The organism is Aestuariirhabdus haliotis, assembly GCF_023509475.1.
Classification (GTDB): domain Bacteria; phylum Pseudomonadota; class Gammaproteobacteria; order Pseudomonadales; family Aestuariirhabdaceae; genus Aestuariirhabdus; species Aestuariirhabdus haliotis.
The window spans coordinates 1-57671 of sequence record NZ_JAKSDZ010000019.1; the positions used below are offsets into that span (position 1 = coordinate 1).

57 protein-coding genes and 1 pseudogene (1 of these 58 running past the window's edge) are annotated in these 57671 nt (G+C 54.0%); 36 read left to right on the top strand and 22 right to left on the bottom strand.

The window, feature by feature from the left end:
* Positions 1-210 (top strand): annotated as a pseudogene (locus MIB40_RS11795) (IS110 family transposase); the annotation flags it as partial.
* 34 nt (positions 211-244) lie between these two features.
* Here MIB40_RS11795 and MIB40_RS11800 read toward each other — a convergent pair.
* Both MIB40_RS11800 and MIB40_RS11805 read right to left on the bottom strand, forming a co-directional pair.
* Positions 245-709 (bottom strand): hypothetical protein, encoded by a 465-nt coding sequence (locus MIB40_RS11800; protein ID WP_249694369.1) that lies wholly within the window; start codon positions 707-709, stop codon positions 245-247.
* 129 nt (positions 710-838) lie between these two features.
* Entirely contained in the window at positions 839-1132 is a 294-nt protein-coding gene (locus MIB40_RS11805) for a hypothetical protein (RefSeq protein WP_249694371.1), read from the bottom strand.
* Positions 1133-2116: 984 nt separating this feature from the next.
* Between MIB40_RS11805 and nirB the strand changes: the two genes are divergently transcribed.
* From nirB to MIB40_RS11830, 5 genes are all read left to right on the top strand, one after another.
* Positions 2117-4663, top strand: a complete 2547-nt coding sequence (gene nirB / locus MIB40_RS11810) for a nitrite reductase large subunit NirB (protein ID WP_249694380.1) — start codon at positions 2117-2119, stop codon at positions 4661-4663.
* 37 nt (positions 4664-4700) lie between these two features.
* Positions 4701-5024 carry a nitrite reductase small subunit NirD gene (gene nirD, locus MIB40_RS11815; protein ID WP_249694381.1) on the top strand — a complete coding sequence of 108 codons (324 nt, stop codon included), beginning with the start codon at positions 4701-4703 and terminating at the stop codon, positions 5022-5024.
* A 13-nt stretch (positions 5025-5037) separates the two neighbouring features.
* Positions 5038-6393, top strand: coding sequence for an NAD(P)/FAD-dependent oxidoreductase (locus MIB40_RS11820; RefSeq protein ID WP_249694383.1), 1356 nt, complete (start codon positions 5038-5040; stop codon positions 6391-6393).
* Positions 6390-9188, top strand: a complete 2799-nt coding sequence (locus MIB40_RS11825) for a molybdopterin-dependent oxidoreductase (protein ID WP_319941659.1) — start codon at positions 6390-6392, stop codon at positions 9186-9188. The genes MIB40_RS11820 and MIB40_RS11825 overlap by 4 nt, the downstream gene beginning before the upstream one ends.
* Positions 9189-9367: 179 nt before the next feature.
* A complete protein-coding gene (locus MIB40_RS11830) occupies positions 9368-9697 on the top strand; it encodes a hypothetical protein (protein WP_249694385.1) in 330 nt (109 codons plus the stop codon).
* Here MIB40_RS11830 and MIB40_RS11835 read toward each other — a convergent pair.
* From MIB40_RS11835 to mobA, 5 genes are all read right to left on the bottom strand, one after another.
* A complete protein-coding gene (locus tag MIB40_RS11835) occupies positions 9694-11112 on the bottom strand; it encodes a DASS family sodium-coupled anion symporter (protein WP_249694387.1) in 1419 nt (472 codons plus the stop codon). The two genes, MIB40_RS11830 and MIB40_RS11835, sit on opposite strands and share 4 nt — an antisense overlap.
* Before the next feature lie 318 nt (positions 11113-11430).
* Positions 11431-11802 (bottom strand): hypothetical protein, encoded by a 372-nt coding sequence (locus tag MIB40_RS11840; RefSeq protein ID WP_249694390.1) that lies wholly within the window; start codon positions 11800-11802, stop codon positions 11431-11433.
* 185 nt (positions 11803-11987) lie between these two features.
* The gene (gene moeA, locus MIB40_RS11845) at positions 11988-13238 is read right to left on the bottom strand and encodes a molybdopterin molybdotransferase MoeA (protein ID WP_249694392.1); all 1251 of its coding nucleotides are present in this window, start codon (positions 13236-13238) and stop codon (positions 11988-11990) included.
* Positions 13239-13295: 57 nt separating this feature from the next.
* Complete coding sequence (gene mobB / locus MIB40_RS11850) at positions 13296-13820, bottom strand: molybdopterin-guanine dinucleotide biosynthesis protein B (RefSeq protein ID WP_249694394.1); 525 nt, start codon at positions 13818-13820, stop codon at positions 13296-13298.
* Positions 13821-13823: 3 nt separating this feature from the next.
* The gene (gene mobA / locus MIB40_RS11855; RefSeq protein WP_249694396.1) at positions 13824-14426 is read right to left on the bottom strand and encodes a molybdenum cofactor guanylyltransferase MobA; all 603 of its coding nucleotides are present in this window, start codon (positions 14424-14426) and stop codon (positions 13824-13826) included.
* 593 nt (positions 14427-15019) lie between these two features.
* Here mobA and MIB40_RS11860 point away from each other — a divergent pair.
* Positions 15020-16438, top strand: coding sequence for a sigma-54-dependent transcriptional regulator (locus MIB40_RS11860; protein WP_249694398.1), 1419 nt, complete (start codon positions 15020-15022; stop codon positions 16436-16438).
* Between the two features lie 26 nt (positions 16439-16464).
* On the opposite strand, the gene MIB40_RS11865 is transcribed toward MIB40_RS11860, so the two are convergent.
* Together MIB40_RS11865 and fdhD are read right to left on the bottom strand one after the other, a co-directional pair.
* The gene (locus tag MIB40_RS11865) at positions 16465-17394 is read right to left on the bottom strand and encodes a helix-turn-helix transcriptional regulator (RefSeq protein WP_249694399.1); all 930 of its coding nucleotides are present in this window, start codon (positions 17392-17394) and stop codon (positions 16465-16467) included.
* Between the two features lie 14 nt (positions 17395-17408).
* Entirely contained in the window at positions 17409-18266 is an 858-nt protein-coding gene (gene fdhD / locus MIB40_RS11870) for a formate dehydrogenase accessory sulfurtransferase FdhD (protein WP_249694408.1), read from the bottom strand.
* Positions 18267-18604: 338 nt separating this feature from the next.
* Between fdhD and MIB40_RS11875 the strand changes: the two genes are divergently transcribed.
* The 12 genes from MIB40_RS11875 to MIB40_RS11930 all read left to right on the top strand — a co-directional run bounded on the left by MIB40_RS11875 (position 18605) and on the right by MIB40_RS11930 (position 29708).
* Entirely contained in the window at positions 18605-19126 is a 522-nt protein-coding gene (locus MIB40_RS11875; protein WP_249694410.1) for a DUF3305 domain-containing protein, read from the top strand.
* Positions 19123-19854, top strand: coding sequence for a DUF3306 domain-containing protein (locus tag MIB40_RS11880; RefSeq protein WP_249694412.1), 732 nt, complete (start codon positions 19123-19125; stop codon positions 19852-19854). The genes MIB40_RS11875 and MIB40_RS11880 overlap by 4 nt, the downstream gene beginning before the upstream one ends.
* Positions 19855-19999: 145 nt before the next feature.
* Positions 20000-21601: a 4Fe-4S dicluster domain-containing protein gene (locus tag MIB40_RS11885; protein ID WP_249694414.1), complete on the top strand. Its 1602-nt coding sequence runs from the start codon at positions 20000-20002 to the stop codon at positions 21599-21601.
* Positions 21598-22224: a TorD/DmsD family molecular chaperone gene (locus tag MIB40_RS11890; RefSeq protein ID WP_249694416.1), complete on the top strand. Its 627-nt coding sequence runs from the start codon at positions 21598-21600 to the stop codon at positions 22222-22224. The genes MIB40_RS11885 and MIB40_RS11890 overlap by 4 nt, the downstream gene beginning before the upstream one ends.
* A 42-nt stretch (positions 22225-22266) precedes the next feature.
* A complete protein-coding gene (locus MIB40_RS11895; RefSeq protein ID WP_249694418.1) occupies positions 22267-22467 on the top strand; it encodes a twin-arginine translocation pathway signal in 201 nt (66 codons plus the stop codon).
* 47 nt (positions 22468-22514) lie between these two features.
* Positions 22515-25379, top strand: a complete 2865-nt coding sequence (locus tag MIB40_RS11900) for a formate dehydrogenase subunit alpha (RefSeq protein WP_249694420.1) — start codon at positions 22515-22517, stop codon at positions 25377-25379.
* 29 nt (positions 25380-25408) lie between these two features.
* Entirely contained in the window at positions 25409-26005 is a 597-nt protein-coding gene (fdh3B, locus tag MIB40_RS11905; protein WP_249694422.1) for a formate dehydrogenase FDH3 subunit beta, read from the top strand.
* Positions 26006-26043: 38 nt separating this feature from the next.
* The gene (locus MIB40_RS11910) at positions 26044-27027 is read left to right on the top strand and encodes a formate dehydrogenase subunit gamma (protein ID WP_249694424.1); all 984 of its coding nucleotides are present in this window, start codon (positions 26044-26046) and stop codon (positions 27025-27027) included.
* A 128-nt stretch (positions 27028-27155) separates the two neighbouring features.
* Positions 27156-27617, top strand: coding sequence for an SRPBCC family protein (locus MIB40_RS11915; RefSeq protein ID WP_249694434.1), 462 nt, complete (start codon positions 27156-27158; stop codon positions 27615-27617).
* Between the two features lie 106 nt (positions 27618-27723).
* The gene (locus MIB40_RS11920; RefSeq protein WP_249694435.1) at positions 27724-28218 is read left to right on the top strand and encodes an OsmC family protein; all 495 of its coding nucleotides are present in this window, start codon (positions 27724-27726) and stop codon (positions 28216-28218) included.
* Positions 28219-28370: 152 nt separating this feature from the next.
* Positions 28371-28778, top strand: coding sequence for a hypothetical protein (locus tag MIB40_RS11925; RefSeq protein WP_249694437.1), 408 nt, complete (start codon positions 28371-28373; stop codon positions 28776-28778).
* A 72-nt stretch (positions 28779-28850) separates the two neighbouring features.
* Positions 28851-29708 (top strand): DMT family transporter, encoded by an 858-nt coding sequence (locus MIB40_RS11930; protein ID WP_249694439.1) that lies wholly within the window; start codon positions 28851-28853, stop codon positions 29706-29708.
* A gap of 62 nt (positions 29709-29770) precedes the next feature.
* Here MIB40_RS11930 and MIB40_RS11935 read toward each other — a convergent pair whose 3' ends face one another.
* Entirely contained in the window at positions 29771-30412 is a 642-nt protein-coding gene (locus MIB40_RS11935) for a uracil-DNA glycosylase (RefSeq protein WP_249694441.1), read from the bottom strand.
* Positions 30413-30417: 5 nt separating this feature from the next.
* Complete coding sequence (locus tag MIB40_RS11940; RefSeq protein WP_249694443.1) at positions 30418-30957, bottom strand: hypothetical protein; 540 nt, start codon at positions 30955-30957, stop codon at positions 30418-30420.
* Positions 30958-31639: 682 nt separating this feature from the next.
* Between MIB40_RS11940 and MIB40_RS11945 the strand changes: the two genes are divergently transcribed.
* The 7 genes from MIB40_RS11945 to MIB40_RS11975 all read left to right on the top strand — a co-directional run bounded on the left by MIB40_RS11945 (position 31640) and on the right by MIB40_RS11975 (position 35852).
* On the top strand, positions 31640-32329 hold the full coding sequence (locus MIB40_RS11945; RefSeq protein ID WP_249694445.1) for a DUF1287 domain-containing protein: 690 nt from the start codon (positions 31640-31642) through the stop codon (positions 32327-32329).
* A 511-nt stretch (positions 32330-32840) separates the two neighbouring features.
* Entirely contained in the window at positions 32841-33086 is a 246-nt protein-coding gene (locus tag MIB40_RS11950; RefSeq protein ID WP_249694447.1) for a DUF2164 domain-containing protein, read from the top strand.
* A gap of 130 nt (positions 33087-33216) precedes the next feature.
* Positions 33217-33528 carry a cupin domain-containing protein gene (locus MIB40_RS11955; RefSeq protein WP_249694449.1) on the top strand — a complete coding sequence of 104 codons (312 nt, stop codon included), beginning with the start codon at positions 33217-33219 and terminating at the stop codon, positions 33526-33528.
* A gap of 269 nt (positions 33529-33797) precedes the next feature.
* Complete coding sequence (locus MIB40_RS11960) at positions 33798-34175, top strand: hypothetical protein (protein ID WP_249694451.1); 378 nt, start codon at positions 33798-33800, stop codon at positions 34173-34175.
* A gap of 165 nt (positions 34176-34340) precedes the next feature.
* Positions 34341-35012, top strand: coding sequence for a cyclase family protein (locus MIB40_RS11965; protein WP_249694452.1), 672 nt, complete (start codon positions 34341-34343; stop codon positions 35010-35012).
* A gap of 16 nt (positions 35013-35028) precedes the next feature.
* Positions 35029-35358, top strand: a complete 330-nt coding sequence (locus MIB40_RS11970) for a hypothetical protein (RefSeq protein ID WP_249694454.1) — start codon at positions 35029-35031, stop codon at positions 35356-35358.
* Between the two features lie 107 nt (positions 35359-35465).
* On the top strand, positions 35466-35852 hold the full coding sequence (locus tag MIB40_RS11975; RefSeq protein ID WP_249694456.1) for a hypothetical protein: 387 nt from the start codon (positions 35466-35468) through the stop codon (positions 35850-35852).
* Between the two features lie 87 nt (positions 35853-35939).
* Here MIB40_RS11975 and MIB40_RS11980 read toward each other — a convergent pair whose 3' ends face one another.
* A complete protein-coding gene (locus MIB40_RS11980) occupies positions 35940-38285 on the bottom strand; it encodes a fatty acid cis/trans isomerase (protein ID WP_249694458.1) in 2346 nt (781 codons plus the stop codon).
* Between the two features lie 36 nt (positions 38286-38321).
* On the bottom strand, positions 38322-38717 hold the full coding sequence (locus MIB40_RS11985) for a phnA protein (RefSeq protein WP_249694460.1): 396 nt from the start codon (positions 38715-38717) through the stop codon (positions 38322-38324).
* Positions 38718-38963: 246 nt separating this feature from the next.
* On the opposite strand from MIB40_RS11985, the gene MIB40_RS11990 reads away from it, so the two are divergent.
* On the top strand, positions 38964-39938 hold the full coding sequence (locus MIB40_RS11990; RefSeq protein ID WP_249694470.1) for a YheT family hydrolase: 975 nt from the start codon (positions 38964-38966) through the stop codon (positions 39936-39938).
* A gap of 51 nt (positions 39939-39989) precedes the next feature.
* On the opposite strand, the gene MIB40_RS11995 is transcribed toward MIB40_RS11990, so the two are convergent.
* Positions 39990-41201 carry a CaiB/BaiF CoA transferase family protein gene (locus tag MIB40_RS11995; protein ID WP_249694471.1) on the bottom strand — a complete coding sequence of 404 codons (1212 nt, stop codon included), beginning with the start codon at positions 41199-41201 and terminating at the stop codon, positions 39990-39992.
* A gap of 161 nt (positions 41202-41362) precedes the next feature.
* Between MIB40_RS11995 and MIB40_RS12000 the strand changes: the two genes are divergently transcribed.
* Positions 41363-42496 carry a VanZ family protein gene (locus MIB40_RS12000; protein WP_249694480.1) on the top strand — a complete coding sequence of 378 codons (1134 nt, stop codon included), beginning with the start codon at positions 41363-41365 and terminating at the stop codon, positions 42494-42496.
* On the opposite strand, the gene MIB40_RS12005 is transcribed toward MIB40_RS12000, so the two are convergent.
* From MIB40_RS12005 to MIB40_RS12015, 3 genes are read right to left on the bottom strand one after another with little or no spacing between them, the layout of a single operon-like run.
* Entirely contained in the window at positions 42493-43530 is a 1038-nt protein-coding gene (locus MIB40_RS12005) for an ACP S-malonyltransferase (protein ID WP_249694482.1), read from the bottom strand. The two genes, MIB40_RS12000 and MIB40_RS12005, sit on opposite strands and share 4 nt — an antisense overlap.
* Positions 43531-45762, bottom strand: a complete 2232-nt coding sequence (locus tag MIB40_RS12010) for a thiamine pyrophosphate-dependent enzyme (RefSeq protein ID WP_249694484.1) — start codon at positions 45760-45762, stop codon at positions 43531-43533.
* A 57-nt stretch (positions 45763-45819) separates the two neighbouring features.
* On the bottom strand, positions 45820-46995 hold the full coding sequence (locus MIB40_RS12015) for an acyl-CoA dehydrogenase (protein WP_249694486.1): 1176 nt from the start codon (positions 46993-46995) through the stop codon (positions 45820-45822).
* A 120-nt stretch (positions 46996-47115) separates the two neighbouring features.
* Between MIB40_RS12015 and MIB40_RS12020 the strand changes: the two genes are divergently transcribed.
* From MIB40_RS12020 to MIB40_RS12055, 8 genes are all read left to right on the top strand, one after another.
* Positions 47116-47970, top strand: a complete 855-nt coding sequence (locus MIB40_RS12020) for a LysR family transcriptional regulator (protein ID WP_249694488.1) — start codon at positions 47116-47118, stop codon at positions 47968-47970.
* 165 nt (positions 47971-48135) lie between these two features.
* Entirely contained in the window at positions 48136-48843 is a 708-nt protein-coding gene (locus tag MIB40_RS12025; RefSeq protein ID WP_249694522.1) for a DUF1538 domain-containing protein, read from the top strand.
* On the top strand, positions 48840-49688 hold the full coding sequence (locus MIB40_RS12030; protein ID WP_249694490.1) for a DUF1538 domain-containing protein: 849 nt from the start codon (positions 48840-48842) through the stop codon (positions 49686-49688). The genes MIB40_RS12025 and MIB40_RS12030 overlap by 4 nt, the downstream gene beginning before the upstream one ends.
* Positions 49678-50028: a P-II family nitrogen regulator gene (locus MIB40_RS12035; RefSeq protein WP_249694492.1), complete on the top strand. Its 351-nt coding sequence runs from the start codon at positions 49678-49680 to the stop codon at positions 50026-50028. Before MIB40_RS12030 ends, MIB40_RS12035 begins: the two co-directional genes overlap by 11 nt.
* Positions 50025-50435 (top strand): CBS domain-containing protein, encoded by a 411-nt coding sequence (locus tag MIB40_RS12040; RefSeq protein WP_249694501.1) that lies wholly within the window; start codon positions 50025-50027, stop codon positions 50433-50435. The genes MIB40_RS12035 and MIB40_RS12040 overlap by 4 nt, the downstream gene beginning before the upstream one ends.
* 80 nt (positions 50436-50515) lie before the next feature.
* A complete protein-coding gene (locus MIB40_RS12045) occupies positions 50516-51109 on the top strand; it encodes a hypothetical protein (protein ID WP_249694504.1) in 594 nt (197 codons plus the stop codon).
* A gap of 53 nt (positions 51110-51162) precedes the next feature.
* A complete protein-coding gene (locus MIB40_RS12050) occupies positions 51163-53286 on the top strand; it encodes a putative bifunctional diguanylate cyclase/phosphodiesterase (protein WP_249694506.1) in 2124 nt (707 codons plus the stop codon).
* Between the two features lie 99 nt (positions 53287-53385).
* Positions 53386-53871: a hypothetical protein gene (locus tag MIB40_RS12055; protein ID WP_249694507.1), complete on the top strand. Its 486-nt coding sequence runs from the start codon at positions 53386-53388 to the stop codon at positions 53869-53871.
* A gap of 27 nt (positions 53872-53898) precedes the next feature.
* Here MIB40_RS12055 and MIB40_RS12060 read toward each other — a convergent pair whose 3' ends face one another.
* The 5 genes from MIB40_RS12060 to MIB40_RS12080 form a co-directional block, all read right to left on the bottom strand.
* Positions 53899-54591 (bottom strand): SDR family oxidoreductase, encoded by a 693-nt coding sequence (locus MIB40_RS12060; protein ID WP_249694508.1) that lies wholly within the window; start codon positions 54589-54591, stop codon positions 53899-53901.
* Positions 54592-54698: 107 nt separating this feature from the next.
* The gene (locus MIB40_RS12065; RefSeq protein ID WP_249694509.1) at positions 54699-55388 is read right to left on the bottom strand and encodes an ABC transporter permease; all 690 of its coding nucleotides are present in this window, start codon (positions 55386-55388) and stop codon (positions 54699-54701) included.
* A gap of 2 nt (positions 55389-55390) precedes the next feature.
* Entirely contained in the window at positions 55391-56083 is a 693-nt protein-coding gene (locus MIB40_RS12070; protein ID WP_249694510.1) for an ABC transporter permease, read from the bottom strand.
* Between the two features lie 80 nt (positions 56084-56163).
* Positions 56164-56928, bottom strand: a complete 765-nt coding sequence (locus MIB40_RS12075; RefSeq protein WP_249694512.1) for an ABC transporter substrate-binding protein — start codon at positions 56926-56928, stop codon at positions 56164-56166.
* 43 nt (positions 56929-56971) lie between these two features.
* Positions 56972-57671 carry the 3' portion of an ABC transporter ATP-binding protein gene (locus MIB40_RS12080; protein ID WP_249694513.1) on the bottom strand. 71 nt of this gene lie beyond the right edge of the window, so 700 of the gene's 771 nt are visible here — the last part of the coding sequence; its start codon lies off the right edge, out of view; its stop codon occupies positions 56972-56974.

Here is a 57671-nt window from a genome sequence, read left to right on the forward strand (position 1 = left end):
CGGCGCATATTTGGTGGTCGAAAATCGGTTCGTACCACGATGTATATGGCGATGCTCAGTGCTATTCAATGCAATGCACCGCTTAAAGCCTTTTACCAATCGCTGGTCGCAAAAGGAAAGCATAAGAAAGTGGCGATTATTGCTTGTATGAGGAAATTAATAACGATGTTAAACGCTATGGTAAGGGACAATACTGCATGGGCTTATTAGAAATCTTTAGGTGAATTGACACCACAGTCGCTTGTTATGCATTAGTTTCATAGTACCCCAATAATTCATAAGCAGTTTTTTCTTCTTGAGTACCTTTGCCTTCAATTTGATCTAAACGATTACGTAAAAGATAGAACTCACTTTCTGTTTTGATTTTTCCGCGCTTTAAAATATGCTGGATTTTCGAATTCAATTTTTCGAAGTAATCTGGGCTTACTGAGTTTACAGATTCGTAGTAAGCCCTAAAAGCATTTGTGCGAAACTCAGGATCAATATCACTAATTAACGATGATAGATCGTTAATACCTTGCTCTAAACCTTTGGCTAGTTCAGATTTCGGAACGGGAAGCTCGTCATCAATCACCCAGCGACTAATTTGATCAATGGACTTCGAGAAACCTTCAAGAATTGGAGCCAACTCTTTGCTACCTACCTCAGAAAGAGCTGCAACTAACTTTTGACATATTTCATAATTAACATCGAATTTAGTTTTTCGCATACTCTCCGAAAATCCTTTTTTTATGCATAACGCCGCTATAAACAGCCGTAATGTAGGTGATTGTTTTGCGCTAGCGTAGCGGCCAGCGCGAAATCAAGCACCGGAATGGAGGTCTGCTTGATAGCTTGGTTATGTGTTTTGACTTTCATAACGCTCCCACTCTTGCTTGTACTCTAAACTTTCATCTTTGAGATTGGGATATTCACGCCAGTAACCTTCCCCTTTGATCTCAAGCATTGCCCAATGCCACGCATCATCATGAAATACGAGCCAACGGTACTCGTCACTTTCCGGTTTGTACGAAAACAACCTCTTAGAAGCTGATTCAATTTCATCTTGGGAGTACACACCAATATTCAATAAGCACCACTCAAACATATGACGCTGTTGTTTCAGTTGGCTTAAGTACTCTTCTTCTTTCATTCGTGTTTACACATAACAGCTAATTATAAGGAAGAACGTCCCCTTTTCTCTTGAGGGATCAATTCTTGTTAATTCGGTTCGAAATTTATTTATCTAGTAAAACACCAATAAAATCAACGTTTTAAAAGCCCGCAAGAAATTCACCTCACAGAAAACAAATCCTTCCCACACGCTCTGAGTGTTAAATCCTAATCTCCATATACTATCTAGCAGCCCTTAAAAATCAATTACTTAGCAGCCAGTTTCCAGTGTACAGGCGACGTTCTTCCACTGTACACGGAAAAAGCGAATTCACGAGATGAAAACGCCGTAGCCAAAATGAATAACCTGCGACCTCACACCTATCGTTCACAGTATCCGACTAGCACCACACCAATTCCCCTCTAAACCGACAAACTATCCATCCATGATTCAAAGATGTTTAGGACATACGAATGTCGCTTAGGCCATGGACGGCTGATAACGACCCAGGCTTACCGTGGGGCGAAGCCCATTGTCAGGCCCGAACCCTGGAGGGAAAGTTTGTGCAGCCGAAGGCCGGCTTTGTGAGGGGAGCGGTGACGAACAGGGATGTTCTAATGCAGCGAAGACCATGGACGGTCGAGAGCTGCCTTTGCTTCGTTTGTTTGTCACGCACAAAGAAATGAAGGCACCCGTCGGGGTGCCTCCCGACAACCCCCGTGTGTTAACAGGACGAACAAATCCCCCCGCACCCATATCGCGCATCCACTCCTAACCCACAAGCACCAGAGTGGCGCACCATTTGAATACGCCCTGCCCCCAACCCTGCACCAGCACAGAGCCTGATGCCCAAAGACTGGGCCCACAAAACGCGTAAAGAACCCAGAACGAATAGAATAAAACCATAAAAATCATATAGTTAAACCAAAAAAGCGAGATTGGTACGCTTTCTGCTTTAAGCCTGTCAAACCCGAATCTGCACGATGGGGCAGTATTCGAACCTGAAACCGGCAGGGGCACATTATGAGCAGCACATCAAAACAACGGATCATCGTGATTGGCAATGGCATGGTAGGACATCAATTTATTGAGTCCCTGCTGGCCAGCGAACAGGCGGATCAATTCAGCATCACCACGTTCAGCGAAGAACCACGTCCCGCTTACGATCGTGTCCACCTGAGTGAATACTTTGCCAACCGCAGCGCCGACCCGCTGGCCATGGCCACCGAGGCCCAGTACCTTGAGTCGGGCGTCGAGATTTTGCTTGGCGATAAAGTGGTCAGCATCGATCGCCAGCAGCGCCAGGTGAGCTCCGCCAACGGCAAAACCCTGAGCTACGACAAACTGGTTCTGGCCACGGGTTCCTACCCTTTTGTGCCGCCCATCGAAGGCAATGACCGCAAGGACTGTTTTGTCTATCGCACCATTGAGGATCTGGAAGCCATTACCGCCAGCGCCGAAGCCGGCGCCAAAGTCGGTACCGTTATCGGCGGCGGCCTGCTGGGACTGGAAGCGGCCAAGGCCCTGACCGACCTGGGGATGGAAGCCCATGTGGTGGAGTTTGCGCCCCGCCTGATGGCGGTGCAGCTGGACGATGGCGGCGGCGCCCTGCTGAAGCAAAAAATTGAAGACCTGGGCGTGGGTGTGCATCTGTCCAAAGCCACCAGCGCAATCGTCGACGGCGAACGCTGCCAGCATCGCATGAGCTTTGCCGATGGCGAATCGCTGGAAACCGATATGGTGGTGTTCTCCGCCGGTATTCGACCCCAGGACGAACTGGCCCGCAGCAGCGATCTGGAGATTGGCGAGCGCGGCGGTATTGTCATTAACAATCAGTGCCAGACCTCGGACCCGGATATCTACGCCATTGGTGAGTGCGCGCTGTGGAATCAGCGCATCTTTGGCCTGGTGGCACCCGGCTATCAGATGGCAAAGGTGGCGGTTTCTCACATTATTGGCGGCGATGCGACATTCACCGGCGCCGATATGAGCACCAAACTGAAGCTGATGGGGGTCGACGTGGCCAGCATTGGTGATGCTCAGGGCCTGACCCCGGGCGCGCGTATTTATAACTGGTTTGACGAACCGGATCAGGTGTACAAGAAGATTGTCGTCAGTGAAGACAAGCGTCACCTGTTGGGGGCGGTCCTGGTAGGCGATGCCGAAGAGTACGGCACCCTGTTGCAATACATGCTCAACGATATTGCCCTGCCCGAATACCCCGAATCCCTGATTCTGCCCAACCGGGGCGACGACGGCCAAACCGGACTGGGGGTGGGCGCTTTGCCGGAAACCGCGCAGATCTGTTCCTGCCACGATGTCTCCAAGGGAGATATTCGAGCCGCGATTGATGGCGGTTGCTGCTCGGTTGGCGACGTCAAGGGCGAGACCAAGGCGGGCACCGGCTGCGGAGGTTGTGCCCAGTTATTGACCTCGCTGGTCAATCACGAATTGGAAGAGCGCGGCGTTTCCGTCAACCGCGATCTGTGTGAACACTTCCCCTATACCCGCCAGGAGCTGTATCACCTGGTGCGGGTGGGCCGCATCGAAACCTTCGCTGAATTGATTGACCAGCATGGCCAGGGCCATGGCTGCGAGATCTGCAAGCCGGCCGTTGCCAATATTCTGGCCAGCTGCTGGAACGACTATGTGCTTAAGCGCGATCATATTGGCCTGCAGGATACCAACGATATCTACCTGGGTAATATGCAAAAAGATGGCACCTACTCCATTGTGCCACGCATTGCCGGGGGCGAGATCACGCCGGAAAAATTGATTGTGATTGGTGAAGTGGCCAAACAGTATGGTCTCTACACCAAAATTACCGGCGGCCAGCGCATCGACCTGTTTGGCGCCCAGCTGCACGAGTTACCCGACATCTGGCGCGTACTGGTCGATGCCGGATTTGAAACCGGGCACGCCTACGGCAAGTCGGTGCGTACCGTGAAATCCTGTGTCGGCAGCAGCTGGTGCCGCTTCGGCGTCGATGACAGTGTGGGCCTGGCGATCGAAATCGAGGATCGTTACAAAGGTTTGCGTGCGCCGCACAAACTCAAGTTTGCGGTGTCCGGTTGTACTCGCGAATGCGCCGAAGCCCAAAGCAAGGATATCGGCGTTATCGCTACGGAAAATGGCTGGAACCTTTACGTCTGCGGTAACGGTGGCATGAAACCCCGCCATGCCGATCTGTTCGCTACCGATCTGGATCACGACACCCTGATCAAAACCATCGACCGCATCCTGATGTTCTACATTCGCACTGCCGATCGCCTGCAGCGGACCTCGGTCTGGATGGAAAACCTGGAAGGGGGTCTCGACTATTTACGCGACGTCATTCTGGAAGACAGTCTGGGTCTGGCAGAAGACCTGGAAGCCGAGATGGCTTTGAACATCGAAAATTACCAGTGCGAATGGGCCACCACCCTGGACGATGAACAAAAGCTGAAGCGCTTCAGCCACTTTATCAATAACGACGAGACCGACAGCAACCTGGTCTTTGTCGAAGAGCGCCAGCAGCGACGCCCCGCCAGCGACGAAGAGCGCAGTCAGCTGATTGCCAAAGCAAGTTAATCTCACTTTTATCGGACATTAGTCGACAGGAAGCATTATGAACTGGAAAACGATCTGCGAACTCGAAGATATCGATCCCAACACCGGTGTCTGTGCGCTGGTTAACGGCCAACAGGTTGCCGTCTTTCGACTGGCGGAACAAGATCAACTGTTTGCGATTGGCAACTACGATCCTGCGGGTAAAGCCAATGTACTGTCGCGGGGTTTGATCGCACAGCTCAACGGTATTACCAGCGTGGCCTCGCCCCTGTACAAACACCATTTTTGCCTGAGCAGCGGTATTTGCCAGGAGGACACGAACCTCAAGGTCCCGACCTATGAGGTTCGCGTGCAAGGCTCCGCGGTAGAAGTCGCGGCTTGATGAGTGTTGCCTGATGAGCACTGACGCCGCCCCGCCCAACACCCCAAACCTTGCTGACGAGGACAAACCTCGACTGCTGATTATTGGCAACGGCATGGCGGCCACGCGCATGCTCGATGAATTACTGGCGCTGGCTCCCGATCGCTATCGCATTACCATTATTGGTCGTGAGCCCGGCCCCAGTTACAACCGCATCATGCTATCACCACTGCTCGCCGGCGAAACCACCTTCGACGACATCACCCTGCACGATCAGCAATGGTATCGCGAACAAGGCATTAGCCTGCTGACTGGCGCCGACTATAGCGTTACCCGGATTGATCGCACTCGCTGCACGGTGCACTGCCAGAACGGCGCCTGCCTGGCCTACGACCGACTGCTGATTGCTACCGGCTCGTTACCCAGCATTCCGCCCATCAAAGGGCTTGGGGCGCGAGAGAAAATGCCGCGCGGCGTGCTGGGCTTTCGCGACCTGAATGACGTTGATGCCATGCGCAAAACCGCCATGAAGGGTGGCGAAGCCGTGGTGATTGGCGGCGGTCTGTTAGGTTTGGAAGCGGCCCATGGGCTCAATCAATTGGGTATGCAGGTGACCGTTGTTCACCGCAGCGAGCACCTACTCAACCGCCAACTCGATTCGGAGGCCGCGGCACTGTTACGAGAAGAACTGGAATCCCGAGGCATTCGATTTGCCCTGGGGCGTACCAGCAAACGGGTGCATACCAACCAGACGTTCGAACGCCCATCGGTCAGCGAACTAGAGCTCGATAACGGACAGCGCTTGCCGGCCCAGCTGTTGATTCTGACCACGGGTATCACACCCAATATAGCGTTGGCACAGGCGGCCGGCCTGCAATGCAAGCGTGGCATATTGGTCAACGATTGCTTGCAAACCTTTGATCCAAAAATTTATGCCATTGGGGAATGTGTGGAGCACCGGGGAACCACTTTTGGTCTGGTAGAACCGCTCTACGAACAGGCACGCACTTGCGCCAACCACCTCGCGGCCTTTGGCACCAGTCAGTACCGTTTTCGAGCGCCGCCGACCCGCCTGAAAGTGTCCGGCGTACAGCTGTTTTCCATGGGAGATTTCTCCTCGACCGCCGCCGCAACAACCTCCTCTGCCAGGGAAGTTCTGGTCTATCGAGACCCCGCCGGGGCCGAATACCGCAAGCTGGTACTGGAAAACCATCGCCTTATTGGCGCCGTGCTGTACGGCGATGTCAGCGAAGGCCCCTGGTTTTTTGAACTGTTGAATTCAGGCACTGATCTTCGTTCCCTGCGCGATCATCTGATGTTCGGCAAGGCCTGTTGCGAGAACATCCTGAAAGTTTCGTCCGATTCCAGGTCGCAGGAGATTGCCGCTTGAATGATTTAACCCTGCCGCGGATGCATGACCGTCCTTCCGAAGCCTCGTCGGTGCATTGCGTAAAAACCACCTGCCCCTATTGCGGTACTGGCTGCGGCGTTAGCGCCGAGGTTCGTTCAACACCGGGGCAGGACAACATCATCGCTATTAGTGGCGATAACCAGCACCCCACCAATGCCGGCAAACTCTGTTCCAAAGGCAGCCACCTGGCCGAGACGCTGGAACCTTCAGCCCGCTTGCTGGCACCCGAGGTGGATGGACAGACAACCGACTGGAAGCAGGCGCTGGCCAGTGCCGCCGATCGTCTGCAAGCCATCATCGACCAGCACGGTCCCGACGCCGTGGCCTTTTACTGTTCCGGTCAGCTGTTAACCGAAGATTATTATGTGGCCAACAAGCTGATCAAAGGTTTTATCGGCACCGCCAATATCGATACAAACTCACGTTTGTGCATGTCGTCGGCGGTGGTGGGTCATAAGCGAGCCTTTGGCAGCGACAGCGTACCCGCCTGCTATGAAGATCTGGATCTGGCCGAGATGGTGGTGTTAACCGGCTCGAATGCCGCCTGGTGCCACCCTATTTTGTTCCAGCGTATTCGCGCGGCCAAAGCCGCTAATCCATCCCGTCGCCTGGTGGTGATTGATCCGCGTCGTACCGCCAGCTGCGATGAAGCCGACCTTCACCTGCCTTTAAAACCGGGGACCGATGCCATTTTATTCAACGGCTTACTGGTTTGGCTGGTCGCCCGGAACGCCCATCACGCCGATTATATCGCGCAGCACACCGATCAATTTGACGCGGCCATCGACGCCGCTCGCGCCAGTGCACCGACCATCGAGCATGTCGCCAACGCCTGTGAGCTGGCGCCCGATGCCGTCGAGCAGTTTTATCGCTGGTTCGCCGAGACCCCGAAAACCCTGACCTGTTTTAGCCAGGGCATCAATCAATCCAGCTCCGGCAGCGACAAGGTCAATGCCATTATTAACGTGCATCTGGCCACGGGTCGAATCGGCCTGCCCGGCGCCTCCCCTTTCTCCTTGACCGGGCAACCCAACGCCATGGGCGGACGAGAAGTGGGCGGCCTGGCCAATCAGCTGGCGGCTCATATGGATTTGCAAAACCCGGCACATCATCAACTGCTCAGCCGGTTCTGGGACAGCGATCGAGTCGCTGACAAGCCGGGACTGAAAGCGGTCGAGCTGTTTGACGCCGTGGCGCAGGGCCAGGTCAAAGCGGTCTGGATCATGGCCACGAATCCGGTCGACAGCTTGCCCGATGCCGACAGGGTCCGTTCGGCTCTGGAGCATTGCGAGCTGGTGATTGTGTCCGATTGCATGGCCGCAACCGATACCGCAGCCACGGCCAATATTCGTTTTCCTGCCGCGGCCTGGGGCGAACGCGATGGCACGGTGACCAATGCCGAACGCTGCATCAGCCGCCAACGCGCCCTGCAACCACTGAGCGGACAGGCGCGCCCGGACTGGTGGATCATTTGCCAGATGGCCCAACGGCTGGGCTTTGGTGAGGCTTTTGATTTCCAGCATCCGGCCCAGATTTTTCGCGAACACGCTCGCCTTAGCGGCTACCAGAACAGTCCGGATGCCCTGCCTCGGGGATTTAATATTTCTGCACTGGCTGAGATCGGCGATCTCGCCTACGAAAACCTCACGCCCACCCAATGGCCTGTTATCACGACAACAAAAACAGACCAGCCAGACACCGTGCCGTCACAAGCGGTTCAACAGGCCTGGTCCGGAACCGCACGACGCTTTGCTAACGGCAGCTTTGATACCTCCAGTGGCCGCGCCAACTTTGTTGCCATTAGCCCTCGGCCGCCCGCTTATCAAACCGATCAGCAATTCCCCCTGGTGCTCAACACGGGTCGTTTACGGGATCAGTGGCACACCATGACCCGCACCGGACTCAGCCCCAGCCTTAGCGGTCATCGCCCGGAACCCCAGGTGGAGATTCACCCTCGGGATGCCCAGCGTTTTGCCCTGAAACCAGACGGCATCGCCCGCCTGCGAACACGCTGGGGGACCATGCTGGCGCGTGTTGCTGTCAGTGAAGGCCAGCAACCGGGGCAGATTTTTGTGCCCATGCACTGGAGCGATCAGTTTGCCAATGAGGGGCGTGTTTGTGCCCTGGTCAACCCGGCCACCGACCCACTCTCGGGACAACCGGAAAGCAAACATACTCCGGTCAATATCGAACCCCTGGCCAGCCAATGGTATGGCGTGCTGATCCGTCGAGACGCCTTGGGTTCGACGCCGCTACCGGTCGATTATCGCGTGCGCATTCGAGAACATCATGGCCATCGCGAGTTGTTAGCCAGCACAACGGCCGTGCAAGACTGGCCAGCACAGGCGGCGGCCTGGTTAGCCGATGGCAATGAGCAGGATACGGATCAATGGCTCAGTTACGACGATCACGCGGCGGGCCTGTACCGCGCGGCCCGATTGCGTCGCGGAGAACTTCAGGCGGTGCTCTATATTTCTCCCGCCCCCATCACCTTTGATACCGCCTGGCTCAGCGCCTTACTCGAGCCTCAAGCCTTATCCCTCGAGAGCCGGCGCGCCTTGCTCAGTGGGCAGCCGCCCCAGGGGCAAACCAGTTGCGGTGCCACGGTGTGCGCCTGCTTCGGTGTTGGCCGCAATACCATTGTGGATGCGATTAACGAACACAGCCTCGATAGTGCACAGGCGGTCGGCGCCATGCTGAAGGCCGGCACCAACTGTGGTTCCTGTGTGCCGGATATTCGCGCCCTGATCGAAGAGGCCGCCCTGCCCGCGTAAAGCGATCATCGCTAGCCTGTGCCTGGTGATGTTCAGCCTGAACCGAGGAGTAGTCAGCCTTGAGCCGAATGATAGACAGCCCTGAGCCAAGTGATGGTGAGCGGCTTTGCAGAAGGCTACACTAAGAGATACCAGCCGCGCTTCTGTCGCGCGGCTCTATCGACATAGCCGCCAGCCCCATGACCACTCAACCTCCCTCAATCATCAGTTCGGATCAGCAAGCAGCAGCCTCTGCCGAGCCACGTCAAAAGCCGCGTTCCGATCTGGCCATGAGACAATTGATCGAGCAGGTGCGCCAGCAGGTTCCCTTTGGCCTCAGCGAGGCCGAGATCTGTTCGGGTGGTTGCCAGGGGTGCTCGAAAAAACTGCTCGATTATCTCGACCGGGAACTGGAAGACTGGTCTCTCAAACTGGACCAGGGTGAGATGCCCAACTTCGCCGACCTGAACTCACTGGCCTCGCGCAGCAAAAAAATCTATGCGGCACTGGCGCGTAGTCATCTTGTCTAAGTCACCAATAGAATCCAGGCGGTGCCGACCGTTAAAAAGATCAGGCTGTTGACCGCCGTCACTATGCCACCATATCGGTACACTTCGCTGGCTTCGATATAACCGCTGGCCAGATAGATAACATTGGCACTGGAGCCCTGGGGCGCGATCACCGACATAAAATTGGTCGCAAACAGCAGCATCAAGGCCATCAGCTCGCCGGGAACCCCGGCGTTAAGCCCGACGCCCAAAAAGACACTGAACAGCGCCAGCAGCTGCGCCGTTTGGCTGACAAAGAAATAGTGAATCACGACGTAGCTGACCACCAGCAGGGCAAAAACAAGGCCCCAGTCAAAGCCGCCGACCCAATCCGCCAGATAGCCTCCCAACCAGGCCATAAAACCAAAGGCGTTCAGGTTGGAACTCATGGCATACAAAATGGCGAACCAGACCAGGGTATCCAGTGCCCGCCCCTCTTCGTGCAGATCATCGATGGTAAAGACACCGCTGAGCATCAGAACCGCCAGCCCGGAGAAGGCAACGGCGGTGTTATTGATCCCCAGGCTTTTGGAGAACACCCACAACAGCACCATCACAATAAAGGTCGCCCCAACCACCCATTCCTGATAACTGACCGGGCCCATGGCGCGTAACGATTCCCGCGCGGCCGCCGGAGCTTCCGGTGTCTGTTGCAGGCCGGGTGGAAACACAACATAGAGCACTCGCGGCACCACCAGAAACGCTACCAGACAGGGCACCGAGGCGGCAAAGAACCAGCTGCCAAAGGTGATATTGATGCCCATATCCTGCGCCATGGCGACCCCGGCCGGGTTGGCGGCCATCGCCGTTAACCAGAGTGCGGAGGAGATGGACAAGCCGGCCATCGAGCAAAACATCAGATAGGCCCCGATACGACGACGGGTGCCATCATCCGGGTTGGAACCACTGTCGCTGGCCAGCGCGTTAACGATGGGAAACAGCACCCCGGAGCGTGCCGTATTGCTGGGAAAAGCCGGGGCGATCAGCATATCCGCCGCAACAATGGAGTACGATAACCCCAGACTGGAATAACCAAACCGACTGATAATCAGGTAGGCAATACGTTTACCCAAGCCGCTATTGACCACGCCGCGGGCAATCAAAAAAGCCACGATGATCAGCAGAATAAAATCCTGACTAAACCCGAGAAAGGCTTGTTCGGCAGTCAGGGTGCCGGTCAGCATGGCGGCCGAGACGCCAATGATCGCCGCCGTAAAAATGGCCATGGTGCCGGAGATCACCAGGGCAATGGTGGTAATAAACACCACAAACAATTTCCAGGCAGGTTCCGTCAGCCCCTCCGGAACCGCAGACCACCACAGCAACAGAGATCCGATCATTATCAGTAGTTGAAGGCCTTGCGCCCTGCCGATACCGATGGCCTGAAATAATGGCATTACCACTCTCCTTTGCCAGCAAAGAATAAGTATAGACGCCCACTAATAGTGTCTGGTCGAAGCATGAACGCCCCTGACCGGTTTGCTATTAGCAGATCCGTCGATGGTTACTCGTAGATTCTGATTCAGGCGATTCGCGCCTGCAGGAACTATTCGAAAAAAACAGACATTGTTATGACTCGCATAACAATGTCTGTACTAGTTGAAGAACAACGAGGTGTACAAAAAATGGATAAAAAGATCAGCCCTGTTTTACCGCTTCTGGGCCGCTTTGCCATTGACCCTTATCAAAGGTTGTAGAAAGTCTGTTAAGGCGAATTAATCGATCACTTCAATCACCAGGCGCTCATTATCGGAGACTCGAATTTGTTGGCCGTGGATGGTTTCAAAACTGCGATTATCGAGCTTTCCTTTCAACGCCTTGTACTCCACCTCTTCACCGCTGGCGGGGTTAACCACACGAATGGACAACAGCCGATGGCTGTCATGGTAGTCGTAGAGCATATAGCCGGTGGCAGCCAGGCAGATAAGTCCGGCCAAAGCATAGGAGATCACCTTGAAAGGCACCGGAAACGGTGGCGGTGCGCTGTTGGCCAGAGATTGTTGTGCCATCACCGTACGATTTCTATAGCGAAGATAAAGAATCGCGCCAATGATAATCGCGGCGGTAACCAGAAATTTGGTAATCATGCAGGGTCTCTAGCAAGTGGTGAATGTTCTATCTGCGTTGCCACTAAGGGGTTATAAACCGGCTTCAATCGATGATTGATCACAGGGTGGTATGGCATGGTTATTTACAGCCTTGTCGATCATATCGAGTTACGGCAAAGCTGACAAAGTCTGGCGAGCCTTCATTTGCTAACGGCGCCACCCGGCTAAAACAACAGGGGCTGAATGTCGACGACATCACCCTGGTCGACATCTTCCTGATCCGACGGCAGTATGATCAGGCAATTGGCCCGACTCATCGAACTCAACACGCCTGAGCCCTGGGTGCCGCTACTGGCCACCAGCAATTGTCCGGCGTCATCCCGATTGAAGATGCCACGCTGAAATTCGGTGCGCCCGGCACGTTTTCTCAAGCGTTCCGCTGCCCGCGCAGGCAGTGTCAGGGGTTGCCAATTGTCCAGCCCCTGCATTTTACGAATGGCCGGCAAAGCGAATTGCAAAAACGTCACCATGACCGCGACGGGGTTGCCCGGCAATCCGAAAAACACCGCATTTTCAATGCGTCCAAAGGCCAGGGGGCGTCCCGGTTTCATCGCCATTTTCCAAAAGTGGATCTGCCCGATGCGCTCCAGCGTCTGCTTGACGTAATCGGCTTCCCCGACCGACACCCCACCGGAGGTGATGATCATATCCGCCGACCGGGCGGCGCTGGCAAAGGCTTCTGCCAGTAGAGCCGGATCATCGGCAATAATACCCAGATCGATCACCTCGACACCCAGAGGCGCCAGCAAACCCTGTAAGCTAAAACGATTGCTGTCGTATATTTGCCCGGTGTCGACGGCGCTTCCCGGCGCGCAGACCTCATCCCCGGTGGAGAGCACGGCAACCTTCAACCGGCGTTTGACCTGAACCTGACCTACACCGAGGGACGCCAGCAAACCCATTTCGGCCGCCTGCACCAGGGTATTCCGTGTCAGGGCGATGGAGTCCCGTGCGATATCTTCACCCGCCCTACGCCGGTTTTGCCCGGCTTTAATGCCCGCAGGAATCTGCACCTGTTGCTCATCGCAGGTGACGATCTCTTGCATTACAACCGTATCGGCGCCATCCGGCATCATCGCCCCGGTCATAATGCGAATCGCGGAGCCGCCTGGCAAAGTCCCCGCATAGGGGTGTCCCGCCAGCGCCTCTCCTGCTAACGCCAAGGAACTGGATGCGTTCTCGCTGAGGTCGGAAAAACGGATCGCGAAACCGTCCATGGCGGAATTATCGTGACCCGGGACATTGATCGGCGACCTGATATCCTCGGCCAGCACACGACCCAGGGCATCGGCCAATGGCACCGTCTCTACCGCCGACAATGCTTCCACCTGGTCGAGAATGCTCTGGCGCCCAAGGTCAACGGGCAACTCGCCTCTGGCGTTGCAGCAACTGTTAAGAGAAAGTGCATCACTCATAATTGAGTTCCTTGTCCATCAGGCTCGGCTTATCTGAATCGGCAACACCGATATGCCTCATTGATTATCGAGAAAGTTATGGCAAATATAGTCGGCAATCTGCTCGACATTGTTGAGATCCAGTTGCTGAAGATCACCAATGCCTTCGTCGGGCAATGTGTCGCAGGCCACCGCGATCACATTGGGATGCTTCGGATACAACAATGATTTACCCATTGAGGGTCGAAAGACTTCGATCTTGGGGTAGGGTTCCGGCTTAAACCCTTCCACCAGAATGAGGTCGAGTCGGTCCTGGTCGAACTTGGCCAGCAGATCGTTCAGGCGCGGTTCTTCATCCAGATTTTCGCTCATCAACGCCCAGCGCTGACGCGAGGAGATCAGCATCTGTTCGGCCCCGGCCTTGCGCAGCTCGTAACTGTCTTTGCCGGGAGTATCGACTTCAAATTGATGATGAGCATGTTTCACCATACCAACACGCAAACCTTTCAGCCTCAACAGGGGCAACAGTTTGCACAACAGGGTGGTCTTGCCGGTGCCACTGTGAGCGATAAATCCAATCAGTGGTATCTTGCACTCAATCACAACTCAGCTCTCCATCATCTGCTGTTCGATACGCTGGCAATGCTCCGGCGTATTAATGTTTTCAAAGGCATTCAGCTGATCATCGAACAGCACCTTGGCCATTTTCTGCTGCTGAAACCAATGCATGATTTTGCGCCCTTCCCCGGACAAAAAAGCATCGAGGCTTGGCAGCAGGGTTCGTTTCATTAATACGAACACCGGCTGCCAATAGTCACCATCGTGGGCAACCGCTATATCTGTCTGTTGCTGCTGGAGCGCTTGCGACAATCGGAGTACCAGATCCCGAGGCAACAGGGGCGCATCACAGGGAACAAAGGCCACCAGCTCTGCCTCGCTCGCGGCCAAGCCGGCGGCCATACCCGCCAGAGGGCCGGGATACTCACCGATGTCCCGGTCGCTGACAATGCCAAACCCGGTCCGGGCATAGCGATCATGGTTGCGGTTGGCATTGATGATCAGGGCATTGACCTGGGGTTCGAAACGAGCAATCACGTGCTCGATCATTGGGCGGCCGGCAAGCGTCACCAGCCCCTTGTCTTCTCCTCCCATGCGCCGGGCTTCACCGCCGGCCAAAATCACACCATCTACGGCTATGGGCTTATTCAACGAACTCTCCTGCTACCCTGCATATGGAATCGGTTTCCTTAAGGCTGTCACTAATCTCGTTGGCTCATCAACGCTTGAATCGCCACGTCAGGTTGGCCTCAACCTGCATTGCTCAACCGTCGAGGTGGCGGTGCAAGTATGCCATTGTGCCCCGGTTGCAAAATAGCAACCCAGATCATGAGTTTGGCCATCACTGGCTAACAACCGCTCTCGGTTACCTCGCTAACATACCAGCAATAAACAGGCCGCCTCCACTCCTCCAGCCAGGCTTCACCAGGGCTTTCGACCAAAGTCCCATGCTATCCAAACACGCACCTCGGTATAAATAGGAGCCAGGAACCAGATTCTCCAGAGCCTGGGGTTAAGGGCCAGTAAGCAGAAAAGCATCTCTTATATAGCCACTATGCTCCCAAAGGCCACGGAAATATAGCGTCATATTGTCCCAGCTCGGTAGACGATCGCGACAACCTGACCTAATGTTAACTGATGCAAAGTACCAATTATTTTGATCACAGGATGACTTATGATTCCGCTATGGTTTCGGTCACCCTCTTCATCCACTGATTGCGGTTCAACCGCCAAGGCTTGAGTTGATGGCTCAATTGCTGCCATTTTCATCTGTTGATATTGCTAGCGATAGCCTGCACCGGATTCCTGTGTGCAACACTCGCATATCTTCGATCCTGCTGCTGGACGAAGGCGATGAGCAGCAAGCGATCGTTCAATCCCTGAAGTTCAGCAGCGGCCTGTTTGAGCAAACCACCCATCTGGAAACCGCTCGCGCCCTGTTGAAGCGCTGTCATTTCGACCTTATCGTAGTCAATCTCGACCTTTTTATTGATTCCAATGAAGAGTGGGAACGAATTCTCCGCCACTACAGTGGCCACACGGACATTATCTGCCTGAGCGAACAGCGGGATTCCGAGCTGGCGATTCGCGTGCTGCGATCCGGTGGTGCCGATCTGTTGCACAAACCCTGCACCGTCAACGATGTGATGAGCTCGGTGCAATACTGCCTGGAACGTCGTAGCAAGGAACGCCAGAGTTACCTGCGCTCCCCCTGGCAGCAGGAAAAGCTCAGTCAGTCGGAATTGATTGGTGAAAGCACGGCCATTGTTGAAGTCACCGACATCATCAGCCGGGTAGCCCCCACCCCCTCTACCATTCTGATTCAAGGGGAATCGGGCACGGGCAAGGAGCTGGCCGCACGGGCGGTGCATCTGCAAAGCGGTCGCAAGGGACCCTTTGTTGCCATCAATTGCAGCGCCATTGCTGCGGACTTGATGGAAAGCGAACTCTTTGGCCACCATCGCGGCGCCTTCACCGGCGCCCAGCAAGCACGGGACGGACTCTTTGTGCACGCCAATGGCGGTACGCTGTTCCTTGACGAGATCGGCGAGATGCCTCTGGCCATGCAAGCCAAGCTGTTGCGGGCGTTAGAGGAGCGATGCGTGCGCCCGGTGGGCGGAGAAAAACAGGTGCCGGTGGATGTTCGCATTGTCGCCGCCACCAACCGCAATCTGGAACAGGAATCCCGTAGCGGCAATTTCCGCGAAGACCTGTATTACCGCATCAATATCCTGACCCTGACCATGCCGCCTTTACGGGACCGTCCTGAGGACATCCCTCCTCTGGTGCATCATTTTGTCAGTAAACTCTCCGCCGAACTCAGCGTACCGGAAATACCGCTGTCCCACGCCGATCTCAGCCAGCTGCAACAACACGATTGGCCGGGCAATATCCGGGAACTAAGCAACTTTATAGAACGCTGCCTGCTACTGGGCAAATTGCCCCTCGACTACCTGCGCCAGACCCATTTGACGCCTGCCAACGCGCCCGGAAAAGGCTATCCGAGTGAATGGGATCTGGAGAAAGTGATTAAACATCACAGTTTACAAGTGCTGGAGCAAGCCGGAGGCAATAAGTCGGAAGCGGCCCGGCAGCTGGGGGTTTCCCGTAAAACCCTGGAGCGCAAACTGCAAGCCTGGGCCAAACTGTCAGCGGAAAACTGAGTCTCTTTCAGTTATCAATCAAGCTGCTAAGGTGTCCACAAAATTTCGCCGCATTGCGAGAGATCGTAACCGCCGTAATTGCCCGCCTGCTGTTGCAAGGCCTGAGAGCGAAACTGCCCCACCAGCTGCTGTACCAAGACGCGGAAATAGATCGCCTGGGGCATTACCATATCCAGCGCCTCGCTGCCCAGTGAGAAAAACGGTAAATCAAACTGGCTGGCAATGGCCCGAGACACAATGCCGTAATCGGCTCTTCGCTCGTTCAACTGCACCGCCACCTCAAATTCGCTAAGGGCGCCATCCCCCAACACCAGCTCATCGATCGAACGATGATGTAACGCCAGCTGTTCATCAAACAACCGTCTGGCGCCGGAACCGGACTGACGCAACACCCAGCGACTGCCTTCAACAAAACAGCCTTGAGCATTCTCAGGCGGCACTCCCGGGCGCGTCGCAATTCCCACTTCACGCTCGAACAAACGCACCATGGTCCACTGCCGATGATTCTGGTAACGCTGCAACAACGCCGGATGACGCACTCGACTTTCGGCTGCTGGGCCCCAGTGCATGACACAGAGATCAGCACGTCCTCGATCGAGCATGGACAACCCCAAACGAGTACCGGTAACTGACAAGGAGACCAGGCCAGCATCCTGCATATCCCGCTGCTGACGGGATAAGGCCTGCTGCATCAACAGATCACCACTGCCCACCACCAGCAGGCGGTCCGTCAGTACCCCGCCATGGCAGGATTCAAGCAACCAACTTTCGACCAGACGCTTGGGGAATAACCACTTACCGGTAATTTTGGTCGCGGGTATGACGCCCTCGCTGACCATCGAATAGACTTTTTTCTCATTCAACTGGAGAAAATCGGCCACCTGTTTGATATTGAGGAATTCGGCGCCTCCCTGCTCATTTTTTGCCTTGCCGGCTACAACCTGTGCCTGCTGCATCTCCCTGTCCCTCGTTACGGAGTTGCCGACCGCACCGGACGTGGTGCCGGCGGTTGGTCAAACTCGATATTTTCCTGACCATTGAAGACCAGGAAGTGCTTGCCCTTGGCGCGGCCGATCATGGTCAAACCGACTCGCTGGGCCATCTCCAGGCCCATCTGAGTTAAACCGGACCGCGACAACAACAGTGGGATACCCATCTGGGCGACCTTGATCACCATCTCGGAGGTTAGCCGGCCGGTGGTGTAAAAGATCAGCTCTTGCCCCTGCAGGTCGTCCAACAGCATGCGCCCTGCCAGCGTATCCACCGCATTGTGGCGCCCCACATCCTCGACAAAATCGACCACTTCACTGCCCCGGCAGAGGGCACAACCATGCACCGCCCCCGCCTGACGATAGATTTCGTTATGACGTGACAGGGAATCGAGCAATTCGTAGATCCCCGACTGGGTGTAGCGCAACCGGGCCAGCTCGATGTCGTCAAACCGGTTCATCATGCTGGCGAACACCGTGCCCTGGCCACAGCCCGTCGTCACCGTTTTGCGCCCCAGGCGTTCCTGCCAACCCTCAATACTGCCATCGGTAACAACCGCCGCGGCTTCGACATCCCACGCCACCTGAATGGCACGTACCTGCTCGAGTCGATCGATGATGCCCTGGTTCAACAGATAGCCCAGAACCAACTCTTCCGGGCGACGCCCCATAGTCATCAGGGTGAGCAACTCAACCTTGTCGATATAGATCGTTAGCGCTCGCTCACCCGCGATATCAATGGCCCGGGGAGTACCCTGCTCATCCAGCGCCTCGATGCGATGGGTTGCCTCAAGCCCGGACTGGCTCATCAAGGGGCGATAGGGCGAAATCCCATTCATGGTTCTCGTTCTCCAGATCAACGATTAATAAAGCAGGCGCAACAAAAGTCCATGCTCGCCAGCGCTGCGCCATCTCTTTTGCAAGGATGAAAAGCAAAAAGCGTACCCTGGCAAACGGGCCAATACACCTACATAAAGTGGGTCATTATGACCCAGCCACCCGATGAATCCTAAGCAACTGCCCCAAATCGTCCCAGTGCAACCGACCAATACCAGACTTTTTTCAGGAACAGCCTTTGCATCAACACCCGCATTAAAGACAGCAGTAAACACAACAGCAACCACAGCAAGAACCAACCCGATCGACCTAATCTTGCCAAATCACCAGGAGCTCTCTCTTGCCAGCGCAAATCAGCAACCCGGACGATAGTTACACCATCAAGGTGGCGATGGTAAGAACCCAGGCCAGGGTCGGCCAGTGGCTGACGGATAACTGGGAGTGCCTGCTATTACCCGCCGAAGCATCCGATCCGGATCAGGCCACCACCTGCGCCACACTCCAACTGTTATTGCATCGGGATGAGCGAACTGCGTATCGAATGAACCTGAGTTCGCGAGAGCCCAAGCTGTTTATTGTCTGCGATCTCGATGATGAACAAGAGGATGAACTGATGCACCCCTTGCGCATCAGCGCCAGCCAGGACCTGGCCGCCGCCTATATGGACGGAGGCGAAGAGGATGTCTTCTCCGCCCCGATGCCTGCCGCCGTCCAATGCTGGATCGAGGCATTTATGAGCCGTCACGGAGAAGACACCAGCGACACCGGCAAACGACGCCGTCGGGGCAAAGGCGAAAAGCACAAAGGGGCAAAAGACGCTCAACCAGAGACCACCCCTCACTCCCAGGAAAACTTGTCATGACGGCAGATGACAATGACGGCAATAACGAAGGCTTTGCTAGCCGCTGGAGTCGATTAAAACGCCAGTCGGAAGCACCCACTTCGCCCGAACCCTCAATAGCGGATCAGGCATCCCTGACACAGACCAGCAACAAAAGCCTGGAACAATCGCAGGCAGCCACGCAAGATCACGACTCTGACGAGGCACCGAAAACCGACGCCGATATGCCCGAACTGGGCAGCCTTGGCAACGATGACAGCTACGCCGACTTCCTGTCAGAAGGGGTCAGCGACGAATTGCGCGCCAAGGCCCTGAAGCAACTGTTCCATCTTTCCCACTTCAACATCACCGACAAGCTGGACGACTACGACGAGGATTTTTCAGTTTTCGAGCCCCTCGGCGACACCGTCAGCGAACACCTGAAACGCTGGATCGACCGAGATCCGAGCAATACCCATCCGAAGCCAGCCACCGACCAGGACAGCACAATCGCGTCCGATCAAGCCGACAGTGGCAAGTCAACCTCATCGACCGATGACCCAGAAACCGAAGCGCAATCCTCTGCGCAAGCACAGCAGACACCCGCCGAGACATCCGAGACCAGCCAGGCCCGGAATGACCCGACGGAATCACAGCAAGCAAAACCACCCAACGACACCCCAGCACAGGGTAACGCGGCAGAACGTTCTCCCCGCACCCATTCGGACATTAGCGACCCTGAGGGACAAAACAACCCAGGGCAGACCTAAAACCATACAAAAAATAAGACAAATTCGGACTTTAAAAGACTTTACACCCGAAAGAGCCGGTTCCGGTTTTGCTATAGATAAAGCGGGCTGGAAAACCATAAGAAATAAAAAGGCTTGAGCCTTACAACCAGCCTGATGAGGATCTATGACTGTTGTAACCATGGAACGACCGGGGTTAGCTGTTAACCAGTATGAACCCCAAACCAGCACCATTACCTATCGGAGCTCCGGCGAGCTACTGATAACCGGGCCTGAGCACCGTGCACGGCTGGCGGCTGCCGAACTGGCAGGCGCACTCAAATGCACGGTGCTAATCACCGAAGCGATGCCCGCTACCGTCAATGTCGATATGGAACGGGCGGCCGGACTGGAGATTAACGCCCCGATACACCACCACAGCTTGCAGTCCCTCGGCGGCTATATGGGTCATTTTGACGCAATGGTCTCATTGCCTGGCGGCCTGATTGATAATTCGCTGGCCAAGCTCAGTCAGCTCAAAGCCTTCGACCTTGTGCTCGACCTGGGCAGCAGTGCGTTGATCGGTAACCAACGTTCACCCGCAGGCTATTTCCATTGCCCGGATCAAAACAGCCTGGCGACCGCCCTGGAAGAGTTGCCAGATCTGGTTGGCGAGTTCAGCAAACCGGTTTACCTGCGCCTTAATAACGACATCTGCGCCCACAGCAACAGCACCTTAATTGGCTGCACCCGTTGCCTTGAGGTCTGCCCGGCCGATGCCATTAGTTCGGTCAGCGGGCGCATCGAAGTCGATCACCACCTGTGCCATGGCGTCGGCGGCTGTGCCAGTGCTTGCCCGACCGGGGCCATCGAGCACCTCGAAACACCGCCTCATCAATTGCTACAACGCCTGCGCGAGCCTTTGCAACAGCAATCGGCGGCAGTCATTATTCGCACCGACGACAATACGGATATCGCAGCAAATATTGCTGAACCAGTGATTCAGCTCGTGCTGGAAGAGATCAACTGCGCCGGTCTGGAAACCTGGTTCAGCGCGCTGGCCTGGGGAGCGCCCCGGGTTGTTATTTTTGCCCCGGACGACCTTGACGAAACTGCGCGCAGCGCTCTACAGACCCAGTTGGGTTTCGCTCATGCGATTCTGCACGGTCTTGGCCTCGAAACGACTCGCATAAGCCTGCTTGAGTCCACCAATGCCGACACTCTGTCACAGTGGCTGACCAGCGACCTGACACCGGTTTCCAATGCCAGTTATCTGCCCGACCACAAACGCCGGGAAGCCCTGTTCCAGGCCATCGACCAACTGTTTACCGCTGGCGAACAACAAGCCCAGGCCTTTGGCCTGCCAGCAGGAATGCCCATGGGCGGTCTAGATATCAACCAGGAGCAGTGCACTCTATGTATGTCCTGCGCCGGTGTCTGCCCCACCCAGGCCCTGCAATCGGGGGGCGATTCACCCAAGCTGCTCTTTACCCAACACAATTGCGTGCAATGCGGGCTCTGTGTCAGCGCCTGCCCGGAAAAGGTGCTGGATCTGCGCAGCGAGTACCAGCTGGATCCCTCGGTGCGCAAATCCCAGCAAACCCTCAATGAGGATGCGCCACTGTGCTGTGGCGATTGCGGCAAGCCCTTTGCGACCCAAAGCCTGCTTCGCAAGATGCAGGAGAAACTGTCTGGCCACAGCATGTTCCAGAACAGCAATCTGCTCGAACTCTGTGGTGACTGCCGCGTGAAAGCCTTAATGAAACAGGATTCGGAGTTACTGCAATGAGCGCCGACCTGATCACAACCGACAACGCTGTAACCGCCACCAACGCACTGCCAGTGTTGAGCGATGAAGATCATCTTCGCGCCGAAGGCTATGCCCTTCTGGGTACGTTGTTACGCGGCGCACTCTCCGACGAACTGATGCAGCTGCTGGCGGGCATCGAGATTGAGTCGGCCCATAGCCCCATCGAGCACGCCTACAGCACCTTGCAACAAAGCGCCGTGCATACTCGGGTAGAAGCCGCACGACAGGAATACCAAAGCCTCTTTATTGGTATCGGCCGGGGCGAACTGTTGCCCTTCGGGTCCTGGTACCAGACCGGATTTATGATGGAAAAGCCCCTGGTCAAACTGCGTCAGGATCTGCAGGAACTGGGCTTTGAGCGTCAACAGGATACCCACGAACCCGAAGATCACGTAGCCGCACTCTGTGAAGTGATGACCTACCTGATCGAAGCCGGTTCAACCGAGCAACAACAGCGTTTCTTCCGCACCCATATGCAGGGCTGGATACAACGCTTTTTCGATGATCTGCAAAACGCCAACAATGCCAACTTCTATATTGCGGTTGGCCAACTGGGTGAAGCGTTGCTGCAAGCAGAGATCGATCGTTTTGATCAACCATAGATTTGATTAGCCACCATTCAAAAACCCGCAGGGGAGAGAACAATGAGTAAGAAATCGCTGAGCAAGGAGCAATTGCAGAGACGTGAGTTTCTGACCGGAGTTGCTGTCACCGCGAGTGCTGCAGCCGTGGTCGGTGCCGCAGGCTCTGTCCAGGCCGCTGAAGAGCCGCTCGAAGAAAAACAGTCAGGGCGTTACCGCAAGTCGGATCACGTCAAGGCCTATTACGATACCGCCCGCATCTAGGCGACGTTTCAGGTTCTGATACCGGATTAACACGAGGCAACATAACAATGAAATTGACCAAAGTAAGCCCCGAAAGCGAACAGGCCAAGACCAGCGGTATCAGCCGCCGCTCGTTTCTTAGCGCCAGCGGCGTAGCGGCCGGAGGCCTGGCCGCCAGTCAACTGCTGACCCCGGGCATGATGCAAAAAGCCCAGGCCGCGAGCAAAAGCACCAAACCCGTCGATACCAAACGCACCATCTGTACGCACTGTTCGGTGGGCTGCGGTATCTATGCCGAAGTTCAGGAAGGTGTCTGGACCGGGCAGGAACCTGCCTTTGACCACCCCTTTAACCGCGGCGGCCATTGCGCCAAAGGGGCCGCAGTGCGAGAGCACGGTCATGGTGAACGCCGCCTGAAGTACCCGATGAAACTGGTTGGCGGCAAGTGGCAAAAAGTCTCCTGGGATGACGCAATCAACGAGATCGGCGACAAGATGCTGAAGATCCGCGAAGAAAGCGGACCCGATTCGGTGTACTGGCTGGGATCGGCCAAATACAGCAACGAGCAAGCCTACCTGTTCCGTAAATTTGCCGCCCTCTGGGGTACCAACAACGTGGATCACCAGGCGCGTATCTGTCACTCCACCACCGTTGCCGGGGTTGCCAATACCTGGGGCTACGGTGCGATGACCAACTCGTTTAATGATATGCACAACTCCAAGGCGATGATCCTGATCGGGTCCAACCCCGCCGAGGCGCACCCGGTCGCCATGCAACATATTTTGCACGCCAAGGAGCGCAACAAGGCGAAACTGATTGTGGTGGATCCTCGCTTTACCCGCACCGCGGCGAAATCCACTGAATTCGTTCGCATTCGCCCCGGCTCTGATGTCGCTTATGTGTTCGGTTTGCTGTGGCATATTTTTGAAAATGGCTGGGAAGACAAATCCTTTATCGAACAGCGCGTTTACGGCATGGACGAAGTGCGCGAAGAGGTGAAGAAATTCCCACCGGCGGAAGTCGAGAATATCTGCGGCGTCAGCGAAGAACAGATGCGCCGGGTTGCTCGTACCCTGGCGGAGCATAAACCCGGTACGATCGTCTGGTGCATGGGCGGTACCCAGCATACGACCGGTAATAACAATACCCGCGCGTACTGCATACTGCAGCTGGCTCTGGGTAACATGGGGGTTTCCGGTGGCGGTGCCAATATCTTCCGTGGCCACGATAATGTGCAGGGCGCGACCGATTTCTGTGTCCTGTCCCATTCACTACCGGGCTACTACGGACTCTCCGCCGGTGCCTGGAAGCACTGGAGCAAGGTCTGGGATCTGGATTACGAGTGGGTCAAGGGCCGCTTCGATAACCGCAAGGCGTTCGAAGGTACCACCGAAAAGCCCAAGTTCCCCATGAACGCCGCTGGCATTCCGGTCTCCCGCTGGGTAGACGGCGTGCTGGAAGACAAGGGCAATATGGCCCAGAACGACAATCTGCGCGCCATGGTGTTCTGGGGCCACGCCCCCAACAGCCAGACCCGGGGACTGGACCAGAAAAAGGCCATGGAAAAGCTGGATATGATGGTGATCATCGATCCTTACCCGACCACCAGTGCCGTATTGCCCGACCGCCAGGATGGTGTTTACCTGCTGCCGGCCACCACCCAGTTTGAAACCTACGGTTCGGTAACGGCGTCCAACCGCTCGTTGCAGTGGCGTGACAAAGTGATCGATCCGCTGTTCGAATCCCAGCCCGACCACACCATTATGTACAAGTTTGCCAAGAAATTTGGCTACGAAAACGAGCTGTGCAAGAACATCAAGGTCAACGGCGAAGAACCCCTGGTGGAAGATATCACCCGGGAATTTAACAAGGGCATGTGGACCATCGGTTATACCGGCCAAAGTCCGGAGCGTATGAAAGCGCACCAGAAAAACTGGCACACCTTTGATTTCACCAGTCTCAAGGCCGAAGGTGGCCCCGCCGATGGTGATTTCTACGGTATGCCCTGGCCTTGCTGGGGAACCGCCGAGCAGAAACACCCTGGCACGCCCTTGCTGTATGACAACAGCAAACCGGTGGCCGAAGGTGGCCTGACCTTCCGCGCTCGCTTTGGTGTCGAACGCGATGGCGTCAGCTTGCTGGCCAAGGGCTCTTACAACAAGGGGTCCGAGATCACCGACGGTCATCCCGAGTTCTCCGCCAAGTTGCTCAAACAACTCGGCTGGTGGGGTGACTTGACCTCCGCAGAACAGCAGGCAGCCGAAGGTAAAAACTGGAAGACCGACCTGTCCGGCGGTATTCAGCGGGTAGCGATCAAGCACGGTTGTGCGCCCTTTGGTAATGCCAAGGCGCGGGCGGTGGTCTGGACCTTCCCGGATAAGGTGCCGCTGCACCGTGAGCCTCTGTACACATCGCGCCGGGACCTGGTGGAGAAATACCCTACCTACGCCGACCGCAAGTCCCACTACCGTCTGCCGACGCTGTATCAATCCATCCAGGCCAAGGATTTCTCCAAGGAGTTCCCGGTCATTCTGACCTCGGGTCGGCTGGTGGAGTACGAGGGCGGTGGTGATGAATCCCGATCCAACCCCTGGCTGGCCGAATTGCAGCAGGAGATGTTTGCCGAGATTCATCCGGCCGATGCCAACGATGCCGGCATTCGTGATGGCCAGGATATGTGGGTAGAAACCCCTGAGGGTGCCCGCGTTAAGGTGAAAGCCCTGATTACCCGAAGGGTCGAGCGGGGTGTCGCCTTTATGCCGTTCCACTTCGGTGGTGTCCTGGAAGGCAAGGATCTGCGCAATAAATATCCGGAAGGCGCCGACCCATACATTCTTGGGGAATCGGCCAACACCGCAATGACTTACGGCTACGACTCGGTCACCCAGATGCAAGAGTCTAAAGCAAGTCTTTGTCGAATTCTGCCGGCATAAGTCGCCGCACAGCACAGGAAATATTGATCATGGCTAGAATGAAATTTTTGTGTGATTCGGAGCGGTGCATTGAATGCAATGGTTGCGTTACTGCCTGCAAAAACACTAACGAAGTCCCCTGGGGCATCAACCGTCGTCGCGTGGTTACAATCAATGATGGCGAACCTGATGAATCCTCAATTTCTGTCTCCTGTATGCACTGTACCGATGCGCCCTGTATTGCGGTGTGTCCGGTTGATTGCATCTACGAGGCCCAGGACGGCATCGTCCTACACAGCAAGGACCAGTGCATTGGCTGCGGTTATTGCCTGATGGCCTGTCCGTTCGGTGCGCCACAGTTCCCGATGGAAAATGCCTTCGGCGTACGCGGAAAAATGGACAAGTGCACCTTCTGCGCCGGCGGCCCGGAAGACGACAACTCCCTTGTTGAATGGGAAAAATACGGTGCCAATCGCATCGCCGAAGGTAAGTTGCCGGCCTGCGCCGAAATGTGTGCAACCAAAGCCTTGCTCGCCGGTGATGCCAACGAGGTATCCGACATCTTCCGTGAGCGGGTAACCTATCGTGGTTCCAACGCGGGTGCCTGGGGACAATCCATGGCTTACGGTCGTAAAAACAAGAGTTAGCGGCACAGCTGTTAATTCCTATTACGGGAAAGATGCTTATGAAACCATCAACACAAGCAACCGGCCCCAAGCTTCAGCGTCGCCTGCGTGGCATGAATCTGGCGCTGGTCTGTTGTGCACTGATGCTGTTACTGGCACCCATGGTTCCTTACACCCTGGCGGCGGTCAATCCTGACTCCGCTACGGCGTTCTGGGATCATGTGCGTCATGGCACCACGGGCAGAACTCAGGTTGCAGGCACCGAAAGTGGCCAGCTCATCAACGAGTCCGGCATGTTCTGGATGGAGTTTCGCAATCAATGGATCTCTCCGGGTGGTGCCTGGGCACTGGGGTTAAGCCTGGCGTTACTGGTGGCAGTTTATCTGCTGATTGGCCCTACCCGACTGAGTGAGCCTCGCACGGGAAAAACGGTGGAACGCTGGAACCGTGCCGACCGCACCATTCATTGGTTTGTGGCCATTCTATTCTTACTTCTGGGTATCACCGGGATCACCATTCTCTATGGCAAAACTGTGCTGATTCCCATCCTGGGGAAAGATGCCTTCGCGGCCTATATGGGACTTGGCAAGGACCTGCATAACTACCTGGGCCCGCTGTTTAGCATTGGTCTGCTGGTGATGATCCTGAAGTGGATGAAAAACAATTTCTTCACCGCTACGGATATGAAATGGTTTGCCAAAGGCGGCGGCGTGATCGGCAAGGAGCATCCCGATGCCGACTATATGAACGGCGGCGAGAAGGTCTGGTTTTGGGTGGTGGTTATTTTGGGGCTGGTGGTGACTGGCAGCGGTCTGGTGATGGACTTCCCCAACTTCGGCCAAATTCGGGAAACCATGCAAAACGCCAATCTGATCCATGCCGGTTCCGCCATGCTGCTGTTCAGTGCTTCGTTGTTCCATATCTATATCGGAACACTGGGTACAGAAGGCGCACTGGAAGGCATGAAAACCGGTGAGGTTGACGAAACCTGGGCCAAACAACACCACAATCTCTGGTATGAGCGAGTGAAGCAAGAGGGCTAGTGACAGACCTCTATTGAAAGGCATCTTCGGATGCCTTTTTTTATGCTCGAAGATAGATGCCTGCCCTCGACAAGGGGTACCATTGAGCATCCATCGTTTGGTTTTCTTTTCTAAGTAGGAGCCCTGCCGTGCCAACCATCGAAGCGACCATTGAAACCCAAAGCTCACCCCGGGAGATGTATGAGTATATTTCACAACCCTGGTTATGGCATGAATGGCACCCTAACTCTATCGGCGCTACCGCCAACGTGGAGACATTATCGATTGGCGACACCTACACCGAAGCCTTCGAAATAAAACCCTTCCCCTTGCTGCCATTTACTCTGCGACGCAAGCTGCATTACCGGGTTATCGATGCCAAACCCTACCACTACTGGGAAGTGAAAGCAGAGGCGGAAAACGGCAGTGCAGACATTCATTTTAAATACTATTTTGATGCTATGGACAACGGCGGTAAATTCACTCGGGTACTGAAGTATCAGTTGCACGGTCCGATGCGCTTGCTAGCCCCTCTGTTAAAACGAACCAACACACGGGTTTCGCAACAGGCGATGGAAAACCTGCAACACAAATGGAATACCAAGCTATAAACAGCCGACAATAGGCGGCCTGTCAAACCTCTGTAATCATCCCCATTGCAAAATGATGAGGCTCTTAACCCAGCCTCTCTTCCTAACCAGCCACCAAGGATCCCCCATGTCAGACTATGTTGCCAAAGTGATTTGGAAACGCGACCAGACTGAGAACTACATCGACAACCAGTACAGCCGTGGCCACCGATGGGAGTTTGATGGCGGTGTCACCGTTCCCGCCTCCTCCTCTCCCCATGTGGTTCCGCTGCCTTATTCCGTCGAGGCCAATGTCGATCCGGAGGAAGCCTTCGTGGCCTGCCTGTCCAGTTGCCATATGCTGTTCTTCCTGTCCATCGCCGCCAAACGCCGCTTTGTCATCGACCAGTACGAAGACAATGCCATCGGCACCATGGCAAAGGACGCTGAAGGCAACATCGCCATGACCCGAGTCCTGCTAAGACCCAAAGTCCGTTTTTCCGGTCAGCGCCAGCCCAGTGAAGAGCAGCTGCAAACCATGCACCATCAATCCCATCAACAATGCTTTATTGCCAACTCGGTAAAAACCGAGGTGGTGACTGAAATTATCGTCGATGACGCCCTGAACAATAAAAAGGTATAAACGTAAGAACGCGATAGTACCCATCCGATGAAAAACCGGGCTATTAGAACCGATTCTAATAACACCCGTTTTGCCCTTCAGAGGCGCTTCAGGCGGCCGAATAAGCTTGTTAGCCAATCCTGTATTCGAGGGTAAATCATGAGCAATACACCATGAGATCTCATGGCAAATTAGCGCTGGAATGGCAGGGCGAACTGCTAATTGTCAGACCTCAGGGCCCCTTCAACGAAGAGGGAGTCGCCAAGGCACGGCGGCACTTGATTCAGTCAATCAAAAACAGCCAACACAATTACTGGCTACGCCTGGAAATTTGGGACGAGGAAAGCCTGGGGTCTCCAAGGGTTATGGCCCAGGTCAACGAACTGTTCCAATGGTGCCAGGATCATGGCTGCCAGAGCACCGCTGTCGTGGTCTGTAACCGAATACAGGCCGGCATTATTGAGAGTCAGTTTATCGATGATATCGCTGTTTTTGACGATACCGAACATGCACTCGACTGGCTGGAGAAAATTGCCGGACACCGCTTCGGCTTATCCGCGCTAGACCTTCAACCGGATTAATAAGGCAGTCGTGCTGACGGAGTGTTACTATCGGCGAAAATTAATTCCTCCCCCCATTTAGCTGGACGTTACGTGCCTCTATCCCGCTCTACGGTCGCCCTTACGGCTCTCGCTATGATCGCTTTTGCCGGTAATTCATTGCTGTGCCGAATGGCGCTGGAGCACACCGGGATCGACGCTGCCAGCTTTACCAGTATTCGCCTGCTGTCCGGCGCAATCGCTTTATTACTGCTGGTCGTATGGCGTCGACAACCGCTCCTTGCGGTCACCCAGGGCAATTGGCTATCGGCAATGGCTCTGTTTGCCTACGCCGCCGGTTTTTCCTTTGCTTACCTCAGCCTGTCAACTGCGACCGGCGCCCTGCTGCTGTTTGGTGCCGTGCAGATCACCATGATCGGTGTTGGTCTGATGCGAGGTGAGCGCCTTGCCTCGACGCAGTGGCTTGGTCTGATCATGGCCATCTCAGGGCTGATTGGATTGCTACTGCCCGGTCTGGAAGCCCCCTCTTTGACGGCCGCACTCTTAATGCTGGGATCCGGTATTGCCTGGGGGATCTATTCATTGCAGGGCCAGGGTCTGGGTGATCCGACTCAAACAAGTTGCGGTAACTTTATTCGCAGCCTGCCCATCGCGCTGGGTCTGAGCCTGCTGACCCTGAGCCATGCACAGCTCGATCTGGCCGGTGTTGGCTATGCCATCGCCTCTGGCGCACTGGCCTCTGGCGTCGGCTATGCCATCTGGTATCGTGTATTACCGGCGCTCCAGGCAACTCAGGCGGCTACCGTCCAACTAAGCGTGCCGGTTATCGCCGCCATCGGCGGTGCGCTGTTGCTGGATGAAACGATCAGCCTGCGGCTGGTTCTGGCATCGACCATTATTCTTGGCGGTATTGCTCTGGTGATCCTGAGTAAGGGTAACTCACAGAACTAGGGCACCTCTGATTAATTCAGATGAGCCCTAAGCTGTCGGGCCAGACAGTTTATGAGCAATTATCAGGTTTTAAGAAAGCGCGCCATACCGGCCACAAAGTCTGCCTTGCCGCCGTACGATGGGTGGCGAATATAACGCACTCTTCGTTCTTGATCTCCTTCTTGGCCTTCTGACTGAAGGGCCACCAGGGCACGTTCGGCAGCACGACCAATTGCAGCTACCCGACAGGGGCGATAAATGGCCATCAGCGCCTGTAGATACTCACCGCCCTCTTTTACCTCATCGGCACTGGGTGCGCGATTGCTGCCGGGCAGATTGCTACGGTGGGGATGAAAAGGAAAGGCATTCCAGAACAAGGGCAAGTGCCGGCGCCGCTCCAGGGTTTGCCAGACCAGACTCGCGCTGACCTCAGCGTCCCGTTCCACAATGGTCAGTTTGGGTGCCAGCTGGCGAAGAAAGCGATGACGGCCGGTCAACAGCAATTCACCACTGCTGAAGGGAATTCCGGTCAGCCGTCCACCTTTATAGCCCAGCGCTTCACCGACCAGCAAGGCTGGTTTTGGCCCCATGACCGCCGTCATCGCGTGCAGGTAAGTTCGTAAATTATTCGCCAGCAAAGGATCCCGGTAAGGATTAAAGACCCTGTCGCTATGGGGCCGAGCCTGTAATTGTGCAATAAAACCATCTATCAATTTGCTGTTCACATCGGTCACACGCGGGGCTCGCTATTATCCTCGGGAGAGTCCGGATTGGTGGTCGGTGATGGGTCGTCGGGAACGCTAGACCCAGAACCTTTAAGCAACTGTTCCCGAGCGACGTCATCGGTGGCCTGTTGCCAGGCGTCGAGAAATGTTTGCAGATTGGTCACTCGTGTAATCACCTGATTTCCCAGTGCGATGGCATAGGTCGATTGACCCCGTTCGGGCTGGTATTTTAACCCCAGCAATGTCTCCCTGCGCAACACAAAACGCGGGCAAACGCCCAACACCAATGAACGCACCCCCTCGCTGAGTCGCCATAAACAGAGCAGGAACATGGCGGCCAATGCCAACATCGTCAGCAGGCTTTTTATCGCTCCCAACTCTTGCCAGGGAATGCCACCAAACAAGCCTTCAACGACGACTACACCGAGCGCGGTTCCCCAGAGTGTGGTCAGCACCACATCATACAAACCGACGGCGCGATGCGCTCGAAGATGAAACAGCTGGCGTTCCGGCTCGTAACGAATATCGTTTGAATTTTGCGTCAAATCGAGTTCCTGTGTGTGACCGAGAAACGATAAAAAGTGACTACAGCTAGCATTAAAGTCACAAAAAGAACAAGCAAGCCAAAACCAGAATTAACTCTTCCTCCGGCTTATGCGCTCAGACCTAAGTATTCAGGCTAGATTCTTAAAAATCCAGCTTATCCAGTGCGTGACCGACCGGTCACAGACCAACGTCTAATAGAGTCTCTGGCTTAAAACGCAGACACTTCTTGCTCGATATTACGACGGGGCAGATTTTTCAGCTTCGGGATTTTATTGGGCACTTTCGGTCGTTTGCCATGCGCGAACGGCTGCAACGAATCATGTGCTTGCACATGGTCGCTATCCGTTAAGCTGACAGAGTTTCCGCTCCTGTGCATTTAACGGATAGCGAGTAGATCACAGACGTCTCGATCGCCGATGTGAATCTACTGTATCTCCGCATTGCCCCTGGCGCCTACCAGCACCAGGGGTTTTTTTTTTGCCTACAGGGATGTAGGTAGATCGCGAGAGCCAGGGATGGCGGTAGCGATCGCAGGGATGTAAGGCCGATGGTCGTGCTTCTGCGCAATCGGCACTCTCGATGTCCCTGTCGGTCGTAGATGGCGAGAGAGATCGAAAGATCAACGCAGCTTCAGCTTGTTCTCTGTTGATGTTTTTTCCGTGAGGCTAATAAGATGACTGCTTGTCGGGACGCCCCCCGACAGGTGCCTTAAGAAACCTCCAAGCACTGGCAATATTGCACAACAATCCGGGGATCAATATCATCATACAGTCTATGCATAGATTCATTGTCACTACAGCCTTCCTTATCGCTAACAACTGCTTGGGCAGCACTTTTGAGCAAGATCTTGTTGCGGCAGCGATTGACCGAACCAAACATACGATAACCTATGACGGATCCTATTTATCCATCCCATACCCTGGTGGAGATGTCCCCAATAATATCGGTGTATGTACCGATGTAATTATTCGCAGTTATCGATCGCTGGGAACCGATTTACAGGTCTTAGTCCATGAAGATATGGCCAAGGAGTTTGAGGCCTATCCTTCGAAGCGGATTTGGGGTCTAAGCAAGCCAGACAAGAACATCGATCATCGTCGCGTTCCAAATTTGCAGGCATTCTTGACTCGCCACGGCTCTGTGCTTCCTGTAACGAACCAAGCCAGAGATTATGCACCTGGAAATATCGTCACCTGGCTATTGCCTGGAAACCTTCCGCATATCGGCATTGTTACCAATAATGTTTCTGAAACAACCGGAAATCCGCTTATCGTTCACAATATTGGGGCAGGACCCAGCCTTGACGATATGTTGTTTTCTTACAAAATAACCGGGCATTATCGATACGTGCCAAACAAGTATAACGATTGAAGCAATCGTGACATCATAAGGTCCCTCTCCTTATTCAGACAATCGCCGAATGAATATAAGAGATTGAAGATTCGCCATTACAAAACTTCTGATTTAGAAGCTGTACTTGCTTCGTGAAAAATGGCGAACCCGCTTGCATACCCATTTATGACCGATGCTTTTATAGTCCAGGAGAGAATCAATATAGTGGAAGTCTACCTGACAAACACTGATGCTTGGGCAGTAGAACTGGATGGCAAATTTTAAGGCTTTATTGCATTAATGGGTAACGAAGTAGGTGCCATTTTCCTTCAGCCTAACTGGCATGGCCAAGGCGCAGGAAAGCATTTATAGATAAAGCTCAAAAGCTGCACGGAGATCTTGACATCGAAGTATTTAAAGAAACGCTATTGGACGAATTTTATGTTCAATAGGGTTTTGGGTCACTTGAAGAAAAACTGCATTAACCCATGAGTCAGAAGACACTCCGTTTAAAATTCACAGCTAGCCCGTAGCACTACAAAGGATAACCATGAGTGATATCAAGTTCACCCAAGAGGAAACAGACCGGATAGTTGCCAAGGTAAAATCCTATTTTTCTGAAGAGCTGGAGCAGGAAATTGGCGGCTTTGAAGCTGAATTTTTGATCGATTTTTTCGCTAAGGAAATTGGTCCCTTTTTCTACAACCGCGGCCTTTTGGATGCTCATACCCTGTTTATACAGAAATCGGAAGAACTGGGTTATCAGATAGAAGAGCTGGAGCAGCCTACCCGTTAAGTCATAGTTAAGCCATAGTTAAGCCATAGTTAAGGAATAGAATCTTTCGCACATTCTAGCCACCCCCTATCGCGGCCCGAATACCTTATACTGCCCGCTAAGTTACCCACCTGACTGTTGAGAACCCTGAATGGAAATCACCAAAAGCAAGCACTTTACAGCCGACCGCGCCTGGGGTGCCAAGACCATTGCCACTATGAACGGCATCACAACACGCTTGCATTGGACCGATACCCCTTATCAATGGCACATCAACGACGGTGAGGAGGTGTTTGTCGTGCTGGACGGTAGTGTCAAGATGCTCTACCGACAGAACGGGCAGGAACAGGCCGAAATACTGGAGGCCGGTGATATCTTTTTTGCCTCCATAGGTACCGAGCATGTGGCCCACCCTATTGGTGAAGCCCGAATACTGGTGGTTGAAAAAGCGGGTAGCGTCTAAAAGCGGTCCCGGTAAAGCATTTGTGTAGCGCTATATCATCCTGTTAGCCACGATCAGTAGACAGTATAAAGTCCGGCACCATGGTGGTAATCGCTGGCACGCAGCCTTACTTAAGGCAAGGGATGAAACCAACGAAGGCTAGCATTCCTGCCGTAAAAAGATTCTGTCGAAAGCTATCCAGTGGCCTTGTTGATAGTATCTATAATAAAGACTGGCTCAGCCGTGCTGACTAACTGGCTACCGAACACAGCTCAGTTTCAGGAGTTATAATGAAACCGCATGGTGACTACAGAATAACGCTCGCTGGCGACATCCTTCATGTATTTCCAGCTGGAGGGTTCAATGCGCAAGGCATAATAGAACTTCATAAAGCGATCACTTTAGTCGCACCTAAAAATAATCCCTGGGCACTTTTTGAACACCCTTACAACAATGCCGGCTTAACCCCTGACGCTATAATCGCAATCATTCACTCCTATCAAAACCTGGAAGCATCTGGCTGTATCGCTGTTGCTTTAGAACTTTCTTCCACTTGGCAACGTGTCTTTCAACAATCGGTCATAGATAAAATCCGCATTCCCGTCTATCTTGACAGCGACCCTGAAAACCTTGAGACCCGACTAAGACAAACGCTCGATGGCAATTGAAGTACAAACGTTCATCGGCGTAATGTATTCGTTTTAACCTCTTTTCTTATTACTGAACTTCTTCCGCTCATAAGACCACCTCCTACCAGGACAGGCGACATATTGATTGGGCTTCATAAGAATATGGAACTACTCTCTTTAGGGTATCTTTTTTAGGCACAACCAATGAACTCATATCACATCATCGATGTTTCCCAATGGATGGATGACTTTATTTTCCCGGGCAATCCTGCTTTTTCATTAACGGGGCCGTTTAATCGAGTTTCCGGGTCCAATCCTGAATTTGTTTATGACTTTACTTCCTGTTCGCAAAGCGGAACACATATACAGGGGCCTCATTATTTTCTGGAGTCAGGCGCGAAGATTGATGCCTTTCCTATCGATACCTTTGAAGGTAACGCTATCGTTGTCGACCTGAACAAGCGCGGAGTGGATACCACTGCTGTAGATTTTCGTGATTTATTGCAAGGTAGCGATACTTCGGCAAGTATCCTTATTATGCGCACAGGCAATATGGATGAGATTATTCGCACAGGAAGGGTGGATGATTCGAACTGCCCAGGAATTTCACTCGACGCTGCCCGCTACCTCGTCGAAGAATGTCAGTTCAAGATGCTCGCCATCGACTCCATCGGGTTTGAATCCCGGGTGACCAAAAACTATGAGGTCAACGTATACCTTTGCTCTCAAGGGATTCTTCTGCTCGAAGGCCTCGTCAACCTGGCTGCCATTTCGCACCAGAATGTGTTTCTGGAGGCGTTTCCGCTAAAACTGAGAGGCGTCGAAGGTACCCCTTGCAGGGCTATTGTCAAAGAAATGATTGAAAACCCATCATAAAACGCGGGTATTCCCTATGCCAATTGCACATTGTTTTATTCCCCAGAATCTAACACCCGGTGACGACGACATCGTTCAACTTTGGGCCAAGGAATCGGGTCAATCATCGGCGCACATGACGATCAACGTTATACATCGAAGCCAGCAACTGGGGCATCCTTATCCCGTGATGGTCACTCTGCTGTTGCCCTCCCTATGGTCTTCAGACGCCATCTCTTCATTGCAACGGGGCTTGGCAAAGGCTCTGTCACAGCACTACGGGTTATCCATAGACGACATCCATATTGTGACCCAGATTGTCGCATCAGGAATGGTGGTCGAGTCGGGTCAGGAACAGCACTGGTAGCGATTGAACCGTTACCAAGCCTGTTACGATGACGGGTAAAAACCCTTTAGCGTCACTCTAACTATACTCTGTTTATGCAAAGCTTCGTTCGGGTGACAACAACCACCATGAATCATCTACAAACAGCTTATGTTCTGGGCCTTTTCCTGCTTTTCAGCACGCCACTCTACGCCCAAACCTGCGCCAATAGCAGCGACTGCGAACCGGGAGAAGCTTGCGTTGCCGATACCGAAAATCAAACTACTATCGAAGAGTGTTCTCTCTTCTTTTTTTGCGAGACTTTCACCATGACACCGTTGGTGTGCCAGGAATCAGCGCAACCGGCACCCGAGCCAGACAGGAATGAGATCGTCATCGCCTGCATTAATGATATTGCGGTTGTCAGAGGGTTGTGCAGCCTGCTTCGTTACTACCTTGAGCCGGATACCGTTGCTCAACTCTGGCAGGAGTTAGCCGACACCTGGGTATACGGCCGCCGAACTATTGAGCAATAAAACAAGCCGTAAAAACAGCACGCTTAAACGGCAAAAATAGAGGACGATAGCAACCGGGCTATCGTCCTCTTTCACTTTCTTTCCTCGCTACCGATTCTCCAATCGGCTGTAATCGATCACCCCACCCTCAACGGGATAGAGTTCACGATAAGCGCGCTGGTAGGGATCAGTCAATGACCAGAAGTTGGCTTCCGTACGACGCACACCGTAACGGTCAAGCAACAACTCATAATCCTGCTCGGATTGCATCGACGATAGCTGCTGGACAAAGTCGTTCAACTGGGTGCGATCAACCTGATAAAAGGCGTTGGGATAACTGCCAATAAATCCGGGGATCACATCCAGGGTGTCCTCATCGGGCTTGCGCTTACCCATCTCATTAAACATGGAGGTGATATTCAGGTGGGCATTGTTTCGCACCAGCGTCAGGAATTGAGGTTCTGCCTGCGAGGTTATTTTCAGATAGAGAGTCTGGGGCAACAGGGTTACCGGTCCGCCCTGTAAGTGACTGAGCGGTTGCAGCGCATTACGAATGGCCGCGTCCTCGATCGATTCCAGACGATGACGCTGGGGCAAGACCGCCGAGAGCCGCTCACTCAGCAATGCATAGAGTTCGCTTTTTTGATTATCGGTCTGGTAGTCGATATCCGGGTTCCAGTCCTGCTCAAAGTTAGGCAGGGTCATATACTTTATGACCTCGTCTTCCGCACCGCGATACCAGTAATTGCGTTCTCTATTGCGCGCCTCTTTCGGTAACAGCATAAGGAAGTTGGCCTCCCCTTCCATACGCAAAAAGTCCATATAGAGCCGGGTCAACAACTGGTGACCGGTATTGCCATACACGTCATAACCGGTCACCAGCAGGTAATGGATACGCTCCAACAGCTCGTAGCCAATTACCCAGGCGGTTTTGGGTTCCTGTCCAAGCAAGCCTTTTTCCACCGTGGCACTGTCGTTATGACGGTAGACCGTCAGGGCGGCATTGTCGTTGCCGCCATTACCGTTCCAGATCAGATCCAGCCCCAGACTTCTGCCGTTCATCTGCTGCGACAAGAACAGATCTTTTTCGGACAGCAACGCCTTTTGCTGGCGCGAATACCGCAACCAATGGGTCATGGGTGAATAGATATTGTTGCTTGCGGCGGGCATATCCATCCGTTGGCTTCGATTGGCCAGCATGGTTACGGCAGTTTCGTAATCGGGCACATCGGGGTCGACAAAAAACACCCAAAAATGATCATTAATCACATTAAGCGCTACCTGCCCTCGGCACACCGGGCCTTTAATAAACCCATTGATGGTAAAACGCGCTTCATCCAGCATAAATTTGTAACGCGCCCGAACCGGTAAGTCCTTGAAGGTCAGGAACGGGTTGGAAGCCTCGGCATCCTCATAGCCGGGTAGTGTGTTAACACTATAAGGCTCATCAAAAAACAGAGACTGCCAACGGGCCATGCGAGACTGATCGAGTCGATAGGGCATATGGGTTTTGGCGACGACGGTTTCGGTATGCTCCACCAGACGGTAGTAAACCCGTTGCACCCCGGGGTCACCATAGGGGCGCCGGGTGGCAATACGGTCAACCGGTTGACCCGGAGGCGTTTTGGATCGGACCAGCTGGAAGAACACCCGGTTGTTCAATTCAGGAAAATAGAGGTGGGCCAGAAACAGATGTTCGTAAATATAACGGGAGACCAGTTGCGCCTTGCGCGAATCCGCATTAAGGAAAGCTTCCCAATGCTGCACTCTGGCGATCAGTTTTTCGTCCAATGCTGCACGAGGCGTGTGCATGGCGCCCTGCTCCAGCCAGCGTAATAAAATATTTTGCTCATGGGCCGGCAATGCGGGTAAGGCATAGGGCATGCCCCACAATGGGTGATCGTCGGCAAAGCGGCTAAATTGCCCTGCTGTGGTACAGGACTGTTTGCGATCGAGTGACAGGTCAAAGGTCTCTGGCAGCAGTTTTTGTTGTGGCAACGGGTGTTGTTGTTTGAGCTGCAAGATGCGATACATCACGCTGGCATCGCGATTGGCCTGCGGACTGTTTTCATATTCGTTTAATACCGGGAAAAAGCCTTTTTGCCGCCATTCAGCGGTGCTCTGGGCATCTTCGTTCAGGCGAGACATGGGGGCCGCCTTAAGGCGCAAGGAGTTGTAAACTTTACTGCTGGAAGCGCCGCGATCGATGCCCTCGGTAGAGGTAAGCTTGAGCTGGCAAGGGGCATCGTAACAGGCATGGCAGACCACGCAGCGTTGCTCCAGCACCGGTTTTACTTCACTCCAGTAATCGATCTGGTCAGGCGGCAATTCAACCAGGGTACGCTCACGGGGCTCCGAAACGCCGTACCGCTGTTCCAGAGTCATGGCGCCAAAACCGGCACAACCGCTGATCACGACAATCAATCCAAATACAATTCCACGATTCACTTTCATAGAGATCCCAATAATAATTCGCAGCCAGGGTATGACTCAGGGGTTATCAATCCATTGTTCTATGTCAGGCTCGAGAAAAAGCGGATCGAGCACTTCCTGGGCCCAGTCGTGTTGTGTCGCCAACCCTCGAGCCATGCGCACCGCCACGACTTGCACCACGGGTTCCGTGCTCCACACCGCACGCCCCAGACAGCGCCAGTGGTCGGGTTGCACGCGCTTTGGGTGAGTTAACTGTTCGTGGCAGGTATCGCACAGCAGGAGGCAACGCTCAAATTCTGGCTCAACAGGTACCGGGGAGACCTCAAAGGTTTGCAGTTTCACGCCGGATGCTTCGCAGAGTTCGCAGCAGGAGCGTGCCCGGCGCGCCAGGTCTTTACCCAATAACGACAGGGCTTGCTCACGAGCACGGTGTTGATCCAGTCCTTTGGCCATGGTGCGTGTCCTTGTCTTGATAACGAATGGGTTGTCATGGTGGTTGAAAGGGAACGGGTGTTCAGGCTTCAACCAGGAAGATTGCGTCAGATTATACCGGCTCAGCATATAAAAAACTGCACCTTCAATCACTGCCAGAGATTCCTGATGATCGCCCTCATTGATGTTGTTTGCTGCCTCTTGTGCTTGGCTCAGGGCCGCACTAGAGTAATTGCATAACCCCGAGGACACACAGGCAAGGATCCTATGCAGCTCAGCCCTTTTGCTCCCTCATGGCCGTTCACCAGTGGTCATGTGCAATCCCTGATGGCCAGTATGCCGCTGCGTCGACCGCTGGAAAAATGGCGGGCTAGAGAGTTGCTGGAGCGTAGCCAGGAGATGATTTTTAACTGTGGCGATGGCGTGCGCCTGCATGGTGAGTACAGTCCACAAACCAGAGCATCGGGCAAACTGGTGGTATTGATTCATGGCTGGGAGGGCTGCAGCGAATCCCTGTACCTGTTATCCGCTGCGGGTCATCTTTATGACCAGGGTTTTGACGTATTACGTCTGCATTTGCGCGACCACGGCCCCAGCCATCACCTGAATCGAGAGCTGTTTAACTCTTCCCGAGACGCCGAAGTGGCCGGTGCCATGCACGACATCCAACGCTGCCTGAAGCCGGAACAACTGATGTTGGCAGGGTTCTCGCTAGGGGGGAATTTCGCCTTGCGGGTAGCCTTGCGTGCTCCCGAATACGATATTGCGCTGCATAAGGTGGTGGCAATCTGCCCCGTACTCTACCCACCGGCAACCATGGATTCGCTGGAAGATGGCTGGTCGTTGTACCACGATTACTTTGTCAAAAAATGGAAACGCTCGTTAAAAACCAAACTGGATCATTTCCCCGAATTGGGTTACGAGGATATCCTGTTAAAAATGCGGTCCTTGCGTGAAATGACCGAATATTTTGTGCTAAACCATACCGACTTTGACGATACCGGGCGCTACCTGGAAAGCTATTCGATCATCGGCCAGCGCATGACCAGACTACAGGTCCCCGCCCTGCTGATCGCCGCCGAAGACGATCCGGTCATTCTGGCCGACAATCTGGAGCAATTGGCTGAATCACCGCATCTTAATGTCAAACTGCTTCCCCACGGCGGTCATTGCGGCTTTATCAAGAACTGGTCACTGCGCAGTTGGGCGAACGATGCCCTGACCGAATATTTTATCGATTAGCCAATCCATGGTATTCGAATTAAAAGCACTCATGACAGGCAAAACCGCCCGCTAGATCACACCCGCAGCTTTCAATGAAGCCAGGGCTTCCCCGTCGACGCCAAGAAGCTCACCCAGCACCTGCTGGTTGTGACTGCCCAGTTCGGGGCCCGGCCACTGGGTTTGCCCCGGCGTCGATGCCAGTTTGGGTACCAGGGCGGGAATCTCCAGCGGCTTGCCGTTAATCTCGACTCGCTCAAACATTTCCCGCGCCCGGTATTGAGGATCCTTCATCATATCTTCAACATTGTAAATCGGCCCCGAAGGCACTCGAGCCTGTTCCAAAATAGCCAGCACTTCGGAGCTGCTGTGATTGCCGGTCCATTGCGCTAGCAGTTCATCAATCTCCTGCTCGTGGCGCACCCGCCCGGCATTATCGGCTAACCTGGGATCCTCGGCGAGATCCTGGCGGTCGACCGCGGCCATCAGGCGAGCAAAAATCGAATCTCCATTACCACCGATCACGACGTATTTATCGTCCCTGCAACGATAGGTATTGGTCGGCACGATGCCGGTGACGGTGGTGCCGGAAGGCTCTCGTACCACACCGGCTCCGCTAAATTCGGGAATCACACCTTCCATCATATTGAACATGGCTTCATAGAGCGCGACGTCGACCACCTGGCCGGCACCTCCGGGCTGTTGTCGTTGCAACAGCGCCAGCACAATACCAAAGGCGGCATGCAGGCCTGCCAGTGAATCCCCCAGGCTTAAATTCGGCCGCACCGGCGCCTGATCGGGAAACCCGTTAACGTGTCGAAAACCGCTAAAACCTTCGCAAACCGAAGCAAAACCGGGCTTTCTGGCCATGGGACCATCCTGCCCATAGCCGGAAATACGGGTATAGATCAGTTCAGGGTGTTGTTGTTTGAATGCCTCGGGTCCCAGTGCCCAGTTTTCCATGGTGCCCGGGCGGAAGTTTTCGATCAGCACATCGGATTTGAGAATCAGCTCGCGAACCAGTTCACGTCCCCGCACACTCTTTAGGTCGAGTGTGATGCACTTCTTGTTACGAGCCAGACTTCGCCACCAAAGCGATGTACCCTCATCCAATACTCGCCACTTGCGCAGGGGATCGCCTTGGCCGGGAGGTTCGACTTTGATCACCTCGGCGCCAAAATAGCCCAGTAACGTAGCGGCAAACGGGCCCGCCAGTAATTGGCCCAGTTCCAGTACGCGGACACCGGCCAGGGGTTTGGGGTTTTGTGACTTCGATTCACTCATGCTGATTCCTCCTGATGGGTCTCAGCATAACAAAGGGACTGTCGAATGGCCCTATGGAAAGACCCAAGTAGAGAGACGAATTAAGCTCACAAAAGTATTATTGTGATGACATCAGCGCTTCAGTTATGCTGCAGCTTACTCCCCGGTAAAGGAACCACCTCTTGAAGGGTATTTTTTATCTCAGCGCCGTATTGATCACCTATGGATCGCTTTACCCCTTCAATTTTACCGGCCTGGAGGACCACCAGCTGTGGCACGAGCTGATGCGAGGCTGGAACGGTCGCAGCCACATTGGCGATATCCTGGGCAATATCATCCTCTTTATCCCCTACGGCTACTTCGGCATGTTCAGCTTTCGCCGCCACACCATTGCCAAAGTGCTGGTGAGTGGCATCCTTCTGGCGCTGGTGCTGCAAATGTTTCAGGTTTACCTGCCCAGCCGCGACGCCAATATTCGCGATGTCTGGTGGAATTTGCTCGGTACCGGGGTGGGTGTGGTGGGCGCCCTGATCCCCTTCTTGCGCGCCGACCGGCTACTGGCCCGTCACCAGCAACTGGAAGTTTTCCCCCTGATCGTTGCTGCAAGCTGGCTCGGGTATCGACTGATGCCCTTTGTACCCTCGATTGACTGGCAACAGATCAAAAACAGCCTCAAACCCCTGCTGTTAAATCCACAGCTGAGTGTTACCAATGTGTTCCACGATACGGTTGCCTGGCTGGTAATCGCCTTGATCTGGCAAACTCTGAAGCCTCCCCGCTGGCCTAACCGGTTGCTCTGGCTGGCAGTGCCGGTGTTGTTTGCCCTGGAGGTGCTGATCATCTACAACAGCCTCAGCCTGTCCAATGTTGTCGGCGTAATGCTGGCAGCGGCAATCTGGCTGTGCTGGATGCAACATTACCCGGACCGTACCCGTTGGGTGTTCCTGCTACTGGTCGCGATGTTGGCGATCAATGCCCTGGCCCCCTTCGAGCTGCGCAGCTCTGCGACAGAATTCCACTGGATTCCGTTCTATGGCTTCCTCGGGGGGGCCATGATGTTGAATACCGCGGTAATCTTCGAGAAGTTTTTCCTGTTCGGTGCTGCCCTCTGGTTGCTGTTGCAGCTTGGAGTCAGGTTACCGGTGGCCACGGTTATCATGGTGGTGATCACCTTCGCGATTGAGATGGCGCAACTGGTATTTGACCATCACCTGGCGGAAGTGACCGACCCCATACTGGTGGTCCTGATCGGGATGTTGTGTCACACCTTGCAGCAATTGCGATCACAACAACTGAACGCGACAGCCACCGGTTAAGCGAGCACTCGCTTACGCTGTTCCTCATAGCCCATCGATAGAATAAAAGGGTCCTGGTGCTGTCGAGCGATAAAGTCGGCCTTACTCGCCATGCCTTCCCAGCCCAATTGCACCAGCTGTTGAGCCACACTTCCCCCGAGTGTGGTGCCCGGGCCGGTGATGATCAAACGGTCCGGGGCAAACTCTTTCACCGCCACTTCGATGGCCCGGGAAAAATCATAGGGGGCGACCACTTGATGCCCCAGAGTGTAGTTGTACAACGCCCCGACTTCGGTGCTGTAGGGTTGCCAGATGGCACCACGGCCATCGACCAGCGGCACTGCCGGTGTACCGATCAAGTCGGGCGACAGCTGCTGACGGGCTTGTTCCGATACGCTCTTTAACAGCGGCGTATGGAAAGCGGCATGGTTGTAGAGCCGCATGGGAAAGCGATCCTGCAGAGGAGGCAAACGCTGCTCCAGCAACTTCAAGGCCGACTCGTTGCCACCTAACACACAGTAACCTCCCAGCTTGATCGACAAATAGAGTTCACAACCCGGCTCGGCATTAATGCTGGCGATGGCCTCATCGAGCCGCTGGCAGAGCTGGGTATCGATCTGCCACTGCTCATCCACCAGCGGGTAAAGTATCTGGCCACCAATCACGCCATCGACCATCATCGAACCCATGGTATTGATCAGCTCGATCGCCGGCGCTGGCGCCAGGGCACCGGCGCAGGCCATGGCAATGTACCAGCCCATCGAATTGCCGGTAACGGCAACCACCTCGTAGCGTTCAGGGTCGATCGACAGGTAATCGGCATAGGCACAGGCATAAATCAGCGCCGAGGCATTCTCACCACCACTGTGCTGTTTGAGTGAGTAGCGCGGCATGGCATCCAGCTCGGCAACCGGCGTTTGCCCGACCGAGTCCCGGTACTGGTCAATGCCTTCGATCAGTTCGGATTTATCCTGGTGCCATCGTTTCAGATAACCCAGCTCTTCCTTGTTGTAGGTGCCACGCCCGGGACAAACAACAACGACGCGTTGCTTCATTCAGCTAACCTCCCTGTTCACTGTATTGCATTCCACCAGCGCCAGTGCCGCTTCGACGATGCCCTCGGCACTGGGCAAGCCAGAGGTAGCGGCTGCCGCCAGGGGGATAAAGCAATCGTTGCCGGTCAGGCGGGAACAGCGGGGGGGATGTTCGAGTTGTTCGTGCACCAGAGTGACCAGTGCCTCGCTGATCGACCCGGTCTCACGGCATTCGTCAACGATCAGCAGATTGTCGCAGGGCGCAATCACTTCGGCCAGGGCCTCGGCATTCAGGGGCGCCAACCAGCGCAGGTCGATGATCCGCAGATCGACACCGCGGTCGCGTAATTGTTTTTCCGCTTGCCGAGACAAGTAATAGCCATTGCCGTAAGTCAGGATGCAGAGCTGGGTGCCATCGCCCTCGACAGCAAATTCACCTACGGCGATCTCGGCAGAGTCCTCGTCGGGGATATAGGCATGGCTCCACAAGCCATCCCCCTCGACATGCAAGTCACGGGTCATATAAAGGGCAATGGGCTCGATAAACACCACGACCCGCTGCTGTTCGGCGGCAAACGCCACCGCGCTGCGCATCATCGCCATGGCATCCTTTCCGTTCGAGGGGCAAGCGATCACTAACCCGGGAATATCCCGAAAAACGGCGAGAGAGTTATCGTTGTGGAAATGACCACCAAAGCCCTTCTGGTAGCCCAGACCGGCGATACGAATCACCATGGGATTGCTGTACTGGCCATTGGAGAAAAACGGCAATGTGGCCGCTTCACCACGAATCTGGTCCTCGGCGTTGTGCACATAGGCCAGGAACTGAATCTCAGGGATGGGCAGAAAACCATTGTGAGCCATACCAATGGCGAGCCCGAGGATACTCTGCTCATCGAGCAAGGTATTAATCACCCGGGAGGGACCAAACTTTTGCAACAGACCGCTGGTGACATGGTAAACCCCTCCTTTGGCGCCCACATCTTCGCCGCAAATCACGATATTGTCGCGCTGGGCCATCAGTTCGGCCAATGTCCAGTTGATCAGCTTTCCCATAGGTTGGGGTTTGGCCATCATGGTTGCATCACGGCGAAACAATTCGCTACGACGCTGATCGGTTATCCCGGCAGCCCTGGGACCGGATGGACGCCTGGGCGCCAGAGACGCAATCACCTGCTCCGGAGTGGTTAATTTGGGGCGTTTGATAGCACGCTCGCCAACCTGCTCGATCCGCGCCTTAAGCCCTTCATAGATGTCCAGTAACTGATCGGAGCGCAGTATGCCCTCTTCGACCAGGCGACCGGCGCTGTAGAGCAAAGGGTCCTGGGCTTCGTTGTCCTCAATCTCGCGACGACTGCGGTAGGCGATCTCCGCATCGGAGCCGGCGTGCCCCATCAGGCGCACGGTGCGCATATGCAGAAACACCGGTTCCCGACGATGTCTGGCTATCTGCGCCGCCTCGGACGCGACCTGATAGGTATCGAGCAGATCCAAACCATCGCAATAGCGATAATGCAATCCGGCACGCTGGCCAAAGTTTGCCTGTATCCAACCGCTCGGAGTTGGAGTCGAGATACCGATGCCATTATCCTCACAGAGCAACACCAGCGGCAATGGCGATCCCTGATAGGCCGCCCAGGCGGCGGCGTTGATCGCCCCTTGTGCCGTGGAGTGATTGGCCGAGGCATCACCAAAGTTACAGATCACCAGGCTGTCTGAGGGCATCACTGCACCTTCACCCAGCCTTGAACTTAAGGGGATGCTAAACGCAGCACCTACCGCTTTGGGCAGGTGAGACGCGATCGTACTGGTCTGGGGCGGTATAAACAGCGACTTGCTGCCCAGCACCTTATGACGCCCCCCGGAGATAGGGTCGTCGCTGGAGGCCGCAAAAGAAAGCAGCATGTCATAGAGCGGGGTCTGGCCAGGAATCTGCTTGCTGCGCTCGATCATAAAGGCACCGCTACGATAATGCAGAAACGCCATATCGGTGCTTCTCAGGGCCTTCGCGACCGCCGCATTGCCCTCGTGCCCGGAACTACCGATGGTGTAAAAACTCTCCCCCCGTGACTGCAACACCCGCGAATGCAGATCGAGTAAGCGGCTCATCAACTGGCTTTCGAACAGATCCACGAGATCTTCCCGCGTCAGTGCCGTTTGCGCCAATCTGAGCGACGAAGATGGCTCGGGAAACTCGCCCCGGCTCAGGGCCTGTTTAAAATTGTCCTCGACCACTATGGCTCGATTTTGCATTGCAACGCCCCTTTGCCTGATCGGTTAGCTGTTTAAAGTTTTATGCCTGCCGAGGCGTTAACCGAAGGCCTGGATGCCGGTCTGAGCTCGGCCGAGTATCAGGGCATGAATGTCATGGGTACCTTCGTAGGTGTTAACCGCCTCAAGATTCATGACATGACGGATCACATGGTATTCATCGGAGATACCATTACCACCATGCATATCCCGGGCGACCCGGGCAATATCGAGGGCCTTGCCGCAGGAGTTACGTTTGAGCAATGAGATGGTTTCGGGTGCCAATGAGCCTGCATCCATCAGGCGTCCAGCCTGCAAACAGCCCAGCAATCCCAGGCTGATTTCGGTTTGCATATCGGCCAGTTTCTTCTGGATCAGCTGGTTAGCGGCCAGTGGACGATTAAACTGAATGCGCTCCAGGGTGTACTGGCGCGCCGCGTGCCAGCAAAACTCGGCCGCTCCCAGCGCGCCCCAGGAGATACCGTAGCGGGCCTTGTTAAGGCAGCCAAAAGGCCCCTTTAAACCGCGCACATTGGGCAGTAAATTATCTTCCGGCACCAGCACATCTTCCATCACAATCTCGCCGGTAATCGACGCTCGCAGGGAAAACTTGCCTTCAATCTTGGGGGTGCTCAGGCCTTCCATACCCCGCTCGAGAATAAAGCCTCGTATTTCGCCATCGAGTTTGGCCCAGACCACCATGACATCGGCGATCGGCGAGTTGGTGATCCACATCTTGGCGCCTTTGAGCAGATAGCCATCGGCGACCTTTTCCGCCCGGGTTTTCATGCCGCCCGGATCGCTACCGACATCGGGCTCGGTCAAGCCGAAACAACCAACCCATTCCCCGCTGGCCAGTTTGGGCAGATATTTACGGCGCTGCTCTTCACTGCCGTAAGCGTGAATCGGGTGCATAACCAGAGATGATTGCACGCTCATAGCGGAGCGATAACCACTGTCGACCCGCTCAACTTCACGCGCCACCAGCCCATAACAGACATAGCTGACGCCGGCACAACCATAGTCTTCGGGCAGGGTCGAACCCAGCAGGCCCAGCTCACCCAGCTCGTTCATGATCTCGCGGTGAAAATGCTCCTCACGATTGGCTTGCTGGACCCGAGACATCAGTTTGTCCTGGGCATAGTCATGAGCGCTGTCACGCACCATGCGTTCCTCTTCGCTCAAAAGGGCGTCCATTTCCAGCGGGTCAGTCCAATTAAAGGCGGGGCGGCTCATGGCGTTTCTCCTAGGTATTCGAAAAAGAGGGCAAGGGTGCCCGATCATTGTTGAATAGGGTAATTCAGGCTAAACCAAAGCAATAATATTCTTTATCTGTATCTGATATAGTTTTTACCTATGGATTTACGAGCTCTTCGTTATTTTGTGGCAGTGTATGAATGCGGCAGCATCAGTGCGGCAGCGCGGCGCTGTTATATTGCCCAGCCGTCGATATCTGCGGCCATCGCCCAGCTCGAGTCGAGCCTCAATGGTCCGCTGTTTTCACGCCACGCCAAGGGCGTCCAGGCGACGGACGCGGGTGAGCGCCTGTACCCGCTGGCCAACCGTTTGCTGGGCGATGCCCATGCCATCGAAGGGCTGTTTAACCAGTCCCGTGAGCGTTTCCCTTACCGGCTGGGGCTGATTCGATCGCTGGGCGCCGAGCGGGTCAGCCAGCTATTAAAGGATTTGAACAACAGCGTGCAGGGACTGGAGCTGACTCTGGTACAGCCTGAGCAACCCTGCGATGCCCGTATCATCACCAGTGCGTACCTGCAAAGTAATGAGCATTTCCAGCCGCTATGGCGAGATCGTTACTTTCTGGCCCTACCCGCCGGCCACCCGTTAACCCTTAAAACCGAGTTGCACCTTGGCGATCTTGCCGATATCGATTTTATTTATCGAGCACCTTGTGAAGCGGTTAGCGCCCTGGATGAAAGCCTGTCCAGCCAGGGCATACGCTTGCAGGTGCGGGCTCGTATTCAAACCGTAGAATACGCCCTGGCCCTGGTAGGCGCCGGGGTCGGCGCCGCGCTGATTCCGGAGATTCCACAGCTGCTGCACCGGGATGATTTGATGCTGCGCGAGATCGCCGATATTGATCTTGGTCGTACCATCGGCCTGGGCTGGAACAAGCAAGCCGGTGCGAACGACGCGACCAACGCCATCATCCGTATTTGCCAACAACAATGGCGCACATCCCGGCCCAGATAAGCCGTTAAATGATCTTTGTCAGCGTTCCGTCATACGACAGCTTCTATACTAAGGCTCAAAATAGGATTCATAGATCATGCTACCGGTTTAGGTGGCCGCCTATTTCTGTAGGCATCAATTACGGAAGTTGATTTGAAAAAAAGCATCATTGCCCTGCTCACCGCTATGCTCGGGAGTCTGCGAGATCTTGCCCCGATCATCGCGGTTATTCTGTTTTTCCAATTTGGTGTCTTGCAACAGCCTCTACCCCATGTACTGGATCTGGTATTAGGCCTGGTATTTGTGGTGTTGGGGCTGACCTTCTTTATCTTTGGCCTGGAGATGGGGTTATTTCCCATTGGTGAAACCCTGGCCCACGCCTTCGCCCGCAAGGGTAGCGTTGCCTGGTTGCTGTTATTCGCTTTCGCGCTGGGCTTCGGCACCACCATTGCCGAACCGGCCCTGATTGCGGTCGCCAGCGAGGCCGCGACTATTGCTGCCGACGCGGGAGTGATCGCCGCCACCGACAATTCCATGAGCGGCTACGCTGACGGACTACGCTTGACCGTCGCCTTATCGGTGGGCCTGGCCATAGTGATTGGTGTACTGAGAATCCTGATGGGCTGGCCCATCCACTGGCTGATCATCGGGGGCTATATCATGGTGGTCATTATGACCTTCTTCGCTCCTCGTGAGATCATAGGTATTGCCTACGATTCCGGCGGCGTGACCACCTCGACCATTACGGTTCCTCTGGTGACGGCTCTTGGTGTTGGCCTGGCCTCATCCATCAAGGGTCGTAATCCGATGATTGATGGCTTTGGCCTGATTGCCTTTGCCTCATTGACCCCGATGATATTTGTAATGGGCTACGGCATGGTGATCAGCCAATGAATCTGCTACAGGAAATTTTCACCACCTTACTGGCCACACTGGGGGATGTTATCCCCATTGCCACCATCATTTTCGGCTTTCAATATCTGGTACTGCGCAAACCCGTGCCCAATTTAAAGCGGGTCCTGATCGGTTTTGCCTACGTTGTGGTCGGTCTGTCGCTGTTTTTGATGGGGCTGGAACGAGCCCTGTTTCCGCTGGGACGCTTGATGGCCGAGCAGCTAACCCGCCCCGAATTTGTCTACCAGGGCTTTGCCGCTATCCCCACAGAGGTGCTCTGGGAACAGTACTACTGGGTCTACCTGTTTGCCTTTGCCATTGGTTTTAGCACCACTATTGCCGAACCCTCTCTTATCGCCGTGGCCATTAAGGCCAGCGAGGTATCCGGCGGTGCCATCAGTACCTGGGGCTTAAGAATCGCCGTGGCTATCGGGGTTGCTGTGGGTATTTCCCTGGGCTGCTATCGCATCGTCACGGGCCTGCCGATCCACTATTTTATCATTGCAGGCTATATTCTAGTGGTCATCCAGACCTCGTTTGCGCCGCGTATGATCGTTCCCCTGGCCTATGATTCCGGCGGGGTCACCACCTCAACCGTAACCGTGCCTCTGGTAACGGCCCTGGGGCTTGGTCTGGCAGAAACGGTTCCGGGTCGCAGCGTATTGATTGATGGCTTTGGCCTGATCGCCTTTGCCAGCCTGTTCCCGATAATGAGTGTGATGGGCTATGCCCAACTCGCTGAAATAAAAGCCCGAAGAAAGCACAACAAACAAGCCAGGCAAAACCCAAAGACAGCCCAACAAGCGACTGACGTAAATACGGAGATTGACAACAATGCACTTTAAATTGCTGCTGACCTTTGTCGAGGACAGCAAAACGGATGAGGTTGTTGAAGCCGCTCGAGAAGCTGGCGCGACCGGTTCAACCGTCATCAACAACGCCCGCGGCGAAGGCATTCAGAAAAGCCAGACCTTCCTGGGTCTGACCCTGGAAACCCAGCGCGACATCGTCATGTTTCTGGTCGAGGAACACCTGAGCCGGCACATTCTTGAAACCATATCGAAGGTCGGTGAATTTGACACCTCTCCTGGCAGCGGGATCGCCATTCAGCTGGACGTTGAGGATGCCGTAGGGGTCGCCCATCAGGCAACCGAATTGGCAGAAAAAGTGGAGCAAGAGCTATGACCGTAAAGAAATTAATCCAAGTCAAAGAGGTGATGAAAGGCCAATTCGTCGAAATGGACGGTTTAATGACCGTTGACAGCGCCATTCAAGCCCTGGTGAAAGAAGACGCCCACACGCTGATCATAAAAAAGCGACACGAGCACGACGAATACGGTATTGTGGTGCTGGCTGACATCGCCAAAAAAGTACTGGCCAATGATCGCTCGCCCGAAAGAGTGAATTTATATGAGATCATGACCAAACCCGTACTCAGCGTATCCCCTGAAATGGATATTCGCTATTGTGCTCGTCTGTTTGACCAATTTGGCCTGTCTTCGACACCGGTACTGGACCACGGCAAGGTCGTGGGGGTGATCACGTACGAAGAGATCGTGCTGCATGGACTGGTTGCTCTCGCGCGCGACTAGATTGGCGTTTCAAATCGTTGCTTATTGCCAATAGGCATAAATAAGCCTATTGTTTTGCGAAGTTCGTAGGGATATGAAGTATGAGTAATAACGAGAACCCGGATCTTTTCTGGGACCTCAGCGCGATTTCCAATAAGCAACTGGCCTCAAACTTTTTCAAAAAGGTGTCCAGCGCTTTTTGTGTCTATAGCCCGTCCGTAGAAAAAATTTATTCTAACTTTGAAGTTATTTTACCTCGGGATAATAACAGCGGCCTGATCGTGCTTCCCAACCCCTATGCGTTTCACGACATGTTCAGCTTTATTAATACCGCCTCCATTAAAAAGACCGGCATTATGCTACACCCGGGTGAAAGCTTTGGTCATCAGGGCGGACTTTTCCTTTCGTTGCCCATGCGCGGCAACAAGCGCTCCAAGATGCTGGAGTTTATGCACGGCATAAACCTGATCAATAACACGTACAAGGCAAAATCCGAGGGCAAGAAGCTGTTCTTGCCTGTACTGATGAACGGTGATTTGCGGGAGTTTAAAGCCGCCCATCCTTACCTGCACCTACACCGAATCGATGTTACCGAGCTGGCCAACCTGTCGGAATTCGAACGACAGGATATTCAGGATTCAATCTACCATCGCTTCAAACAGATCGACAAACTGCTCTCTACGCCCACAGCGTAATCGAATAGATTTCAGGCTATAATGCCCCCTGACATCAAGCTTCACGGACGAGCATGCACACCTCTTCAGTTTCATTGCCATTGATCTCCCTGCTATTCGGACTATCAAGCGGGATCATGCTCGCCGCCGCAATGACCCTAGGGCTGCTGTCCCGAATCAGCTCCCGCCCTAGAATGCAGCAGCTGTATTTTTCGTTAACACTGATCTGTTTCTGCGGCGCGGGCTATCAGATAAGCACCCTGTTTCTGCATCAGGCAGCATCACTCAACGAGAGCCTGGCCGCTACTCGCTGGCAACTGTCCTTCGCCCTGCTTTCGCCTATTGGCTATGCGGCCTTCTGCTCTTTATCGACCCAGCACGAGCAAATACGAACCTGGGTAACGATCGTTATCGGCATCTGTATTACCCTGCTCTTTATCAATCTGACCGCTCCCTACACGCTGCGTTTCGATACCATCACCGGTGTCCGTTCTTTCGATTACCCCTGGGGAGAGAATCTGTTCCTGCTGCGAGGGACCCCAGGACAACTCAAAATTCTCTGGGTGCTCTTCATCAACAGCGTGTATGCCTACTGCCTATGGCGTTTCCTGAGACACTGGTGGCAAGAACATTCGTTAATCTCTGCCCTTTGGGCCTGCTACCTATTGTTGCAGGCGGCATCCAGCTTGATAGGAAGCATGATTGATCGAGGTGAGTTAAACAGCGTTTACGTGTACGGCTTTTCGACCACAATTCTGGTGATCAGCATTTGTGCTTCCCTTGCCTACGCTGCCGTCCGCAACGCCGCAGCGGCTCGCAGCAGAGAAACTTCGTTAAAGCAGGAAATGGCACAAAGAAAGGACGCCGAAGACCGAGTGAAACGGATCGCGTTTGAAGACCATTTGACCGAACTGCCGACCCGACTGATGCTGAAGGAATATTTGAATCAGCGCTTACCGATTGACAGCAAGACTTGCCCTCCTTTCCTCTACCTGCAGATAAATCTGGATCATTTCAAACATATCAACGATGAGCTGGGCCAGGACGTGGGAGACCAACTGCTGAAACTGCTCGCCAAGCGACTGGTTAACACGGTCGGGCAATCGATGATGATCGCGCGCATTGCCGGCGATGAATTTGTGATTCTTGATGAGCACATTAACAGCCAAACCCCCGAATACGCCAAGCGCATCGCGGGGAAAGTGCTGGATGTTATTCACCAGCCGTTACAGATAAACGATCACAGCCTGCAAGTAGGCGCCACGATCGGCATAGTGCTAGTACCCGAGCATGCCAGCTCTGTTCACGACGTAATGAGTGGTGCCAGCGTCGCACTGAATCGCGGCAAAAAAAGTGGTCGTGGTGGCTTTCACTTCTATCATCCTGTTTCGATAGAAGAAAACCGTGTTCGTCAACAGCTGGAGCAGGAGTTGCGCCAGGCTCTGCATCGCAACCAGTTTGAACTTCATGTACAACCTTTGCTGGATAAGGACCGTCGCTGTATCGGAGCTGAGGCACTACTGAGGTGGAACCATCCTCGACGAGGACTGACCACTCCCGGCTCATTTATTGCCTTGTCGGAAGAAACAGGCTTGATTAACAGTATTGGTGACTGGGTATTCAAGGCGGCGCTGGAAATCCTGACACAATGGCAAAAGGACATACCCTGGTTTCTCGGCTACCTGACCGTCAACGTTTCACCCTGGCAGTTTGCCAGACCCGATTTCGTCGATAATTTATTCGACGCCATAACCAGCAGCGGTATTAACCCCTCCCGGCTTTGCCTTGAAGTAACCGAAGGTGTTCTCTTAACAGATTTCAATGAAACCCTCGAAAAGCTCCATCAATTACGCAACTTCGGTTTGAAAATAGCGCTTGATGATTTCGGCACAGGCTATTCATCATTGGCCTATCTACGGGATCTACCCATCGATATCCTTAAAATCGATCGGTCATTTATCAGCGAACTGCACAGCGAATCCCCTCGTCACCTGGTCAATGCCATTATTTCCATCGGCCAGCATATGGAAATAATCACCGTAGCAGAAGGGGTAGAAACTGAATTTCAATGGGCTCACTTGCATGACATGGGCTGTGATATGTTCCAGGGCTTCCTGTTCGCAAAACCCATGTCCCGGCAAGATTTCGGTCACTGGCTTGGCCAGGATTGCAAGCTAGAAGCGAATAATCCGAAATAACAACCTTTGTTACTGCGGATTTTCCGTATTAGAACTTCCTTTTGCTTCACCTATAATAGGTTCATCGCACCTTATTGAATGCTCTGAAGGAGGCCTGTTATGAACAGCATTTCCGGTACCAATCCCTACGTCGTTGCTCCGGGTACACCCAATAGCGCCGTTCGCCCGGAAGCAGGTCTCACTTATGAGGAATCCAATGCGCGACTTGATCAACTGGGTGATTCGATCAATCAGGCACAGGCTACCCGGGACTCGATCAATGAAACCCAACGAACTGCCTTTCTTGGTGTTAACCAGGCTCAGGCACAGCAAAATCAGATCGATATCTATACCAGCACCTACAGCGGCAACGAGAGCAGCAGCTCCAGCAATTCCTTAACCTACTCAGATATTCAGGATATTAGTCGCACCGTCGCCGTTAGCAACGGAGCACCGCCACCAGCGGTTGTTGAACAACAAATAGAGCAGCGGGTCAGCCAACAGCCTACCCCGGGTGAACTGCTACAGGGCAGAATTCAGGAAGCCTACGACCAACCGGTAACTATTCAACCCGTTGAGCAACAACGGGTCGATATCACCGTATAATCAGAACCCCCGGCCGCCCAGACTCGCCTACCAGGGAATCGGACTACCATCGTAATTAAAGAACCCTCCCGATTCTTTCAGGGTAGATGCTGCGATTACGTGCCTCATACCGGTAACCGACGTGTGGACATCGATCAGGCCATTGGGCCCACCCATATCAGTCCTGACCCACCCGGGATGCATCATCAATACCCTGATTCCTTGAGCCTTCAAGTCCAGCGACAAGCTTTTTCCCACTGCATTTAATGCAGCTTTGGTACTTCGATAGACATAGCTACCACCACTTCCGTTATCCGATATGCTGCCCATTTTACTGCTGAGTATTGCAATAGCCGGGTTCTCCCCACGATCGAGATTGACCAGTAAACGCTGCACCAGCATCAGGGGCGCTACCGTGTTAATGCGCAAGGTCTCCATCCAGGTATCCGCCGACACCTGCTGCAGATTACCCGGTGTCGGTCCATAAACGCCCGCATTTTGCACCAACAAATCCAGCGGCTGATCCCCCAACTGCGCAACCAACCGATCAATCGATTCATTACTGGATATATCCAATTCGAACACCTTGAGGTTCGGGCTCGTTGCGGCCAGGTCATCGAGTTCGGTACAGTTGGAAACATCCCGGCAGCTGGCATAGACCATCCAGCCGTCTGCCAGATACTGCCTGGTCATCTCCAACCCAAGTCCTCGGTTACACCCGGTAATCATTACGCTGGCCATAAGCTTTGTCTCCGTTTCTGAGTTAGCAAGATGATAAAGCCCCCCAAAACAAAACAGCCGGCGCAGAACTTCTGCACCGGCTGTTGGCATTTAATCTCTCATAAGGATTAAGAGCGCGGACGCAGGTGGGCGTGATAACGCTTTTCCAGCTGTTTAAACACAAACACGATGCTGAAAGTAATCGCCATATAGAATAGGCCCGCCGCGATAAAGGCTTCAAAGGGGCTGTAGTATTTTGAATTGATAATGCGCGCGGCACCCGTCAGATCGACAATGGTTACGATGCCGGCAATGGCACTGCCATGCAGCATAAAGACCACTTCATTACTGTAAGCTGGTAAGGCTCGGCGCAGGGCACTAGGCAGAATAATCCGTTTGATCTGCTGCCAACGACTCATACCATAGGCTTTAGCGGCTTCAATCTCACCCATAGGGGTATTGGCAATGGCACCGCGGAAAATCTCGGTGGTATAAGCCGCCGTGTTTAAGGTAAAAGCGAACAGGGCACACCAGTAAGCTTCCTTAAAAACCACCCACAAGAAGCTCTCTCGAATAAACTCAAACTGACCAAAGCCGTAATAGACCAGGAACACCTGTACCAACATGGGCGTGCCGCGGAAAAAATAGGTATAAAGCCAGATGGGCCCCCAAATCAGTGGGTTGCGATGGTTCCTCAAGATTGCCAACGGTATTGCCATAAACAGTCCGATCAGCAATGACATAAATACCAGCTGAATGGTTGTCCATGCACCTTGCAGATAGATATCGATGTTATCGATGATTATCGAGAAATCCATAATCAAGCCTCCCGACGCAGACTGGCACTGTAACGGCGTTCAAGCCATTGCAGGTAAGCCACGGAAATTGAGGTAAATATCAGGAAAATCACCGATACCGTCAGATAAAAAGTAAAAGGCTTCTGGGTTGAACCCGCTGCCAGCGAGGCGGTACGAACCATGTCATCGAGGCCAATAATGGAAACCAGCGCGGTGGTTTTCAGCAAAACCAGCCAGTTATTGCCAAAGCCTGGCAGTGCGTGGCGCATCATTTGTGGAAACAGAATACGACGAAAGACCTGAAAGCTGGTCATACCATAGGCTCTCCCGGCCTCAAGTTGCCCGTCGTCCACCGAGAGGATCGCGCCGCGGAAGGTTTCCGCCATATAGGCACCGAAGATAAAACCGATGGTCAATACACCCGCCACAAAGGGGTTAATATCGATGTAATCTTCGTAGCCCACCATATAGGCCAATTCATTTACCAATATCTGGCCGCCAAAAAAAATCAGCAACATCAACACCAGATCCGGGATACCACGAATCACAGTGGTGTAGACAATCGCAATACCCTGAGCAATTCGCGATTTGGACAGTCTCGCCAAAGCAGTTCCGATGCCAAGAATCATGCTGAGCACGAGCGACAACAGGGCAACTTCAATGGTGATCACCGCCCCATTGAGGATACTTTCGCCATAGCCATGAAGGTTCAGCATAGTGCGTTCTCGTAAGGTAAACGGAATAGAAAAAACAGAGAGGGGGCGGAGCACCGAATGTGCTCCGCCGGCGTTCTAAATCAATAGATTTCGAACTCGAAGTACTTCTTGCGGATCTTGTCGTAAGTACCGTCAGCACGGATCTTGGCAATTGCCGCGTTCAGTTGCTGGGTCAGGTCCTGATCCTTTTTACGTACCGCGATACCGATACCTTCACCTACCCACTTGGCGTCGGTAATGCTGTCGCCTGTCAGCTCGTAGGCATCACCACCTTCCTTGCTCAGGAAACCGTCAGTCAATACAAACACATCAGCCAGCAACAGATCGAGACGACCCGCTTTCATATCGAGGTAGGCTTCGTCTTGAGTACCGTAACGCTTGACGTTAGCCCCTTCAACGGCATTGGAAATATAGGTATCAGCAATCGTAGAACGCTGCACTCCGACGGTCTTGCCTTTCAGGTTAGCGAGATCGATGGCGGCACCCTTCTTGGCAGCGTAAGCCAGCGGCGAAGTGTAATACTTGTCAGTAAAATCTACCTTTTGCTTGCGCTCTTCGGTGATGGACATGGAAGCGATAATGGCATCGTACTTACGCGCCAGCAACGCAGGGATAATGCCGTCCCAGTCTTGCTTGACCATGGTACATTCCGCATTCATCGCGGCACACAGGGCATTCGCAATATCGATATCGAAACCGGTCACTGATCCATCGGGATTGGTCTGGCTGAAAGGAGGATAAGCACCCTCAACGCCGATTCGAACCTTGTCCCATTCTTTGGCCATAGCCGGAGTAGCGGCCATCGCAACCACGGTGGCACCAATAGCAAACAAACGCTTTAACATGTGTAACTCCCTTGGTATTTATTGATTTGTTTTTTTGATCAGTCTAGTAACTGCTAGCAAGAAACTGCTGCAGTCGTTCTGATTCAGGGTTGTTGAAGACTGTTTCAGGATGACCCTGCTCCTCAATCAGCCCCTGATGGAGAAAGAGTACCTTGTTTGATACATCGCGGGCAAAGGCCATTTCGTGGGTTACCACGATCATGGTTCGTCCCTCTTCCGCAAGATCTTGCATCACCTTGAGCACTTCCCCCACCAACTCCGGGTCCAGGGCCGATGTGGGTTCATCAAACAGCATCACTTCAGGGTCCATTGCCAGGGCCCGGGCGATGGCTGCACGCTGCTGCTGACCGCCGGACATATGACCGGGGTAGTAATCGCGTCGCTCATAAATGCCAACTTTATCCATTAACTGGCGACCTCGTTCGAGCGCCTCTTTTTTGGATAAACCCAGCACCTGCATGGGCGCCTCGATGATATTTTCTTCGATGGTCATATGGGACCAGAGATTGAAACTCTGAAACACCATCGACAAGCGAGAGCGAATACGTTCAACCTGTTTCTGGTCTGCGGGCATAGGCACACCCCGTTTACCCGGCTTCATGGCGATTTTTTCGCCATGCAGGTAAATATCACCGGAAGTCGGTGTTTCAAGCAGATTAATACAACGCAGGAAGGTACTTTTGCCCGATCCGGATGAACCGATCATCGAGATAACATCACCCTTTTGGGCTTTTAACGACACT

Excerpts from the sequence above, each read along its gene's own strand:
- MIB40_RS11800 (WP_249694369.1), bottom strand. The coding sequence starts at position 709 with ATGCGAAAAACTAAATTCGATGTTAATTATGAAATATGTCAAAAGTTA.
- MIB40_RS11805 (WP_249694371.1), bottom strand. The coding sequence starts at position 1,132 with ATGAAAGAAGAAGAGTACTTAAGCCAACTGAAACAACAGCGTCATATG.
- nirB (WP_249694380.1), top strand. The coding sequence starts at position 2,117 with ATGAGCAGCACATCAAAACAACGGATCATCGTGATTGGCAATGGCATG.
- nirD (WP_249694381.1), top strand. The coding sequence starts at position 4,701 with ATGAACTGGAAAACGATCTGCGAACTCGAAGATATCGATCCCAACACC.
- MIB40_RS11820 (WP_249694383.1), top strand. The coding sequence starts at position 5,038 with ATGAGCACTGACGCCGCCCCGCCCAACACCCCAAACCTTGCTGACGAG.
- MIB40_RS11830 (WP_249694385.1), top strand. The coding sequence starts at position 9,368 with ATGACCACTCAACCTCCCTCAATCATCAGTTCGGATCAGCAAGCAGCA.
- MIB40_RS11835 (WP_249694387.1), bottom strand. The coding sequence starts at position 11,112 with ATGCCATTATTTCAGGCCATCGGTATCGGCAGGGCGCAAGGCCTTCAA.
- MIB40_RS11840 (WP_249694390.1), bottom strand. The coding sequence starts at position 11,802 with ATGATTACCAAATTTCTGGTTACCGCCGCGATTATCATTGGCGCGATT.
- moeA (WP_249694392.1), bottom strand. The coding sequence starts at position 13,238 with ATGAGTGATGCACTTTCTCTTAACAGTTGCTGCAACGCCAGAGGCGAG.
- MIB40_RS11860 (WP_249694398.1), top strand. The coding sequence starts at position 15,020 with ATGGCTCAATTGCTGCCATTTTCATCTGTTGATATTGCTAGCGATAGC.
- MIB40_RS11865 (WP_249694399.1), bottom strand. The coding sequence starts at position 17,394 with ATGCAGCAGGCACAGGTTGTAGCCGGCAAGGCAAAAAATGAGCAGGGA.
- fdhD (WP_249694408.1), bottom strand. The coding sequence starts at position 18,266 with ATGAATGGGATTTCGCCCTATCGCCCCTTGATGAGCCAGTCCGGGCTT.
- MIB40_RS11880 (WP_249694412.1), top strand. The coding sequence starts at position 19,123 with ATGACGGCAGATGACAATGACGGCAATAACGAAGGCTTTGCTAGCCGC.
- MIB40_RS11885 (WP_249694414.1), top strand. The coding sequence starts at position 20,000 with ATGACTGTTGTAACCATGGAACGACCGGGGTTAGCTGTTAACCAGTAT.
- MIB40_RS11890 (WP_249694416.1), top strand. The coding sequence starts at position 21,598 with ATGAGCGCCGACCTGATCACAACCGACAACGCTGTAACCGCCACCAAC.
- MIB40_RS11895 (WP_249694418.1), top strand. The coding sequence starts at position 22,267 with ATGAGTAAGAAATCGCTGAGCAAGGAGCAATTGCAGAGACGTGAGTTT.
- MIB40_RS11900 (WP_249694420.1), top strand. The coding sequence starts at position 22,515 with ATGAAATTGACCAAAGTAAGCCCCGAAAGCGAACAGGCCAAGACCAGC.
- fdh3B (WP_249694422.1), top strand. The coding sequence starts at position 25,409 with ATGGCTAGAATGAAATTTTTGTGTGATTCGGAGCGGTGCATTGAATGC.
- MIB40_RS11910 (WP_249694424.1), top strand. The coding sequence starts at position 26,044 with ATGAAACCATCAACACAAGCAACCGGCCCCAAGCTTCAGCGTCGCCTG.
- MIB40_RS11920 (WP_249694435.1), top strand. The coding sequence starts at position 27,724 with ATGTCAGACTATGTTGCCAAAGTGATTTGGAAACGCGACCAGACTGAG.
- MIB40_RS11925 (WP_249694437.1), top strand. The coding sequence starts at position 28,371 with ATGAGATCTCATGGCAAATTAGCGCTGGAATGGCAGGGCGAACTGCTA.
- MIB40_RS11950 (WP_249694447.1), top strand. The coding sequence starts at position 32,841 with ATGAGTGATATCAAGTTCACCCAAGAGGAAACAGACCGGATAGTTGCC.
- MIB40_RS11955 (WP_249694449.1), top strand. The coding sequence starts at position 33,217 with ATGGAAATCACCAAAAGCAAGCACTTTACAGCCGACCGCGCCTGGGGT.
- MIB40_RS11960 (WP_249694451.1), top strand. The coding sequence starts at position 33,798 with ATGAAACCGCATGGTGACTACAGAATAACGCTCGCTGGCGACATCCTT.
- MIB40_RS11965 (WP_249694452.1), top strand. The coding sequence starts at position 34,341 with ATGAACTCATATCACATCATCGATGTTTCCCAATGGATGGATGACTTT.
- MIB40_RS11970 (WP_249694454.1), top strand. The coding sequence starts at position 35,029 with ATGCCAATTGCACATTGTTTTATTCCCCAGAATCTAACACCCGGTGAC.
- MIB40_RS11975 (WP_249694456.1), top strand. The coding sequence starts at position 35,466 with ATGAATCATCTACAAACAGCTTATGTTCTGGGCCTTTTCCTGCTTTTC.
- MIB40_RS11980 (WP_249694458.1), bottom strand. The coding sequence starts at position 38,285 with ATGAAAGTGAATCGTGGAATTGTATTTGGATTGATTGTCGTGATCAGC.
- MIB40_RS11985 (WP_249694460.1), bottom strand. The coding sequence starts at position 38,717 with ATGGCCAAAGGACTGGATCAACACCGTGCTCGTGAGCAAGCCCTGTCG.
- MIB40_RS11990 (WP_249694470.1), top strand. The coding sequence starts at position 38,964 with ATGCAGCTCAGCCCTTTTGCTCCCTCATGGCCGTTCACCAGTGGTCAT.
- MIB40_RS11995 (WP_249694471.1), bottom strand. The coding sequence starts at position 41,201 with ATGAGTGAATCGAAGTCACAAAACCCCAAACCCCTGGCCGGTGTCCGC.
- MIB40_RS12005 (WP_249694482.1), bottom strand. The coding sequence starts at position 43,530 with ATGAAGCAACGCGTCGTTGTTGTTTGTCCCGGGCGTGGCACCTACAAC.
- MIB40_RS12010 (WP_249694484.1), bottom strand. The coding sequence starts at position 45,762 with ATGCAAAATCGAGCCATAGTGGTCGAGGACAATTTTAAACAGGCCCTG.
- MIB40_RS12015 (WP_249694486.1), bottom strand. The coding sequence starts at position 46,995 with ATGAGCCGCCCCGCCTTTAATTGGACTGACCCGCTGGAAATGGACGCC.
- MIB40_RS12020 (WP_249694488.1), top strand. The coding sequence starts at position 47,116 with ATGGATTTACGAGCTCTTCGTTATTTTGTGGCAGTGTATGAATGCGGC.
- MIB40_RS12025 (WP_249694522.1), top strand. The coding sequence starts at position 48,136 with ATGCTCGGGAGTCTGCGAGATCTTGCCCCGATCATCGCGGTTATTCTG.
- MIB40_RS12030 (WP_249694490.1), top strand. The coding sequence starts at position 48,840 with ATGAATCTGCTACAGGAAATTTTCACCACCTTACTGGCCACACTGGGG.
- MIB40_RS12035 (WP_249694492.1), top strand. The coding sequence starts at position 49,678 with ATGCACTTTAAATTGCTGCTGACCTTTGTCGAGGACAGCAAAACGGAT.
- MIB40_RS12040 (WP_249694501.1), top strand. The coding sequence starts at position 50,025 with ATGACCGTAAAGAAATTAATCCAAGTCAAAGAGGTGATGAAAGGCCAA.
- MIB40_RS12045 (WP_249694504.1), top strand. The coding sequence starts at position 50,516 with ATGAGTAATAACGAGAACCCGGATCTTTTCTGGGACCTCAGCGCGATT.
- MIB40_RS12050 (WP_249694506.1), top strand. The coding sequence starts at position 51,163 with ATGCACACCTCTTCAGTTTCATTGCCATTGATCTCCCTGCTATTCGGA.
- MIB40_RS12055 (WP_249694507.1), top strand. The coding sequence starts at position 53,386 with ATGAACAGCATTTCCGGTACCAATCCCTACGTCGTTGCTCCGGGTACA.
- MIB40_RS12060 (WP_249694508.1), bottom strand. The coding sequence starts at position 54,591 with ATGGCCAGCGTAATGATTACCGGGTGTAACCGAGGACTTGGGTTGGAG.
- MIB40_RS12065 (WP_249694509.1), bottom strand. The coding sequence starts at position 55,388 with ATGGATTTCTCGATAATCATCGATAACATCGATATCTATCTGCAAGGT.
- MIB40_RS12070 (WP_249694510.1), bottom strand. The coding sequence starts at position 56,083 with ATGCTGAACCTTCATGGCTATGGCGAAAGTATCCTCAATGGGGCGGTG.
- MIB40_RS12075 (WP_249694512.1), bottom strand. The coding sequence starts at position 56,928 with ATGTTAAAGCGTTTGTTTGCTATTGGTGCCACCGTGGTTGCGATGGCC.